47 protein-coding genes and 4 pseudogenes (2 of these 51 cut by a window edge) are annotated in these 57671 nt (G+C 73.6%); 30 read left to right on the top strand and 21 right to left on the bottom strand.

Annotated features, from left to right (window positions below; genetic code table 11):
* The 6 genes from ADK41_RS12375 to ADK41_RS12350 form a co-directional block, all read right to left on the bottom strand.
* Window positions 1-633: the start of a 3' terminal RNA ribose 2'-O-methyltransferase Hen1 gene (locus ADK41_RS12375; RefSeq protein ID WP_030824334.1), read on the bottom strand. It extends 831 nt beyond the left edge of the window; the window shows 633 of its 1464 coding nt (coding positions 1-633); the start codon lies at window positions 631-633; its stop codon lies beyond the left edge, outside the window.
* Window positions 634-794: 161 nt separating this feature from the next.
* Window positions 795-1718 carry an LLM class F420-dependent oxidoreductase gene (locus tag ADK41_RS12370; protein WP_030824332.1) on the bottom strand — a complete coding sequence of 308 codons (924 nt, stop codon included), beginning with the start codon at window positions 1716-1718 and terminating at the stop codon, window positions 795-797.
* A 263-nt stretch (window positions 1719-1981) separates the two neighbouring features.
* The gene (locus ADK41_RS12365; protein ID WP_030824330.1) at window positions 1982-2452 is read right to left on the bottom strand and encodes a DUF6099 family protein; all 471 of its coding nucleotides are present in this window, start codon (window positions 2450-2452) and stop codon (window positions 1982-1984) included.
* Between the two features lie 149 nt (window positions 2453-2601).
* Window positions 2602-2976: a nucleotide pyrophosphohydrolase gene (locus ADK41_RS12360; RefSeq protein ID WP_030824328.1), complete on the bottom strand. Its 375-nt coding sequence runs from the start codon at window positions 2974-2976 to the stop codon at window positions 2602-2604.
* Entirely contained in the window at window positions 2942-4159 is a 1218-nt protein-coding gene (locus tag ADK41_RS12355) for a biotin transporter BioY (protein ID WP_037803920.1), read from the bottom strand. Before ADK41_RS12355 ends, ADK41_RS12360 begins: the two co-directional genes overlap by 35 nt.
* 75 nt (window positions 4160-4234) lie before the next feature.
* Complete coding sequence (locus ADK41_RS12350) at window positions 4235-4630, bottom strand: cell division protein SepF (RefSeq protein ID WP_030824324.1); 396 nt, start codon at window positions 4628-4630, stop codon at window positions 4235-4237.
* Window positions 4631-4903: 273 nt separating this feature from the next.
* Between ADK41_RS12350 and ADK41_RS12345 the strand changes: the two genes are divergently transcribed.
* A complete protein-coding gene (locus ADK41_RS12345; RefSeq protein WP_030824323.1) occupies window positions 4904-5494 on the top strand; it encodes a YdeI/OmpD-associated family protein in 591 nt (196 codons plus the stop codon).
* A gap of 21 nt (window positions 5495-5515) precedes the next feature.
* Here the strand turns inward: ADK41_RS12345 and ADK41_RS12340 are convergent, their stop codons facing one another.
* The 4 genes from ADK41_RS12340 to ADK41_RS12325 form a co-directional block, all read right to left on the bottom strand.
* Window positions 5516-7006 (bottom strand): glycoside hydrolase family 3 protein, encoded by a 1491-nt coding sequence (locus tag ADK41_RS12340; protein ID WP_030824319.1) that lies wholly within the window; start codon window positions 7004-7006, stop codon window positions 5516-5518.
* Between the two features lie 9 nt (window positions 7007-7015).
* Window positions 7016-7849 (bottom strand): carbohydrate ABC transporter permease, encoded by an 834-nt coding sequence (locus tag ADK41_RS12335; RefSeq protein ID WP_030824316.1) that lies wholly within the window; start codon window positions 7847-7849, stop codon window positions 7016-7018.
* Window positions 7846-8832: a carbohydrate ABC transporter permease gene (locus tag ADK41_RS12330; protein ID WP_030824313.1), complete on the bottom strand. Its 987-nt coding sequence runs from the start codon at window positions 8830-8832 to the stop codon at window positions 7846-7848. The genes ADK41_RS12335 and ADK41_RS12330 overlap by 4 nt, the downstream gene beginning before the upstream one ends.
* Window positions 8833-8920: 88 nt before the next feature.
* Window positions 8921-10198, bottom strand: coding sequence for an extracellular solute-binding protein (locus ADK41_RS12325; protein ID WP_030824310.1), 1278 nt, complete (start codon window positions 10196-10198; stop codon window positions 8921-8923).
* 370 nt (window positions 10199-10568) lie between these two features.
* On the opposite strand from ADK41_RS12325, the gene ADK41_RS12320 reads away from it, so the two are divergent.
* From ADK41_RS12320 to ADK41_RS12300, 6 genes and pseudogenes are all read left to right on the top strand, one after another.
* The gene (locus ADK41_RS12320) at window positions 10569-11333 is read left to right on the top strand and encodes a GntR family transcriptional regulator (RefSeq protein ID WP_030824307.1); all 765 of its coding nucleotides are present in this window, start codon (window positions 10569-10571) and stop codon (window positions 11331-11333) included.
* 395 nt (window positions 11334-11728) lie between these two features.
* A complete protein-coding gene (locus ADK41_RS12315; RefSeq protein WP_030824304.1) occupies window positions 11729-12754 on the top strand; it encodes a phytanoyl-CoA dioxygenase family protein in 1026 nt (341 codons plus the stop codon).
* The gene (locus tag ADK41_RS12310; RefSeq protein ID WP_030824301.1) at window positions 12751-14067 is read left to right on the top strand and encodes a DUF6271 family protein; all 1317 of its coding nucleotides are present in this window, start codon (window positions 12751-12753) and stop codon (window positions 14065-14067) included. The genes ADK41_RS12315 and ADK41_RS12310 overlap by 4 nt, the downstream gene beginning before the upstream one ends.
* Window positions 14064-15227, top strand: a pseudogene (locus tag ADK41_RS12305) (type III PLP-dependent enzyme); the annotation flags it as partial. The gene ADK41_RS12310 and the pseudogene ADK41_RS12305, both read left to right, overlap by 4 nt.
* Window positions 15222-15761, top strand: coding sequence for a GNAT family N-acetyltransferase (locus ADK41_RS43085; protein ID WP_324604884.1), 540 nt, complete (start codon window positions 15222-15224; stop codon window positions 15759-15761). The pseudogene ADK41_RS12305 and the gene ADK41_RS43085, both read left to right, overlap by 6 nt.
* 5 nt (window positions 15762-15766) lie before the next feature.
* Window positions 15767-16906, top strand: a complete 1140-nt coding sequence (locus tag ADK41_RS12300) for an MFS transporter (protein WP_053670240.1) — start codon at window positions 15767-15769, stop codon at window positions 16904-16906.
* A gap of 159 nt (window positions 16907-17065) precedes the next feature.
* Here ADK41_RS12300 and ADK41_RS12295 read toward each other — a convergent pair whose 3' ends face one another.
* The 4 genes from ADK41_RS12295 to ADK41_RS12280 all read right to left on the bottom strand — a co-directional run bounded on the left by ADK41_RS12295 (window position 17066) and on the right by ADK41_RS12280 (window position 21361).
* A complete protein-coding gene (locus ADK41_RS12295; protein ID WP_030824292.1) occupies window positions 17066-18484 on the bottom strand; it encodes an Nramp family divalent metal transporter in 1419 nt (472 codons plus the stop codon).
* 99 nt (window positions 18485-18583) lie between these two features.
* Window positions 18584-19543, bottom strand: a complete 960-nt coding sequence (locus ADK41_RS12290; protein WP_030824289.1) for a phosphoglycerate dehydrogenase — start codon at window positions 19541-19543, stop codon at window positions 18584-18586.
* A complete protein-coding gene (locus ADK41_RS12285; protein ID WP_030824286.1) occupies window positions 19540-20316 on the bottom strand; it encodes an HpcH/HpaI aldolase family protein in 777 nt (258 codons plus the stop codon). The genes ADK41_RS12290 and ADK41_RS12285 overlap by 4 nt, the downstream gene beginning before the upstream one ends.
* A 31-nt stretch (window positions 20317-20347) precedes the next feature.
* Window positions 20348-21361, bottom strand: a complete 1014-nt coding sequence (locus ADK41_RS12280) for an aldo/keto reductase (protein ID WP_078661900.1) — start codon at window positions 21359-21361, stop codon at window positions 20348-20350.
* Between the two features lie 147 nt (window positions 21362-21508).
* On the opposite strand from ADK41_RS12280, the gene ADK41_RS43080 reads away from it, so the two are divergent.
* From ADK41_RS43080 to ADK41_RS12265, 3 genes are read left to right on the top strand one after another with little or no spacing between them, the layout of a single operon-like run.
* The gene (locus tag ADK41_RS43080) at window positions 21509-23104 is read left to right on the top strand and encodes a four-carbon acid sugar kinase family protein (protein WP_030824280.1); all 1596 of its coding nucleotides are present in this window, start codon (window positions 21509-21511) and stop codon (window positions 23102-23104) included.
* Window positions 23101-24105 (top strand): 4-hydroxythreonine-4-phosphate dehydrogenase PdxA, encoded by a 1005-nt coding sequence (gene pdxA, locus ADK41_RS12270; RefSeq protein WP_030824277.1) that lies wholly within the window; start codon window positions 23101-23103, stop codon window positions 24103-24105. The genes ADK41_RS43080 and pdxA overlap by 4 nt, the downstream gene beginning before the upstream one ends.
* 25 nt (window positions 24106-24130) lie before the next feature.
* Window positions 24131-24934, top strand: coding sequence for a DeoR/GlpR family DNA-binding transcription regulator (locus tag ADK41_RS12265; RefSeq protein ID WP_030824274.1), 804 nt, complete (start codon window positions 24131-24133; stop codon window positions 24932-24934).
* Between the two features lie 299 nt (window positions 24935-25233).
* On the opposite strand, the gene ADK41_RS12260 is transcribed toward ADK41_RS12265, so the two are convergent.
* The gene (locus ADK41_RS12260; RefSeq protein ID WP_030824272.1) at window positions 25234-25911 is read right to left on the bottom strand and encodes a MerR family transcriptional regulator; all 678 of its coding nucleotides are present in this window, start codon (window positions 25909-25911) and stop codon (window positions 25234-25236) included.
* A 112-nt stretch (window positions 25912-26023) separates the two neighbouring features.
* Here ADK41_RS12260 and ADK41_RS12255 point away from each other — a divergent pair, with 112 nt between their 5' ends.
* Window positions 26024-27457 (top strand): MFS transporter, encoded by a 1434-nt coding sequence (locus ADK41_RS12255; protein ID WP_030824269.1) that lies wholly within the window; start codon window positions 26024-26026, stop codon window positions 27455-27457.
* 90 nt (window positions 27458-27547) lie between these two features.
* Here the strand turns inward: ADK41_RS12255 and ADK41_RS12250 are convergent, their stop codons facing one another.
* Window positions 27548-28093 (bottom strand): GNAT family N-acetyltransferase, encoded by a 546-nt coding sequence (locus ADK41_RS12250; RefSeq protein WP_030824265.1) that lies wholly within the window; start codon window positions 28091-28093, stop codon window positions 27548-27550.
* 126 nt (window positions 28094-28219) lie between these two features.
* Between ADK41_RS12250 and ADK41_RS12245 the strand changes: the two genes are divergently transcribed.
* From ADK41_RS12245 to ADK41_RS12200, 10 genes and pseudogenes are all read left to right on the top strand, one after another.
* Entirely contained in the window at window positions 28220-29476 is a 1257-nt protein-coding gene (locus tag ADK41_RS12245) for an ATP-grasp domain-containing protein (RefSeq protein ID WP_030824263.1), read from the top strand.
* Window positions 29473-30321 (top strand): Rossmann-like domain-containing protein, encoded by an 849-nt coding sequence (locus ADK41_RS12240; protein WP_030824260.1) that lies wholly within the window; start codon window positions 29473-29475, stop codon window positions 30319-30321. The genes ADK41_RS12245 and ADK41_RS12240 overlap by 4 nt, the downstream gene beginning before the upstream one ends.
* Window positions 30318-31397 (top strand): PLP-dependent cysteine synthase family protein, encoded by a 1080-nt coding sequence (locus ADK41_RS12235; protein WP_030824256.1) that lies wholly within the window; start codon window positions 30318-30320, stop codon window positions 31395-31397. Before ADK41_RS12240 ends, ADK41_RS12235 begins: the two co-directional genes overlap by 4 nt.
* A pseudogene (locus ADK41_RS12230) lies at window positions 31394-32437 on the top strand (mandelate racemase/muconate lactonizing enzyme family protein); the annotation flags it as partial. The gene ADK41_RS12235 and the pseudogene ADK41_RS12230, both read left to right, overlap by 4 nt.
* A gap of 169 nt (window positions 32438-32606) precedes the next feature.
* A complete protein-coding gene (locus tag ADK41_RS12225) occupies window positions 32607-33890 on the top strand; it encodes an MFS transporter (RefSeq protein WP_030824252.1) in 1284 nt (427 codons plus the stop codon).
* Complete coding sequence (locus tag ADK41_RS12220; RefSeq protein WP_030824250.1) at window positions 33887-34681, top strand: class I SAM-dependent methyltransferase; 795 nt, start codon at window positions 33887-33889, stop codon at window positions 34679-34681. Before ADK41_RS12225 ends, ADK41_RS12220 begins: the two co-directional genes overlap by 4 nt.
* A gap of 10 nt (window positions 34682-34691) precedes the next feature.
* Window positions 34692-36275, top strand: a complete 1584-nt coding sequence (locus ADK41_RS12215) for an ABC transporter substrate-binding protein (RefSeq protein ID WP_030824248.1) — start codon at window positions 34692-34694, stop codon at window positions 36273-36275.
* Window positions 36272-37225 carry an ABC transporter permease gene (locus ADK41_RS12210; RefSeq protein ID WP_030824246.1) on the top strand — a complete coding sequence of 318 codons (954 nt, stop codon included), beginning with the start codon at window positions 36272-36274 and terminating at the stop codon, window positions 37223-37225. The genes ADK41_RS12215 and ADK41_RS12210 overlap by 4 nt, the downstream gene beginning before the upstream one ends.
* Complete coding sequence (locus tag ADK41_RS12205) at window positions 37222-38052, top strand: ABC transporter permease (protein WP_030824243.1); 831 nt, start codon at window positions 37222-37224, stop codon at window positions 38050-38052. Before ADK41_RS12210 ends, ADK41_RS12205 begins: the two co-directional genes overlap by 4 nt.
* Before the next feature lie 128 nt (window positions 38053-38180).
* The gene (locus tag ADK41_RS12200; protein WP_051843119.1) at window positions 38181-39788 is read left to right on the top strand and encodes an ABC transporter ATP-binding protein; all 1608 of its coding nucleotides are present in this window, start codon (window positions 38181-38183) and stop codon (window positions 39786-39788) included.
* A 24-nt stretch (window positions 39789-39812) separates the two neighbouring features.
* Here ADK41_RS12200 and ADK41_RS12195 read toward each other — a convergent pair whose 3' ends face one another.
* A complete protein-coding gene (locus tag ADK41_RS12195) occupies window positions 39813-41216 on the bottom strand; it encodes a glycoside hydrolase family 43 protein (RefSeq protein ID WP_030824238.1) in 1404 nt (467 codons plus the stop codon).
* A gap of 336 nt (window positions 41217-41552) precedes the next feature.
* Between ADK41_RS12195 and ADK41_RS40740 the strand changes: the two are divergent.
* Window positions 41553-42332, top strand: a pseudogene (locus ADK41_RS40740) (helix-turn-helix domain-containing protein); the annotation flags it as partial.
* Window positions 42333-43050: 718 nt separating this feature from the next.
* Here the strand turns inward: ADK41_RS40740 and ADK41_RS12185 are convergent.
* Together ADK41_RS12185 and ADK41_RS12180 are read right to left on the bottom strand one after the other, a co-directional pair.
* Complete coding sequence (locus tag ADK41_RS12185; protein WP_037803915.1) at window positions 43051-44487, bottom strand: Cys-Gln thioester bond-forming surface protein; 1437 nt, start codon at window positions 44485-44487, stop codon at window positions 43051-43053.
* A gap of 421 nt (window positions 44488-44908) precedes the next feature.
* Window positions 44909-47629: an ATP-binding protein gene (locus tag ADK41_RS12180; protein ID WP_030824229.1), complete on the bottom strand. Its 2721-nt coding sequence runs from the start codon at window positions 47627-47629 to the stop codon at window positions 44909-44911.
* A 530-nt stretch (window positions 47630-48159) separates the two neighbouring features.
* Between ADK41_RS12180 and ADK41_RS12175 the strand changes: the two genes are divergently transcribed.
* Genes ADK41_RS12175 through ADK41_RS12165 form a run of 3 tightly spaced genes read left to right on the top strand, consistent with a single transcriptional unit; the run spans window position 48160 to window position 50413 of the window.
* Window positions 48160-48798, top strand: coding sequence for a CatB-related O-acetyltransferase (locus ADK41_RS12175; protein WP_063756507.1), 639 nt, complete (start codon window positions 48160-48162; stop codon window positions 48796-48798).
* Entirely contained in the window at window positions 48795-49709 is a 915-nt protein-coding gene (locus ADK41_RS12170) for a Vgb family protein (RefSeq protein ID WP_030824222.1), read from the top strand. Before ADK41_RS12175 ends, ADK41_RS12170 begins: the two co-directional genes overlap by 4 nt.
* 14 nt (window positions 49710-49723) lie before the next feature.
* A complete protein-coding gene (locus ADK41_RS12165) occupies window positions 49724-50413 on the top strand; it encodes a DUF5701 family protein (protein ID WP_051843118.1) in 690 nt (229 codons plus the stop codon).
* Window positions 50414-50458: 45 nt separating this feature from the next.
* On the opposite strand, the pseudogene ADK41_RS44225 reads toward ADK41_RS12165, so the two are convergent.
* Together ADK41_RS44225 and ADK41_RS12160 are read right to left on the bottom strand one after the other, a co-directional pair.
* Window positions 50459-50845: pseudogene (locus ADK41_RS44225) on the bottom strand (beta family protein); the annotation flags it as partial.
* Window positions 50846-50897: 52 nt separating this feature from the next.
* Window positions 50898-51347 (bottom strand): nuclear transport factor 2 family protein, encoded by a 450-nt coding sequence (locus tag ADK41_RS12160; RefSeq protein ID WP_030824216.1) that lies wholly within the window; start codon window positions 51345-51347, stop codon window positions 50898-50900.
* Between the two features lie 783 nt (window positions 51348-52130).
* On the opposite strand from ADK41_RS12160, the gene ADK41_RS12155 reads away from it, so the two are divergent.
* From ADK41_RS12155 to ADK41_RS12135, 5 genes are all read left to right on the top strand, one after another.
* Complete coding sequence (locus ADK41_RS12155) at window positions 52131-53609, top strand: sugar transferase (protein ID WP_030824213.1); 1479 nt, start codon at window positions 52131-52133, stop codon at window positions 53607-53609.
* A 73-nt stretch (window positions 53610-53682) separates the two neighbouring features.
* On the top strand, window positions 53683-55011 hold the full coding sequence (locus ADK41_RS12150) for a nucleotide sugar dehydrogenase (protein ID WP_030824210.1): 1329 nt from the start codon (window positions 53683-53685) through the stop codon (window positions 55009-55011).
* Window positions 55001-56260, top strand: coding sequence for a glycosyltransferase family 4 protein (locus ADK41_RS12145; protein ID WP_030824208.1), 1260 nt, complete (start codon window positions 55001-55003; stop codon window positions 56258-56260). Before ADK41_RS12150 ends, ADK41_RS12145 begins: the two co-directional genes overlap by 11 nt.
* Entirely contained in the window at window positions 56257-57645 is a 1389-nt protein-coding gene (locus ADK41_RS12140) for a Wzz/FepE/Etk N-terminal domain-containing protein (protein ID WP_030824205.1), read from the top strand. The genes ADK41_RS12145 and ADK41_RS12140 overlap by 4 nt, the downstream gene beginning before the upstream one ends.
* On the top strand, window positions 57642-57671 hold the beginning of the coding sequence (locus ADK41_RS12135; protein ID WP_030824202.1) for a Wzz/FepE/Etk N-terminal domain-containing protein. The gene runs 1524 nt beyond the window's last position; the window shows 30 of its 1554 coding nt (coding positions 1-30); its start codon is at window positions 57642-57644; its stop codon lies beyond the right edge, outside the window. The genes ADK41_RS12140 and ADK41_RS12135 overlap by 4 nt, the downstream gene beginning before the upstream one ends.

The following is a 57671-nucleotide window of genomic DNA, read 5'->3' as shown; positions in this document are numbered from 1 at the left end:
GTCGACCTCGTCGGGGGAGACCCAGTAGTGCTTGGCGTCGTCGAGGACGGGGAGCAGGACGTACAGGTGGCGCAGGGCCTCGGCGAGGGTGAGCGTCTCCGCCTCCAGGACCAGGCGCACGTACCGCGAGTCGCCCCACCCGGGGAACTCGGCGTCCAGGGCCACGGGCTCGGCGGTGACCGTCCAGCCGAGCGGTTCGAAGAGCCGGCGGACGAGTCCGGGGCCGCCGCGGGCGGGCAGCGCGGGCACCTCGACATGCAGGGGGCGCGGCCGCGCCGGGAGTTCCGGGCGGGCGGCGCACACACCGCGCATCGCGCTGGAGAAGACACCGCTCAGCGCGACGGCGAGCAGGGAGGACGCCGCGTACGGGCGGTCGTTGACGTACTGCGCGAGGGCCCCGTCGGGGGCGCCGCCGCGGCCCTTGCCCTTGCCGCGCCGGACCAGTGCCACCGCGTCCACCTCCAGCAGCAGCGCCGCCGTACAGCGCTCGGCGTCCGCCTCGGGGTAGAGGACGTGCGCCGTGCCGTAGGACGTGGAGAACGCCTGCGCCTTCTCGGGATGCTTGTGCAGCAGGAAACCGAGGTCGGTCGCGGGGCGCTGCGGGGAGCCGGTGGTACTGATCGTCAGGAACACGGTGGTTACACCTCGAAACCCTTCTGAGCTGCGGGTACACGCCGGATGCGGGCGTGCGGTGCCAACGTACCGAAAACGGCCCGGGATGCCCCGGGAATTTACGGGCGCACGCGGCGGGGCCGTCCGCGCGCACGGACGGCCCCGTTTCCCGCGGGCGGGTGTTACGACAGCTGGGACTGGACCTGGGCGGAGATCAGCTCCAGGTGATCGAGGTCGTGCAGGTCGAGGACCTGGAGGTAGACGCGGCTGCAGCCGGTCTCGGCGTAGCGGCCGATCTTGTCGACGACCTCGGCCGGGGAGCCCGCCAGGCCGTTGGCCTTGAGCTCGTCGGCCTCGCGGCCGATCGCGGCGGCGCGGCGGGCGACCTCCTGGTCGTCCTTGCCGACGCAGACGACGAGGGCGTTGGAGTAGACGAGGTCGCCCGGGTCGCGGCCGGCCTCCCGGGCGGCGTCGCGGACCCGGCCGAACTGGCGGGCCGTGTCCTCGATGGAGGCGAAGGGCATGTTGAACTCGTCGGCGAACCTGGCCGCCAGGCGCGGGGTGCGGGTCGCGCCGTGGCCGCCGATGAGGACCGGCACCTTGGACTGGGCCGGCTTGGGGAGCGCGGGCGACCTGGTGAGGTCGTAGTGGGTGCCGTGGTAGTCGAAGGTCTTGCCGGTCTCGGTGGCCCACAGGCCGGTGACGATCTCCAGCTGCTCCTCGAGGCGGGCGAACTTCTCCTTGGGGAAGGGGATGCCGTACGCCTTGTGCTCCTCCTCGAACCAGCCCGCGCCCAGGCCCAGCTCGACACGGCCGCCGGACATCTGGTCGACCTGGGCGACCTGGATGGCGAGCACGCCGGGGAGGCGGAAGGTGCCGGCGGTCATCAGGGTGCCGAGCCGGATGCGCTTGGTCTCGCGGGCGAGGCCGGCGAGGGTGATCCAGGCGTCGGTGGGGCCGGGCAGGCCGTCGGCGGAGCCCATGCTGAGGTAGTGGTCGGAGCGGAAGAAGGCGTCGAAGCCGAGGTCCTCGGTGGCCTTGGCGACGGTGAGGAGGGTGTCGTAGGTGGCGCCCTGCTGGGGTTCGGTGAAGATGCGAAGATCCATGGTTCCATCCTGCACGGTCCGGGGCGGGTCCGCGCAGCTCGGCGTCGCAGGGGGGCGTCGCGTCGGCGCGGGGCGGGAGAGCTCGCGCGGTCCGGCGTTCGCGGGGTGCCCGGCGTCGGGGCGGGCCGGGGGGTGGGGTGCGCTGCCCGGCGTTCGCGGGGTGCCGGCGCGCCCACCCTCCCCCGGCGCCCCGGGGGGGGTACCTCCCAGGCCCTCGAGGCGCTGAGGGAGGCACGACTGCCCGCGGCCGGCGGCAGGAGGGGTCAGCCGGCTTCTCGTTGCGGGAGGGGATCGTCGTGGGTGGTCAGTTTGCGGAGCATCTCCAGGACGCGGTCGCGGGACTCGTCCGCCGCGTCGATGGCCTCCATGCACTGCCAGTACGTCGCCTCGTCCTCCGCGGAGGAGGCGATGCCCACCAGGGCGATGCCCACCTCGCCGAGCAGACCGCCGAGGTGCATCAGAACCGGGTGGGGTTCGCCCAGCTCGGCGAGCCGGGCCGCGCGCAGTTCGTCCGGGCCGAGCTCCGGGGTGTCCAGCACGCCGCAGCCGCGGCCCGCCAGCTCGGTCAACCCCAGTGCCTCACCCCGCAGTTCGGGCGGGCCGGCGACGGCGAGGCGGCTCCCTATCGCCTGCGCCAGGGCCTGCGCCTGCCACACCTCGGTCAGCCGCTCCCGTACGCCGCCGCCCGCGGCCAGGGCTCGCCTGCTCGTCACGATGAGCCGCACAGCGTCCATGCGCTGCCCCCGTCCGTCCGACGCGCTGCCCACGCGTCCGCATCCGTTGAACTCCCTTGTCCACTACCCAGAGTGAAGGCGCGTGAGACAAAAAGCCAGAGGAAGACCGAAATCTGCGGACAACGATGCGGACACGGCCCACTTTTCACTCACGGAGAGTGACGGAACGGTTCCTCCGTCGGGAACCTGCGCTCGTTGCGGTCGATCTTCGCGGCCAGCGCGGTCAGCGGGTCGACGCCGAGCACCTCGCAGAACTGGAGCAGGTACGCGAGGACGTCGGCGACCTCGTCGCGCACGCGGTGCGCGGTGTCCGGGTCGTCCATGACGCGGGCGGACTCCTCGGGGGTCGACCACTGGAAGATCTCGAGGAGTTCGGAGGCCTCCACGCTGAGCGCGGCGGCGAGGTTCTTGGGGGTGTGGTACGGCTGCCAGTTCCGCGCGGCGGCGAACTCGGCGAGCCGGTGCTGGAGTTCCGCGAGCCCGAGGGGCTCACGGGGACGCTCGGCGTCGTGGGGATCGGTCACGGTCCAGGTGTACCACCGTCACCCCGCTCACCCCCGCCGCCCAGGAGGCGTCGCTCACCGTCCCCACCAGCCGGATGTGCCCGCGCTCGCACATCCGCGCCGCCAGGCGCAGCAGTTCGCTCCGCTGCACCGGGTCGAGCGCCCGGTCCAGCCCGTCGGCGAGGACCGTGAGGGTCTGGAGCGCGGCGGGGACCTCTCCGAGCGCGTCGACCTCCAGCACGCCGGGGCCGGTGAGCAGCACCAGGGCGAGCGCGGCGTACCGCAGCTCGCCGTCGCCGAGGCGCCGCAGCTCGGTACGGGTGCCGTCGCCCCGGTCGAGGAGGGCGCGGACCAGGCGGCCGGCGTCGTACGGCTCGGCGAGCAGGTCGGTGACCGGCCCGGCGCACCCGGCGCGCACCGCGTCCACGAGGAGGCCGTGCCGGCGTCCGCACTCGGCGCGGGTGCGCCACAGGACGTCGGCGAGGTTGTCGCAGCCGCCGAGCAGCCGTCCGGCGCCGGCCGGGACGGGGTCCCGCATCCGCTCGGGGCGGGGGTCGCAGGGGAAGACGGACCGCAGGGCGACCACCATCTGCTCGGCGGCGGCGAGCACCCTGCGCTGCCCGGGGGTCTTGCCGGCGACGCGCAGCGGCAGCAGGGCGGTGCCGAGCCGGTCGTCGGGCAGCGGGGCACGGGTCACCGGGGCCGCCCCGGCCGTGTGCCAGGCGGCCTGCACGGTGCGCCGGCCGGGGTCGCGCAGGGCGGTCTCCAGCAGGACCACCCCGTCCGCCGTCAGCCGCTCCCCCACGATCCGCAGCCCGGGTTCGGCCTGTACGGCGACCTCCAGCCGGACCGGCCCCTCGGGGCCGTCGGCCGTACAGCCGATGCGGAAGCCCCGGCGGCGCTGGGCGTCGGCGCGGGCCCGCTCCGGCACACAGGCGCCGGGTTCCGGGAACGCCTCCCCCAGCTCGGCCCCGCCGCCGAGCCGCGCGAGCGCCTCGTACGCCCGCAGGGCGGTGGTCTTGCCGCTGCCGCTGGGCCCGGCGAGCAGCGTGAGCGCTCCCAGGGGGAGGCCGGCGCCGCGATGTCCGGCGAAGGCGGACAACCGCAGTTCGGTGACGCGCGGCAGCCGGGGGCGCCCGCCGGAGGCCGGGGGCGCGGGTGGCGGGGCGGTGGCCGGGCGGGGCGGGGAGGCGGGGGTGGTCATGGGCGAGACGCTAAGGGGTCCGGTGCGGGGCGAACCGTTCCGCTCGGCGGGCCTTCCCACGATCGGGCGACGGGATCAGGCGCCCGGGACCCCGACCCCCTCCATCAGCCCCGTGACCTCCGTGCCGGCCGGGGTCAGGAGGAAGACGTTGCGGTCGACCCGGTGCATTCCGCTGGCCAGACCGAAGACGACGCCCGTGCTGAAGTCCAGGACCCGTTTGGCGACCTCGGTCTCCGCGCTGGTCAGGTCCAGCAGGACCGGTATCCCGGACATGAGCGTCTCGGCGACGTCGCGGGCGTCCGCGAACACGTTCACGCGCAGGACGACGAAGCGGCGGCGCGCCTCCGTCGCGGCCTCGGGGAGGGCGCGGTGGCCCACCGCGGACGGCCATGCGTCGCGGCCCCGCAGCGGAACGACCTGGGCGAGCCCCTCCCACTGTTCGTCGGTGACGTCGTGGCTGTTCACCGGCATGCTCCGTCCCCTGTCGCGCTGACTGTCTGCATCGGGCAATTCTTACTCATGGTCACCCGTTCGGCCCAATAACGACACGGTCCGCCATCGTGGTGCTCGCACAACGTGACGTTTGCCCCGGTGTCCTCGGGATATCCGGCGCACCGCCGAGGACCGCGCCGCTCGCGCGGGGGAGCCCTCGGGAAGGGGCCGGATCCGCCCGGCCGCGTCGTCCGACCGCCGTGCCGCGCGCCCGCGTTGACCCGGGTCCGCCCGGGCCGGTTGCATGGGCGCATGGCCGGTGAAGCGGACGGTGTGGCGGTGCCCGTGGTCGCCTTCGAGACGCAGGAGGACTGGGAGGCGTGGCTGGAGGAGCATCAGGGGGACGTCGACGGGGTGTGGCTGAGGATCCCGAAGAAGGGGTCGGGGATCGCCGGGGTCGACTACGCGACCGCGCTGGAGTCGGCGCTGTGCTACGGCTGGATCGACGGGCACAAGAAGGGGCTGGACGACACCCACTGGCTCCAGCGGTTCACTCCGCGGCGGGCGCGCAGCCGGTGGTCGGCGGTCAACCGGCGAAAGGCCCTCGATCTCATCGAACGAGGGCGCATGCGGCCGTCCGGGCTGCGCGAGGTGGAGCGGGCGCGGGCGGACGGCCGCTGGGAGGCCGCGTACGCGAGCCAGAGCACGGCGACCGTCCCCGACGACCTGCGGGCGGCGCTGGACGCGGCGCCCGCGGCCGGTGACTTCTTCGGCACCCTCGACAGCCGCAACCGCTACGCGATCCTTCACCGGATCGAGGAGGCCAAGCGGCCGCGGACGCGGGCGGCCCGGATCGAGAAGTTCGTCGCCATGCTCGCCGAGGGACGAAAACTCCACCCGTGACGGCGTGCAGGGCGTCGGGGGTCAGCCCGCGACGGCCGCCTCCGCCGCCGCCACACCGCAGACGCGGGCCGCGCCGTGGGTGGCGATGTGCAGGGCGCCGCGCGGCGCGGACTGCGGTACGCCCATCTCCACGACCACGGTGGACGGGTCGGCGGCGAGCAGGGTGTCCAGGGCCGTGCGCATCCACGGGTGCCGGTGCTCGTCGCGGACCACGGCGACGACGCGCCGGCCGGCCGCCGCCTGAAGTGCCCGCTCCCCGGCGTCGGGGCCGGTGAAGCGGCCGGTGGCCGTGCCGGGCAGCAGCCGTTCCAGCTCCGCGCCGGCGCCCCACGGGGTCTCGTCGCCCACCGCGATGTTCGGGGCCGGGTCGAAGGTGGCCACGTACACCGGTCCGGCGACCGGCGCGGAGCCGGCGGCGCGGGTGACGGTCACCGCGCGGCGGGCCGCCGTGAGGCCGATCTCCGGCTCGGGTCCGACGGCCGCGGCCGGGGAGCGTCGTACGGCGGCGGTCCATTCGGCCAGGGCGCGCACCCGGGCGGCGGCGTCGGCGAGCCGCTCCTCCGGGAGTTCGCCGGAGCGTACGGCGCCCACCAACGCGTCCTGCAGGCTCCGCACGGTGCCCTCGTCGCACAGCCCGCCGCCCACGCAGATCGCGTCGGCGCCGGCGGCGATGGCGAGGACGGCGCCGTGCTCCAGCCCGTAGGTGCCGGAGACGGCGCGCATCTCCATGCCGTCGGTGACGATCAGGCCCTGGTAGCCGAGTTCGCCGCGCAGCAGGTCGGTGAGGACGCGGCGGGAGAGCGTGGCCGGGCGGTCGGGGTCGAGGACCGGCACCCGGATGTGCGCGCTCATGACGGCACGGGTGCCGGCCGCGATCGCCGCCCGGAACGGCCGCAGTTCGCGCTCGTGCAGCGTCGTGGCGTCGAGGTCGATGTGCGGGAGCGCGTGGTGCGAGTCGACGCCGGTGTCGCCGTGGCCGGGGAAGTGCTTGGTGCAGGCGGCGACGCCGGTCGACTGCAGGCCCTCGACGTAGGCGGCGGTGTGCCGGGCGACCAGGTCGGTGTCCCCGCCGAAGGAGCGCACGCCGATCACCGGGTTGTCGGGGTCGGCGTTGACGTCGGCGGACGGCGCCCAGTTGAAGTTGATCCCGCACGCGGCGAGCCGGCGGCCCAGCTCGCGGGCGACGCCCCGGGTCAGGCCGGTGTCGTCGACGGCGCCGAGCGCGTGGTTGCCGGGGAAGGAGGAGCCGGTGCGGACCTCCAGGCGGGTGACGTCGCCGCTCTCCTCGTCGATGGCGACCAGCAGGTCGTCCCGCTCGGCCCGCAGCTGCGCGGTGAGGGCGGCGACCTGCTCGGCGGTGGTGACGTTGCGGCCGAAGAAGGCGACGGAGGCGAGGCCCTCGGCCAGCCGGCGGCGGATCCAGTCGGGCGCGGTGGTGCCGGCGAAGCCCGGCTGCAGTACGGCGAGCGCGTCCCGGGTGAGGGTGTCGGCGCCGGTGGTGGATGTCGTCATCGGGTGGGGTTATCCCTTCACGGCGCCCGCGGTGAGACCGCTGACGGCCCTGCGCTGCAGGAAGACGAAGAGGATCAGGATGGGGACGGCGAACAGGGAGGAGGCGGCCATGGTCGCGCCCCAGTCGTCGCCGAACTGGGTCTGGAAGCTGGACAGCCACAGCGGCAGGGTCTGCGCGCCCCCGGCTTCCTTGTTGAGCACCAGGACGAGGGGGAACTCGTTCCACGCGGTGATGAAGCCGAACATGGAGGTGGACATCAGCCCCGGCGCGAGCAGCGGCAGGATGACCCGGCGGAACGCCTGGGCGCGGGTGCAGCCGTCGACCATCGCCGACTCCTCCAGCTCCTTCGGCACGGCGGCGACGAAGCCGCGCAGCGTCAGGACGGTGAAGGGCAGGATCATCATCATGTAGAAGGCCGTGAGCGGCACCAGGCTGTTCAGCATGGAGGCGTCCCGCACGATCATGTAGATCGCGATGACCATGACCTCCCAGGGCGCCATCTGGGCGAGCATGAAGCCGATGACGAAGCCGCGCCGCCCCCTGAACCGCATGCGCGCCAGGGCGAAGGAGCCGGCCAGCGCGATGACCAGCGAGAAGAGGACGGCCAGGCAGGTGACGGTCAGCGAGTTGCGGACGTACGTCCAGAAGTGGTCGGCGTCGGTCGCGGTCCTGAAGTGCTCGAACGTGACGTCGGTCGGGAACCAGACGGGGGTCTCCGAGATGATGTCGCCGGTCGGCTTGAACGCCGTGGAGAACATCCAGTACACGGGGAAGACGCAGACGACGAACAGGACGACGGCCGTGACGTTGGGCCACAGGCGGCCGAAGAGCGAGCGCTTCACAGCTCGTCCTCCTCTTGCTTGAGCACGATCCTGAGGTAGTAGGCGGTCAGGCCGAGCATGATCAGGACGGTCAGCACGGCGATCGCCGCGCCCATGCCGTAGTGCTGGTTGCCGACGCCCTCGACGTAGGCGTAGACGGGCAGGATCTCGGTGAGCCGGTCGGGGCCGCCGCCGTTGAAGGTGAAGACCTGGACGAACGCCTTGAAGATCCAGATGATCTCCAGGAACGTCGTGGCGTAGAGGAACGGCCGCAGGAACGGCAGGGTGACCGTGGTGAAGCTGCGCCAGGCGCCGGCGCCGTCGAGGGCGGCGGCCTCGTACAGTTCGCCGGGAATGGTGGTGGTCGCCGCGTAGAGGTTGATCGCGACGAACGGGACGGACATCCAGACGATCAGCAGGGTGATGACGAAGAACGTCGACATCTGGCTGCTGGTCCAGCTGTAGTCGGCCATGGAGTGCCAGCCGAGCTTGTCCAGGACCCAGTTGACGACGCCGAAGCGCTGGGCGAACAGCCACTGGTAGACGGTGGTGGCGGCCACCACGGGCATGGCCCAGGCCAGCACCAGGCCGATCAGCAGGGTGAACCGCATCCACGTGCCGAGGCGGGCGAGCAGGAGACCGGTCAGCGCGCCCAGGACCATGGTCAGGACGACGTTGACGGCCGTGAACAGGAGGGAGCGGAGGGTGACCCGCCAGAAGTCCTCGCCGGTGAGGGCTTCCTTGTAGTTGTCGATGCCGTTCCACTCGGTGACGTGCTGGATCAGCTGCGCCATGTTGAGGTTCTGGAAGGACAGCAGCAGGTCCTTCAGCAGCGGCCAGCCGAGCAGCAGCACGGTGGCCGCGACGGCGGGCAGCAGCAACAGGTACGGGGCGAGCGCGCCGGCGCGCGACGCGGCTCGTGGTGTCGGCCTGCCGGGTCCTGTGTCGTCCGCCTTGCGGACGTCCGCCGGGCCGGAGGGCGGCCGTTCGGTCTGCACGGTCATGCTCGCGATCTCTCTTCTCGGCGTGCTCAACGCGGTGCGGGGGCCGTCGCGTCGGCCGGCCCCCGCTCCGGTCGGAGCGCGTGCGCTCCTACTGCTGCTGCGCCAGGCGCTTGTTGAACTCGCCCTCGACCTGCTTGGCGGCCTCGGCCGGGGACTTGCCGTTCAGCACGGCGGTCAGGTACGTCTTGATCGGGTTGGGGTCGTTCTCGACCGCGGCCCACTCGGGGATCAGCGGCGTGGTGCCGCCGACGGCGGCGGCCGGCGCGGCGGCCTCGGCGGGGGCGTTGCCCTTGAGGTTGCTCTGCAGCGACTCCTTGTTGGGGATGACGCCGTTGGCCTTGGCCAGCGCGCCCTCGAACGTGTCGGAGAGGGCGATCCTCAGGAACTCCTTGGCGAGGTCCTGCTTCTTGCCGCCCGCGGCGACGGCGAGGTTGGAGCCGCCGAGGAAGACGCCCTCGGGCTTGTCGGCCGTGGCACCGGGGATGGTGAAGTAGCCGATCTCCTTCTCGATGTCCGGGTTGGCCTTGATCGCGATGCCGGCCTCCCAGCCCATGCCGATGAACGCGCCGGTCTTGCCCTTGGCGAAGACCTCGCCCTGCTGCGGGGTGGCCTCGTCCTTGTCCTTGGGCGCCTTCGACAGGGCCTGGAACTTCTTGTACGTCTCCGCGGCGGCGGCGACCTTCGGGTCGTCGAGGTTGGAGACGTACGTGTCGCCGTCCTTCTTGACCAGTTCGCCGCCCTCGCCGATCACCAGGCCGACGAAGTGGTACCAGTTCTGGCCGGGCAGGTAGATCGGCTCGGCGTCGGTCTTCTCACCGATGGTCTTGAGGGCGTCGTAGAACTCGTCGCGGGTCCTGGGGGTGTCCTTCAGCCCCGCGTCCGCCCAGACCTTCTTGTTGTAGAGGACGACGCGGTTGGCGAAGTACCAGGGCGCCGCGTACTGCTTGCCCTCGAAGACGGACGACTCGTTGAGGGACTCGGTCCACTCGCCGCCGATCTCCGCCTTGAGGTCGGCGAGGTCGGCGAGGCCGCCGGTCTTGGCGTAGGCCGGGGTCTGGGTGTTGCCGATCTCGAAGACGTCCGGCGGGTTCTCCTCGGACAGGGCGGTGGTCAGCTTCTGCTGGATGCCGTTCCACTGCTGGACCTCGAACTCGACCTTCGCCTTGGTCTTCTTCTCGAACTCGGCGGCGAGGTCCTTCTGCCACTGGTCCGGCGAGGAGCCGTCCATGACCCACACGGTGAGCGTCTCGCCGGCGTAGCCGTCCGCGCCGGCCTTCTTGCCGCCGTCACCGTCGTCGCCGCCGCACGCCGCGACGGAGAACAGCATGCCCGCGACCCCGATCGCGGCTATCAGCTTGCGCTTCACGCGCCACCCCTCCTCAGGAATGCCTTGCGCACCCACGCCCTCGGCGGCGACCCCCGCAGCGGCGCAACAGCTCGGTGGGCTGGGACCCGGCTTCCTCTAAATGGTTTAGACCAGCAAGGGGAGCTTGGCCTAGACCTATGGCCCTGTCAAGGGTCATGGACTCACGCCTGGATAACGGCTTCGGCATCCCCGGCGGGACGCAGAACTCCCCCCAAACGGGTACGGGTTGACGCTTGGACTAGACCAAAGCGAGAACGCACCGTTATAACGGGATCGCCGAGCGTGCGGCGCCGAACCGGCCGTCCGCCGACGTGCACCGCGGCCGGCGCCTGCCGTCCGCGCGCCGGACACCGCAGCCGGAAGGCAGGTCATGAGCACGGACCTCAGCAGCGCCCAGGCCGATACGGGGGCGCCGGGCCGTATCGGGCGCGTACCGAAGTACTACCGCATCAAGCAGCGGTTACTGCAGATGACCGACGAGCGTGCCCCGGGCGCCCCGATGCCGGCCGAGCGCCTGCTCGCCGTCGAGTTCCGCACCTCCCGCACCACGATCCGCAAGGCCCTGCAGGAGCTGGTCGGCGAGGGCCGGCTCGACCGCATCCAGGGCAAGGGCACGTTCGTCGCCCGCCCGAAGGTCTACCGGACGCTCCAGCTGACCTCGTACACCGAGGACATGCGGGCGCAGGGGCTCCACCCCGCCTCCCAGGTGCTGGACATCGGGTACGTCGCCGCCGACGCGGAGCTGGCGGCCCTGCTGGAGGTGGAGCCGGAGGACAGGGTGCTGCGCATCGAGCGGCTGCGGCTGGCCGGCGGGGAGCCCATGGCGATCGAGGCGACCCACCTGTCCGACCGGCGCTTCCCCCGGCTGCGCCGCAACCTGACCCGCCACACCTCGCTCTACACCACCCTCGCCGAGGTGTACGGAGTACGGCCGACGGAGGCCGACGAGACCATCGAGACCTCGCCGGCGACGCCGCGGGAGGCGGGGCTGCTCGCCACGGACGTGGGCCTGCCGATGCTGCTGCTGTCCCGCCACTCGCGGGACGAGACGGGAACGCCGGTCGAGTGGGTCCGCTCGGTGTACCGGGGCTCGCGCTACAAGTTCACCGCGACGTTGACGCGCCCGGGGCCCTGACCGGGCGGTTCGCGCTCAAAGCCCTTTTATTTCAAGGGAGTTGAGAAATCACGCCTAAAGGGCGTTCCTTGACAGGGGCCATTGGTCCAGTCCACCATCCCAGTGGTCTGAACCAGTCGTGGCGCGTTCCGTCCGCCACCGTCGCGTGCACCATCCCGCACGAAGGCGCCGGACGACCGGGAGCGGCCACCCGCGACCCCCGCGGTGGGCGTACTCCGTGACGCGGCCGGGCGACGCGTCCCGCCCGGGCGACACCGCTCCCGGCGCACCGGGCGACATCGATGTCACACGGGTGGTCCGGGACGCCGCCCGCGGCGGCCGGACGCCCCGCGCGCCCTCCCCGCCCCCTCCCCCTGTCCGCATGCCGTGAGTGATCCCGATCTCCGGAGTACCGCATGACGACGCACCACCGTTTCCTGCACCGCGCCGCCTCCGAACGCCCCTACTTCAGCGCCGACGGCGAGACCTACCTCGCCGGGACGCAGCTGCGGCACCTGACCAAGGACCTGCCGCTGCGGGTGCTCTCCGAGGAGCAGTTCGCGTCCTGGCGGAACCACGGCTACGTCGTGGTGCCGGAGGCGATCTCCCCCGACGCGGCCAAGCTGCTGCTGGAGTTCGCCTGGGAGTTCCAGGGCCTGGACCCGCAGCGCCCCGAGACCTGGTACGAGGAGCGCGCCTTCCGCTCGGACCTGGACCGGGACCTGTTCGTCTACGGCTTCGTCGAGGCGTACCAGCACCAGCTGATCTGGGACAGCCGGCAGACCCGGCGGGTGTACGACGCCTTCGTGGACGTGTGGGACTGCGAGGAGCTGTGGGTCACCCTGGACCGGCTCAACCTCAACCCGCCCAATGTGCGCAACCGTTCGCGTTCCCTCATCGACACCACGGACGAGGGGTTCGACATCGAGCTGCACTGGGACGTGGACACCACGGCGAGCGTGCCGCCGCAGCGGGTGCAGGGCATCGTCGCGCTCACCGACACGGAGCCCGACCACGGCGGCTTCCAGTGCTCCCCGGAGCTCTTCCGCCGGTTCGACGAGTGGAAGGCCGGGCAGCCGGCCGACCGGGACCCGTTCCGTCCGGGTGCCGACCGCACCGGGTTCCCGGTCGTCCGGCCCTCGCTCAGCGCCGGTGACCTGCTGATCTTCAACGGGATGCTGGCGCACGGCGTGGCCCCCAACACCTCGGCCGACGGGGTGCGCGCGGTGCAGTACCTGTCGATGATGCCCGCCCTCGAGGAGCACGGGGAACTGCGCCGCTCCCGGGTGGAGTCCTGGCGCACGCTCAGCACCCCGGAGTGGAACGCGACGCTGCTCGGCGACGCGGTGACGCACGAGTCCCTGCGCTACGGTCCCGCCGAACTGAACGGTCTGGGACGCAGGTTGCTGGGGCTGGACTCCTGGCAGGGGCGGACACGATGAGCGGGGGAGCCGACGTGCACCGGATATGCCTGAGCCTGCCCACCGACCGGGAGTGCTCCGCGACCATCACCGCCCTCGGCGGGGAGGCCGCGTACGCCGTCCGGCACTTCGACGTCGAGGTGCGCCTGCTGGTCCTCGACTCCGCCGACGAGCGGACCCGCGAGGCCCATGCCCGCGCGGTCGCCGCGCTCCCCGAGGTCCCGGGCGTCGTCGTGCACCACCTCGACGAGGCGGCCCAGCGGGACTTCCTGCGCGGCGTCGTGGAGCGGGCCGCGCTCCCGGAGCCGGAGCGGGTCCTCGACCTCATGCTCCCGGACGCGCTCTCCTACGGCGCCTGCACCAACCGGGCGTTCCTGATCGCGGCGGCGCTGGACTGCCGTTCGCTGCACCGGCGCGACTCCGACTGCGGCTACCAGGTCTTCGGCGGTGAGCCCGTCCACCCGATCCACCACGAGCTGACCTCCCTGGGCAGGCGGGCCGCCGACGCCGTCGACGGGGTGACGGAGGCGGTGCTCGACCCCGCGCTCGCCCATCTGCCCGTGTCGATGGTGGGCGCCTCCTTCATCGGGGAGCTCTCCGTCGACATCGGCGGCATCCGGGAGCTCGACAAGGACGTGTACGACGAGGTCGTCGCCCTGTGGGCGCCCGGCCACTGGTCCGCCGAGCGGAAGCGGGAGCTGGTCGAGGAGTCCTTCAAGGGCGCCGGGACGCTGCCCTTCACGGGCGACCGCTCGACGCTGACGCTGGTCGACCCGATGCACGTCGACATGGCCAACATCGCCTTCGACCGGAACGTGTACGAGCGGCTGCCGCTGCCGCCCGCCACGGCGACCATCGGCAGCGACTACTTCCTCATCCACGCCGTGTACGACGCCGCCCTGCCCGGCGTCCTGCACAACCGGCACATCGAGAACCACTACACCGGGGAGCGCCGCACCCACGCCGGTTTCCTCGCGTACCAGACGCGGTTCGTGAAGTTCCTGCTCTCCATGCTGTACCTGCACTACGTCTACGAACGGATGGCCGACGCGGGCTCCACGCTGCTGGACGAGAGCGGGCGGCTGGACCCCGCGCCGTTCGCCGCGTTCCTCGCCGAGAGCGTGCGGCTGGACCGTACGGAGAACGAGCGGCGGCTGGACACGGTCGCGGCGGCGTACGGCCGGCTGGGCGGGAAGTACGCCGAGTTCGCGCGCGGCCTGACGGCGGACCGGGAGCGGCTGCTGGACGAGGCCGCGCTGGACACCGAGGACTTCGTGCTGCTGATCGGCGCCTGGGAGGCCCTCGTGCACGCGAGCCGGGGCACGCTCCGGTGACCGCGGCCCTGCGCGCCGCCCTGGCGGCCGCCACCGAGGACGCGCTCGTCTACGACCTGGACGGGATCGCCGCCCGGTACGACGCGCTGACCGAGGAACTGCCCGGCGTGGACGTGCGGTTCGCGATGAAGGCGTGTCCCGTGGAGGAGGTCCTGGCCCGGCTGGCCGGCCGGGGCGCCGGTTTCGACGCGGCGAGCCCCGGGGAGATCGCCCGGGCGCTGGCGACGGGCGTGCCCGCGCACCGGGTCCACTACGGCAACACCGTCAAGTCCGACCGGGACATCGCGCGGGCGTACCGGCTCGGCGTCCGGGACTTCGCCACGGACAGCGTGGAGGACGTGACGGCGCTGGCCGGACACGCCCCCGGGGCACGGGTGTTCTGCCGGCTGGCCACCAGCGGCGAGGGCGCGCTGTGGGGGCTGAGCCGGAAGTTCGGGTGCTCGGCGGACGACGCCGTACGGGGGCTGGAGACCGCGCGGGACGCGGGTCTCGTCCCCGCCGGCCTCTCGGTGCACGTCGGGTCGCAGCAGATGACCGCCGAGGCGTGGCGGCAGGCCTTCGCGGCCCTCGCCGAGGTGCTCACGGCGCTGCACGGCCGCGGGATCGTGCCGGACCACGTCAACCTCGGCGGCGGCCTGCCGGCGCTCGGTTACGCCGACCGCCGGGGGGAGCGGCTCGATCCCCCGCTGGACAAGATCTTCGCCGTGCTCCGCGAGGGCATGGAGCGGCTGGCGTCCCTCTCCCCCCGCCCCCTGGACTTCGTCGTCGAACCGGGCCGCCACCTGGTGGCCGACCACGGCGCGGTCCGGGCGCACGTCTCCCGGCTGACGTCCCGGCGCCGGCCGGACGGGGAGCGGGAGCACTGGTTGTACCTGAGCTGCGGCAAGTTCAACGGACTGTACGAGATGGACGAGGTGCGGTACCCGCTCGTCTTCCCGTCCCGTCCAAACGCGGCCGGCGCGGACCTGGTGCCGGCCGTCGTCGCGGGCCCCACCTGCGACAGCGACGACGCCTACGCCCACGAGCACCGCCGGGTGCGGGTGCCCGGGGCGGTCGCGTCGGGCGATCCGGTCTGGGTGCTGTCGGCGGGCGCGTACGCCGCCAGCTACATGACCGAGGGCTTCAACGGCTTCGCCCCGCTCCCCCGCGTCTGCGTGGGCGGTGACGGCCCGGACGTCCGCGTGCGCCGGGTCGCCGAGGACGACTGGCCGCGGATCGCCGCGCTGGAGGCGGAGGCGTACGCGTCGGCCTCGCTGTCCGAGGGCGTCGCGGCGCTCCGCTCCCGGGGCCGGGCCTCCCCGGCGACCTGTTTCGTGCTGGAGACCGGCGACCGTGTCGTCGGCTATGCGCTCGCCCTGCCCTACCCGCGGCTGCGGTACCCGGACCTGACCCGCCCGGAGGAGCGGGCGCACGACTCCCGCAACCTGCACCTGCACGACCTCGTGATCGCACGGGACCTGCGCGGCAGGGGGCTGGGCGGCAGACTGCTGCGGCACCTCACGGCGGTCGCGGGGCGGTCGTCGTACGAGCGGATCTCCCTGGTCGCCGTCGGCGGGACGGCGGGCTTCTGGGCCGGCCGCGGTTACCGGCCCGAACCGGGGGCCGAGCTCCACGGGGCGTACGGCGAGGGCGCCGTCTACATGTCCCGCCCGGTCCGTCACGACCGCTCCGGCGGCCCGGAAGAGGGGTTCTGACGACCATGCTGCCCACCCTCGGCGACTTCCGCCGTGACCAACTGGCGGTCGCCGCCCTGTTCTCCTTCCTCGGCTTCCAGTACGCCACCTGGGCCTCCCGGCTGCCCGCCCTCAAGGACCGCTTCGACCTGGGCGGGACGGAGGTGGGGCTGCTGCTGACGGCCGCCGGTGTCGGGGCGGCGGTGTCCTTCCCCCTGGTCGCCCCGCTGATGCGGCGGCTGGGCGCCCGGCGGCTGGCGCTCTGGTCCGCGCTGGTCCTGGTGGCGGTGCTGCCCGTGCTGGCCGCGGCCGGCGGCTATCCGCTCGCCCTGCTGGTGATCTTCGTCGACGGGGTGGCCGTCGGCTGTCTGAACGTCGCCATGAACGCACAGGGCGCCGCCCTCGAGTCCCACTACGGGCGGGCCGCGATGGCCCAGTTGCACGCGACGTTCAGCGGCGGCTCGCTCGGGGGCGCGCTGCTGGCCTCCGGGGTGAACACCGTGACGCGCTCGGTGACCGCGCACTTCGCCGTGGCGGCGGTGCTGGGGGTGCTGCTGCTGGCCGGTTCCCGGCCCCGGGTGCTCACCGACGCCCCCGCGCCTCCCGCCGGGGAGCGGCCGGCGAAGGACGGGAGGAAGGGGCTGAAGGGCCTGACGGGCGCCTCGCGCACGGCGCTCTGGCTGGGCTGCGCGATGGTGTTCGGCACGGTCGTCGAGGGCGCCATGAACGACTGGTCGGCGCTCTACCTGACGGAGGAGACCGGCGCGTCGGGGCGGCTGGCGCCGCTGGGCATCGCCGTCGTCTCGGTGATGATGGTGCTGGCCCGGCTGCTGGGCGACGGCTGGCGCGGCCGGTGGGGCGACGCGCGCATGGTGCGGGTGGGCAGCACGGCGGCCGGCGCCGGTCTCGCCCTCGCCCTGCTGACCGGCGGCACCTGGCCCGCGCTGATCGGCTTCGCCTGCGTCGGCCTGGGCATGGCGACGGTGACGCCCTGTCTCTCGGCGGTGATCGGTTTCGTCGCCGGCCGCACGGACCTGACGACCGGCATGGCGGTGGTCGCGGCGTCCGCCGTGCTGGTGGCGGTGTGCTCGTGGCGGGTCCGCTTCGAGGAGCGGGAGGCTCCCGGTGAGGCGGCGCCGACGGCCGCGGCGGGCGGTCCCGGGTGACCGCGGCCCGCTGCCGCCGAAGGGGCTCCCGCACGGGATGACCGTGCGGGAGCCCCTTCGGCCGTGTCACGGGACGGGCGGCGGACCGCCGCCCCGCTCCCCGGCCCGGGCGCGGCGCGGGGAGGGTTCCCGCCGGTGGACGGCCCGCGCCGGCGGCGGCTACTCCGGCACGGCTCCCAGCGTCTTCAGGACGCCGTACACGCCGACGCACAGGATCGCGACGCTGCTGAGGACGAGGGCCGCGGTGAGCCAGGGGTTGGCGCGGAAGCGCTTCGGGACTCCGGTGTGGCGCAGGCGCCAGACGGCGACCACCACGGCGAGCAGGAAGATCCCGCCGCCGATGCCGCCGATCTGGACCATCAGGACCGGCGACTGCATCCAGAGGAAGAAGCAGGTCCACAGCAGCGGCAGGCACCAGGTGAGGATGCGGATGGTGCGGGTACGGGCGCGGACGTCGGACCAGTCGACGACGCCGAGCAGGCCGAGCGTGTTGGTCCACAGCCGGGGCACGGAGGCGGTGGAGCCGATGAGGGTGGAGAAGAGGACGGCGAACGCGCCGACGAGGAACAGGTACTCGGCCCAGGGGCCCATGGTGTCGGTGTAGATCCGCGAGAGGGTGGTGATCATCTCGTTGCCCTCGGGCACCAGGCCCTGCGGGTGGAGCACGGCCGCGCCGATGACGTAGAAGGACAGGGTGCACAGCACGCAGACGGCGAGGCCGGTGAGGGCGTCCAGGCGCATCACCTTGATCCAGCCCTCGGCGCGGCGGGCGCGCTCCTCGCTGCCGTCGTCGGGGCCGGTCCAGCGGGCGTAGCCCTTCTCCAGGCACCAGTAGGTGTACGTGGTCATCTCGTCGGCGCCGACGCCGGTGATGCCGAAGACGGCCAGCGCGATGCCGACGGTGCCGGCCGGGATCTCGAAGCCGAAGCCGCCGCCCAGTTCGCTCCCGCCGTAGCCGAACTCGGTGCCGGGCAGGCCGACCGCGAGGCTGACGGTGACCAGGGTGAAGACGACGACGGAGACGAGGCAGGCGCGTTCGACGAGGCTGTACTTGCCGGACTGCAGCAGCAGGACGGCGGCGACCGTGACGACGACGGCCCACAGCGCCAGGGAGCCCCAGCTCAGCGGTTCGCCGATGACCGGCCACAGCACCGAACAGGCGGCCGCCGTACCGCCGATGATGCCTCCGCGCTGGAACATCTTGGCGAAGTCCATGCCGATCCACAGCCAGTTGATCCAGCTCAGCCGGCCGATGCGGGGGCCGACCTCGCGGTAGCCCTCCAGCGCGGTGCGTCCGTTGAGGATGGTCCACTGGGCCAGTTCCATCTGGACCCAGACCTTGACCGCGGTCGAGACGATCACCAGCCACAGCAGCGCGAAACCGGCCTGGGCGCCGAGCGCGGTGGTGGTGATCAGCTCTCCGGAGCCGACGACGGCGGCCGACAGCACGAAGCCGGGGCCGAGGTGGCGGATCCGGTCGCGGAAGGCGGTGGGCGCCGGGCGGGCGTCCTCGGGGCGCAGGGCGTACGGATCGGCCTGCGCGTGCTCCGCCGCTGGGGCGGTGGCGGTGGTCGACATGGCGGTGTTCCTTTGCTGTTTCCGGCGCCGTCGCCGGAGCGGAAGGCAGACAGGTCGGGTAAAGACATGGGGGGGTGACGTGGTGGGTCGGCGGCGGGGTCAGCCGGCCGCGTGGCGCGGTGGGTCGCCGGCGAGGACACGGAGTACGTCCTCGGCGACCATCAGGCCCATCGCGCGGTTGGCCTCCGGGGTGCAGGCGGCCATATGGGAGGTGAGGGTGAGCCGGGGCGCCGTGCGCAGGACGTGGCCGGCCGGGAGGGGTTCGACGGCGAAGGCGTCGAGGGCGGCGGCGGCCAGGTGCCCGGAGTGCAGGGCGGCGGCGAGCGCGGTGTCGTCGACGAGGCCGCCGCGGGCGGCGTTGACGAGGATCGCGCCGGGTTTCATGGCGGCCAGCCGGGCGGCGTCCAGCAGCGGTGCGCCGGCGGGCGGCAGGTGCAGGGTGACGACGTCGGCGCGGGTCAGGAGCGCGTCGAGGGCGACGGGTTCGGCGTCCGCCGCGGTCACCGCGTCGTCGGGGACGTACGGGTCGTGGGCGAGGACGCTCATGCCGAAGGCGCGCGCGTAGCCGGCGACGAGCCGGCCGATCCGGCCGAAGCCGACGACCCCGAGGGTCCGGCCGTGCAGTTCCGGGCCGAACAGCTTGGGCCAGCCGCCCCCGGTGACGGCGGTGTGGGAGGCGCTGATCCGGCGGGCGGCGTCGAGGACGAGGCCGAAGGTGTACTCGGCGACGGCCCGGGAGTTGGAGCCGGGCGCGAAGACGACGGGGATGCCGCGGTCGCGGGCGGCGGCGACGTCGATGGTGTCGGTGCCGACGCCGTGCTTGGCGATGACCCTCAGCCGCGGGGCGGCGTCCATGACCTCGGCGGTGACGGGGTCCATGCCGGCGACGAGCGCGTCGGCGCCGGATATCCGGGCGAGCAGTTCGTCGTACGGCAGGGCGCGGTCGTCGTACGGGCGGACCGGGCCGGCGCCGCCGTCGGCGAGCAGGGTCCAGGGGTCGGGCGAGTGGCGGGCGAAGGTGGGCGTGGTGATGAGGGTGGTGCGGGTCGGTGTGCTCATGCCCGGCCCTTCCGCGCGGCGTCCAGGTGGGTGGCGGCGATCTGCTGGAGGTGGACCACGTCGGCGGCGACGGACGCGAAGGTGAAGCCCTCGTCGAGCCGGCGGGCGGCGCTCGCGCCGTCGCCGTTGTGGATGCCGGCGGCGATGCCGGCGGTCTCGGCGGCCCGGCGGATCCGGGTGAGGGCCCGCTCGAACGCGTCGGCCACGTCCGGGTCGGTGGAGCTCCTGCCCCCGATGGCCAGGCGCAGGTCGGACGGGCCGACGTAGACGCCGTCGAGCCCCGGGACGGCGCAGATCTCCTCGACGTTGGCGAGCCCGTCGGCGGTCTCGATCATGGCGAGGACGGCGGTCTGCTCGTGGGTGTCGGCCGGGTCCGGTCCGATGCGCAGCTGGGCGCGCATGGGGCCGTAGGAGCGGCGGCCGTGCGGCGGGTAGCGCACGGCGGCGACCGCGTCGGCGGCGTCGCGGGCGGTGTCGACGAGCGGCACGATGACGGCGGCGGCGCCCGCGTCGAGCGCGCGGCCGATGTACGTGGGGTCGTTGGCCTCGACGCGGACCATGCCGACGGCGGTGGAGCCGCGGGTGTCGGTGGCGATGAGGTTGTTCAGCAGGCCCTGGTAGCCGAAGAGGCCGTGCTGGGCGTCGAAGGCGAGGTAGTCGTAGCCGAGCCGGGCGAGGCGTTCGGCGGCGACGGGCGAGTCGAGCAGCGACCAGTAGCCGATGAGGCGCTGACGGTCGCGCAGTGCGGCGGTGAAGTGCGCGGCGGTGGTCATGGGAGGTCTCCGGACTGCTGGATGGGGGTGGTCAGCGGTGGTAGGCGGGCATCGGGCCGCGCAGCGCGGAGCCCACGGCGTCGCAGGCGGCGGTCACGTCCGCGGGCAGCGGGCCGGCCTCGGCGGCGGCGATGTTGGCCCGCAGGTGTTCCGGCCGGGAGCCGCCGAGCAGGAGCGCGTCGGTGGAGGGTCGGTCCAGCAGCCAGCGCAGGGCGAGTTCGGTGAGCGGGAGGCCGGCTCCGTCGGCGATCGCGGTGAGCCGTGCGACGGCGGCGAAGAGGTCCTCGTTCCAGTAGCGCTCCCGGTACATCGCGGCGAGCCGGGAGTCCCCGAAGCGGCCGGTGGCGGGGTCGGCCTCGAAGCGGTGCCGGCCGGTGAGGAGGCCACCGCCGAGCGGGTTGTAGACCATCGTGCGCAGACCGCTCACCGCCGCGTACTCGACGTACTCCTCCTCGATCCGGCGGGCGAGGAGGCTGTGCAGCTGCTGCGCGACGACCGGGCGCGGGGCGCCGACCTCGTCGGCGGTGCGGGTCAGCTCGGCGATCTGCCAGGCGGCGAAGTTGGAGACGCCGAGCGCGCGGATCTTCCCCTCCGCGACGAACTCCGCCACGGCCGTGAGGGTCTGCGCGAGCGGCGTGCGGCGGTCCGGCTGGTGCAGGTAGAAGAGGTCGACGTGGTCGGTGCCGAGCCGCTCGAGGCTGCCCTCGAGGGCGGCCCGCAGACCGGCCGGGGAGAGCGGGGCGTGCTCGCCCTGGTCGGGGTGCGGGATGCCGGCCTTGGTGGCGAGCACGATGCGGTCCCGGCGGCCGGGCAGCAGGCCGGCGAGGATCCGCTCGCTCTCGCCGCCCGCGTAGCCGTTGGCCGTGTCCACGCCGGTGAGGCCGGCGTCGAGGGCGGTGTCCAGCATGGCGGCGGCGCCCGCGCGGTCGACGGTGTCGCCGAACGTCATGGTGCCCAGGACCAGGCGGGAGAGCGGTACGGGGACGGACGGGAGCTCGATTCCCTGTGGGCTTCCGTGCGGGCCGGGGCGGGTGCCGGTGCTCACGAGCGGTTCCTTCCGGGGCGGGACGGGTTGCTTCTCGGTGGGTGAACGCTCGCATGACTGCGCGTTATGCGCAAGAGTCTCGCGCGAATCGCGCAAGCTATGCCATCATCGGGTCACTGCGACACCGAGTTCCCGGAGGAGGTCCGCATGTGCCGTCAAGGCGACACCGCGGTCATCGCGCTCGCCGACGACCTGTCGGGGGCGGCGGAGGCCGCCGCGCTGCTGCGACTGCCCGCGCGGCTCGTGCTGCACGCCGACGACCTGGGGCTGTCCGGTGAAGTCGGGGAGGCCGTGGTGGTGGACCTCGACTCGCGGTACCTGGACGACGGGGCGGCGGCCGACGCGGTGCGCACCGTGCTGCGCGCGGTGGGGCGGCAGTCGCCCGCCGCCCGCGCGGACGTCACGGCATCACGCGCGTTTCGCGCAGTCAATTCCCCCGAGTCGTACGGCAGTCCGCTCTGGTTCAAGAAGTGCGACTCCCTGCTGCGCGGGCCGGTCGGCGCCGAGGCGACCGCCTTCGCGGAAGGGGCCGAGCTCCTGGTGATCGCGACGGCCCTGCCCGCCGCGCGGCGCGTGGTGCGCGGCGGCGTGGTCCTGCTCGACGGAGTGCCGCTGCACGCGTCCCCGGCCTGGCGCGCGGAGGAACGCGCCGCGCCGCGGTCCGTCGCCGAGGCACTGGCGCCGCTGCCGACCGCGGACGTACCGCTGGAGGCCGTGCGGCAGGGCCCCATCGCCCTCGCCGGCCGGTTCCGGGAGCTGGCGGCCCGCGGACGGCACCCGGTCTGCGACGCGGAGACCGACACCGACCTGACGGTGATCGCCGGCGCGGCGGCGCTCCTCGGCCACGGCGCCCGCCTCCTGGGCAGCGGCGGCCTGGCGGCGGCCCTCGGCCGCCGGCTCGCCCCGCGACGCGCCCACGGGTCGCCGGCGGGAGCCGGACCCACGGCCGCCCGGCCGCCGGCGACCGCACCGTTCCCGACGCGGCCGACGGCGGACCCGGCGGACACCGGGCCGGTGCCCTCCCTGCCGTCGACGGCGGCCGAGCCCTCGGCGGCCGAGCCGGCGACCGGACCGACCACACCGTCGGGGGCCCTCGGCCCGGCCTCACTCCCGTCGGCGGCGGGGAGGGCGCCGGCCCGCCCCGTGATGCCGTCGACGGCAGCCGGGCCCGCGGCGGCCGGAGCAAAAGCCCCGGCCGGGGCTTTTGTCCGGGTGGCCGGCGAGGACGGGTGGCCGGCGGGAGCCCGGGGCATCGCGCGGCCCCTGCTCGTCGTCGCCGGGAGCGCCGAGCCCGTGGTGGCCGAGCAGGTCGGCCGGCTGGTCGCGGCCGGGGCCCGGCATCTGCCGCTGGCGCCCGGGGAGCTGGCCGGGGCGGAGGGCGTCGTACTGCCCGAACTCGCCACCGGCACGGTGACCGTACTGTCCGTCGACGGATCCGACGGTGTCCGGCCCGGTGCGGCACGCGCGGTCGTGGCCGGACTGGCGCGGGCCGTCTCCGCGGTGCCGGGGCGCCCGGACCTCGTCCTGACCGGGGGTGAGACGGCCCGCCGGGTGCTCGACTCGCTCGGCGTCACGACGCTGTGGCCGGCCGGCGAGATCCACCACGGCGCCGTGCACTGCAGGACCGCGGACGGCCGGTCGGTCGTCACCCGCCCCGGGAGCTTCGGCGGCCCGGACTCGTTCGTTCGTATCGCGGCGGCACTCCGCCCCCGCCATCCCTCTCAGCAAGGAGACACCCAGTGAACGCGCAGCAGCCCCTCCCCCTCATCGGTGTCACCATGGGCGACGGCGCCGGCATCGGTCCCGAGGTGATCGTGCCCGCGGTGCTGGACGCCGCGACGCTGGGCCGGTGCCGGCCGGTGGTGATCGGAGACGCCGCACGGCTGCGGGAAGCGGCCCGGATCCTCGGCGCCGACTGCGAGATCGTGTCCGTGCCGACGCCGGCGGCGGCCGAGTCCGCGCCGGGCCGGATCAACGTCGTCGACCTCGGGCTGCTGCCCGCGGACCTGCCCTGGGGCACGCTGTCCGCCGAGGCCGGCGACGCCGCGTACGCGTACGTCGAGCGGGCCGCGGAGCTGGCCCTCGCCGGAGAGATCGACGGCATCTGCACCGCGCCCCTGAACAAGGAGGCGCTGCACGCCGCCGGGCACGTCTACCCCGGACACACCGAACTGCTCGCCCACTTCACCGGGGTGGAGGAGGTGTCGATGATGCTCTCCACCGAGAAGGTGAAGGTCATCCACGTCACCACCCACATCGGTCTCATCGACGCCGTCAACCGGATCGAACCCGGCCTGGTCGAGCGGACCGTGCGCCGCGGCCACGAGGCCATGGTCCGGGCGGGGGTGGCCGCACCCGTCATCGGCGTCTGCGGCATCAACCCGCACGCCGGCGAGAACGGCCTGTTCGGCTACGGCGAGGAGGAGGAGAAGATCGTCCCCGCGCTGGAGACGGTGCGCCGCGACGGTATCGACGCGCGCGGCCCGCTGCCCGCCGACACCGCGTTCTTCCTGGCCTCCCGGGGCGACTACGACCTCATCGTGGCGATGTACCACGACCAGGGCCACGGCCCGGTCAAGGTGCTCGGCATCGAGGCGGGCGTCAACCTCACCGTCGGTCTCCCGGTGATCCGCACCTCCGTCGACCACGGCACGGCCTTCGACATCGCCGGTACGGGCAAGGCCGAGGCCGGTAGCATGATCGAGGCGCTGCGGCAGGCCGCCGAGATGTCCACCGCCCGCTGAACCCACGCACCGCGAAGGACACTTGATGTCGCCCAACGGATCCCAGGCCCGGCGCGAGGAGATCCTGCGACTCGCCACCACCACCGGCCTGGCCAGCGTCGAGGAGCTGTCACGGCACTTCGGCGTGACCGCCTCCACCATCCGCCGCGACCTCGCCCGGCTCACCGCCGACGGCCGGCTGGCCCGCACGTACGGCGGGGCGATGGCGCTGAACGCGCACCCGGAGGCGTCGCTGCGCCAGCGCACCACGGAGGCGTACGCGCAGAAGCGGGCCATCGCCCGGTGGGCGGCGGCGCAGGTCCAGCCCGGCGAGACCGTGCTGCTGGACGCCGGGTCGACGGTCGGCGCGCTGGCGCACGAGCTGCGCACGGCGCGGGACCTCACGGTCGCCACCACCGGCCTGACCGCGCTGCACGAGCTGGCGGACGTCGAGTCCGTCCACGTGGAGTGTCTGGGCGGGACGTTGCGCCCGCTCAGCCAGGCGTTCGTCGGCCCGCTGACGGAGGCGGCGCTGGAGCGGATGACGTTCGACCGGGTCTTCCTGTCCGCGGACGGGGTGACCGCGGACGGCGGGATCTGCGAGGCGGACCTGCGGCAGACCCGGCTGAAGGAACTGATGGCCCGCCGGGCCGCCCGTACGTATGTCCTGGCGCACGCGGCGAAGTTGGGGCGGGCGCCGTTCCACGCGTGGGCCACGCTGCCGCAGGGGTGGACGCTGGTCACGGACAGCTCGGCGACGGACGCCGACGTGGCGGCGTTCACGGAGCGCGGCATTCGGGTGGTGCTGGCGGAACCGGTGGGGGAACCGGCACCGCTGCAGGAGGGCTGAGCGGCGGCGCCGGGTGCTCCGTGCCGGTGCCGGGCGGGGGGGTCGCGCGGTCCGGCGTTCGCGGGGTGCCTCCCCCGCTCTCGGCTCCTCCCTCATCCTCGGCTTCACTCGAGCGGGGGGACCCCATGAGCGGGAGGTACCCCACCGCCCGCCTTCTCCCCCACCCGCGGCTGCGCTCGGGCGGGGCCCCATCGCCTTGGGGCACCTCCCAGGCCCTCGAGACGCTGGGGGGAGGCGCGACTGCCCGCGGACAACGACAGTGGGCGGCGGTCCACCGAGGGGCCCTCACCCGCCCTCCGTCACCCCTCCCCCTCTCCCTCCTTCGGACCCCCGCCGAACAGGCGGGCCGACTTGTCCTCCTGGGCGAGGCGGCGCATGGCCAGCAGCGCCGGTTCCAGGAGGACCGAGACCAGGACCGCGCGTTCGGCCAGCTCCAGCACGCCGGACACGCCGTTCATCTGCTGGACGTCCAGTTCCGAGATGCGGTCCGCCAGCCGCGCGTAGGGCAGCAGGGACCGCCAGTCGATGCCCGCGTCCATGTCCGCCAGGGCGTCCAGGACCTCACCGAGGCTCCGGACGGCGGCGGTGCCGGGGTTCACCTCCCAGCCCATCGCGGCGACCAGCTCGCGCGCGTCGGCGACGCCGCCCGTCTCCTCGCCCGCCTCCTCCCGCTCCCGCTCCCGCGCCTGCTTCTGCTGCTGGGTGACGGGGCGGGCGTCGGTCACGATGCCGAAGATCTGGTGCAGGTCGCCGCCCTGCTCCGTGACGGCGCCCAGGATCTCCTTCACCGCCCCCACCGGCAGCCGCCGCACGCCGACCAGCGTGCGGACGAGACGGAGGCGGCGCAGGTGCTCCTCGCCGTAGTCGGCCTGGTTGGCGGCCGTCGCCCGGCCCGGGGGCAGCAGGCCGTCCCGTAGGTAGTACTTGATCGTGGGGATGGACACGCCGCTGCGGCGGCTGAGTTCCGAGATCTTCACAGAGCCTCACTTACTCACTGGTACTCACTGGATAACAGATAACGGATCGCACTACTATCCATTGCGAGGCGCGCCGACCGGCGCACCCTTCCCACGCGACGGGGGTTTTGTCATGGGCACTCTCAAAAAGCCGTTATGGTCGGTCATCCTCGCATGCAGTCTGCCGATGTTCATGGTCGCGCTCGACAACCTGGTGGTGACGACCGCGCTGCGGACCATGGCCGTCGACCTCGACGCGTCCACCGAGGACCTGCAGTGGTTCGTCAACGCCTACGTCCTCAGCTTCGCCTGTCTGCTGCTGACCGGGGCGGCGCTGGGTGACCGGTTCGGCCGGCGCCGGGTCTTCGTGACCGGCATCGCGCTGTTCACCCTGGCCTCGATCGGCTGCGGCCTCGCCGGCGGCAGCGACCAGCTCATTCTCATGCGGGCGTTGCAGGGGCTGGGGGCGGCGGCCGTGATGCCGCTGTCGCTGACACTGCTCGCGGAGGAGGTGCCGGAGGAGAAGCGCGGCCTGGCCCTCGGACTGTGGTCCGCGGTCAGCGGCACGGCCGTGGCCTTCGGGCCCGTGGTGGGCGGCGCGGTGGTCGACGGCCTGGACTGGCAGTGGATCTTCTGGATCAACGTCCCGGTGTGCCTGGTGGCGATCCCACTGGCGCTGTCCGTGCTCCGGGAGAGCTCCCTGACCGGCACCCGGCTCGACCTGCCCGGCATGCTCCTCGCCACGGCGGGACTCCTCGCGGTCGTCTGGGCGATCGTGAACGGCGAGGAGGAGGGCTGGAGTTCGGGCCCCGTCCTGTCGGCGTTCACCGGCGGAGCCGTCCTGCTGGCCCTGTTCGTGCTGTGGGAGCGCCGGGCGGCCCAGCCGCTGCTCCCGCTCTCCTTCTACCGCGAGCGGGCCTTCGTCCTCTCCAACCTGGTCTCCGCGAGCATGTACTTCGGCGTCTTCGGGTCGATCTTCCTGCTGGCGCAGTTCTTCCAGGTCGCGCCCGTCCGCACCCCGCTGGAGGCCGGTGTGCTCACGCTGGCCTGGACCCTGATGCCGATGTTCGTCGCGCCGGTCGCCGGGGCCCTGACCGACCGGGTGGGCGGCGGACGGCTGATGGCGCTCGGCCTCTTCCTCCAGGCGGCCGGACTGGCCTGGATCAACCTGGTGGCCACGGCGGACACCCCGTACGCGCGCATGGTCGGCGCCATGGTCGTCGCGGGCATCGGCATGGGCCTCGTCTTCGCGCCGACGGCGGCGGTGGTGCTGGGCGCGGTCGGACCGCGGCACCGCGGCAAGGCGTCCGGCGCCAACAGCACCGTCCGAGAGATCGGCGGCGCCCTCGGCACCGCCATCCTGAGCAGCGTCTTCATGCGCTACGGCGACGACCGTACCGCTCAGGGGTTCGTGGACGGCATGAAGCCGGGCATCTGGATCGGCGTCGCCGTGGTCCTCGCGGGCGCCCTGTGCGCCCTCGCGATCCCCCGCCCCGCCGCCACCGCGCCGGCCCCCGCGCCCGAGGACCGCGAACCGGACCGGGCCCCCGGCCCGGCACTCCGCTGAACCCCGGCCCCTCCACGCCCGGTACCGGGTGAATCGCCCGCTGGACGAGACGATCGACGACGCACGAGAGCGCCGCCCGCCCCCTCCCGGTCAGAACGGGATCTCGAAGTGGACCGTGGACACGCCCGGGCCGTGTTCGCCGGTGGTGCGGGCGTCGAAGATCTCCTTGGCCGTGCTGCGCCAGAAGGCCTCCGCACCCTCGACGTCCACGTTGGTGTGCAGGTAGAGGGAGTCGTAGCCGGGAGTGTTCGCGACGAAGTCGCAGGCCGCGTCGACCAGGGTGCGGGCGAGGCCCCGGCGCCGGTGCTCCGGGCGGACGTAGACGCGGGCCAGCTGGGCGGTGGTGCCGGACGGGTAGCGTTCGGCCAGCCAGCGGGGATGGGGCGGGTGGGCCGGGCCCGTCGAGTGCACGCCGGTGGTGGCGACCACCTCGCCGTCGTGGACCGCCACGAGCAGGGTGTGGCGGGGGTCGTCGAGGTACGTGCCCTTGAGGTCCGTCACGTCCCGGTGCCAGCGGGGCACGTAGCCGTATCCGAACTCCTTGTAGAACGTGTCGAGCATGACGGCGCGGGCACCGTCGGTGTCCGCGGGCGTCGCGGGGCGCACGGCGTAACCGGCGGGCGCGGTCCGACTCATCGCGAGGTCCTTCCGTATCGGGGGCCTCACAGTACCTGACAATGAAAATGATTACCGATATCGTGTCGTCGGCCGCGGCCCTGACGTCAGGGCCGTGCCGTACGCGCCGACACGAAAAGGGGAGCCGTGGCTCATCTGCTGGTGGTCGAGAGCTGGGTCGGATCGATGAGCAGGCTGCTGCCACGCGCGATCCGGGAGAGCGGACACGAGTTCACGTTCCTCACCCGCGACCTGCACCACTACCTGCGCTCGGCACCCGAGGGCACCGCGCACCCGCTGCTCGGGGCGCGCAACGTGATCACCGCGGACACCAACGACACCGAGACCCTGCTGCCCCGAGTGGAGCGGCTGCACTCCGTGCTGGGCTTCGACGGGGTGATCACGTCGTGCGACTACTACCTGCCGGTGGTGGCGCGGACGGCCGCCCGGCTCGGGCTGCCCGGACCGGCTCCCGAGGCGGTCGAGAACGCCTGCCGCAAGGACGCCACCCGCCGGGTCCTGGCCGACGCCGGGGTGCCCGGTCCGCGGTTCGCGGTGCACGAGGAGTGGGCCGAACTCGCCCGGTCGGCAGGGGAGATCGGCTACCCGCTGGTGGTCAAGCCCGTCGACCTGTGCGCCGGCATGTACGTACGGCGGGTGGACGACGAGGAGCAACTCGCCGCCGCCGTCAAGGCGCTGGCCGGCTTCCCGGTCAACGCGCGCGGGCAGCGGCGGGCACCCGTCGTGCTGCTCGAAGAGCTCCTGGACGGTCCGGAGGTGAGCGTCGAGACCGTGTCGCACGCGGGCGCGGTCCACGTCATCGGCGTGACCGACAAGAGCGTCGGCGGGGCGCCCGCGTTCATCGAGACCGGCCACATGTTCCCCGCCGCCCTGTCGTCCGCGGACACCGAGGCGGCCGAACGGACCGCGCTCGGCGCACTCGAGGCACTCGGACTGACGGACGGTGTGGTGGCACACACCGAGATCAAGCTGACCTCCGCCGGGCCGCGCGTGGTCGAAGTCAACCCGCGGCCCGCCGGGAACCGCATCACCGAGCTGGTACGGCATGTCACCGGCATCGACCTCGCCGCCGCCTTCGTGGACGTCTGTCTGGGCCGCGCCCCCGACCTGCGGCGCACGGACACCGGGTTGCGCAGCGCCGCCGTCGGGTTCCTCGTGCCGGGGACCACGGGCACGCTCGAAGCACTGGACGGCGGCCGGGTGCGGACCGCGCCGGACGTCCTCGAGGTGCAACTCGCCGAGCCAGGGCGGCAGGTGAAGGCGGCGGGCAGCAACAACGAGTACCTGGGGCACGTGATGGCGGGCGACCCGGCCGGCACCGGCGCCCGCGCCCGGGTCGAGGCCCTGCTCGACGAGGTGCGGTCCGGGCTGGTGATCCGATGAGCCCCACCGCCCCGGCGTCCGCCCGCGCGGCGACGTACGACGAACTCCTGGCGCTCGCCCGCGCCGGCGGACTCGGCCCGGATCCGGCCGGGTTGCGGATCTCCGTGGCCTTCACCACCCGGCAGGCCGTACGGCACGAGGGGCGCGGTACCGGTTACCGCAACGAGGTGCTCAGTCTGCGCCTCGCCGAGGCCGTCGGCAGTTGCGCGGTCGAGCCCGGCGCGCTGCCCGACGGCGCGGTGGAGGACTGCGTCGGCGCGGACGTGGCCCGGCTCCTCGGGCATCCGCTGCCGCCGGTGCGGGTCGCCGCGCTCGACGCGTACCTGATGCACGTCACCCCGCACACCCCGGAGAACGGGGCGCGACCCGTCGCCCTGCCGGCCGGGACGTCGCTGGAGAAGTCCCGGGTCCGGGCCGAGGCCGTCACCGGGCTGCTCGGGCTGCCGCCCGGATCGACGGTGCTCGTGGTCGGCGTGGTCAACTCCCTCCTGGAAGCGCTGCGTTCACGAGGGCTGCGCTACATCCCCTGCGACCTCAAGGGCGGCGTCACCGAGTGGGGCGAGCCGGTCGTCACCGACGCCCTCGCCGCGGCCGGCCGGTGCGACGCCCTGCTCGTGTCCGGGATGACGCTGGGCAACGGGACCTTCGAACCGCTGCGGGAGCACGCGCTGCGGCACGACAAGCAGCTGGTGATGTTCGCCCAGACCGGAAGCGCCGTGCTCCCCCGCTTCCTCGGGCACGGGGTGAGCGCGGTGTGCGCGGAGCCGTACCCCTTCTTCTGGCTGGACGGCGGCCCCGGCACCGTCCACCGCTACCGCGCCGGCCGTCCGGGAGGCGCCCGGTGACCACCGCCGCCGTACGGCCCGCCGCCCGCCCGGAACTGCTCACCCTGCTCGGCCGCACCCCCGTCGTCCGCGTCACCGCCGGTCTGCCCGGTCCGCACCCCGGTTTCTGGGCCAAGCTCGAAGGGCTCGCCGCGGGCGGGATGAAGGCGCGGGCCGCCGTGTCGATGCTGAGGGGCGCCCGTGAACGCGGTGAACTGCGACCCGGGGCTCCGGTGGTGGAGTCCACCTCCGGCACCCTCGGCATCGGGCTCGCCTTCGCCGGACAGGCCCTCGGGCATCCCGTCGTCCTGGTCGGCGACAGTGAACTGGAGCCTTCCATGCGTCAGTTACTGCGCTCGTACGGGGTGCGGCTGGAGATCGTGGACCGGCCCGCGGCCCGGGGCGGCTGGCAGGCCGCGCGCCTCGCCCGGCTGCGCGAACTGCTCGCCGTGCTGCCCGAAGCCTACTGGCCCGACCAGTACAACAACCCCGACAACACGACCGGTTACGCCTCACTGGCCGCCGAACTCGCCGCTCAGATAGACCACTTGGACGTCCTGGTGTGCAGTGTGGGTACCGGCGGGCATAGCGCCGGTGTCATCGGGCCGCTGCGCCGGCACTGGCCCGCGCTGCGGCTGATCGGTGTCGACTCCACCGGCTCCACCATCTTCGGCCAGCCCGCCCGGCCCCGGCTGATGCGCGGCCTGGGCAGCAGCATCCATCCGCGCAACGTCGCGTACGACGCCTTCGACGAGGTGCACTGGGTGGGCCCCGCCGAGGCCGTGGACAGCTGTCGCCGACTGGCCCGGGGCAGTTTCGTCAGCGGTGGCTGGAGCACCGGCGCGGTCGCCCGCGTCGCCGCGTGGGCGGCCCGTGTCCACCCCGGCGCGGTCGTCGCCACCGTCTTCCCCGACGGGCCGCACCGCTACCTCTCCACCGTCTACGACGACGACTTCACCACCGCCCACGGCGTCGACCCGGACGCCGCGGCCACCCGTCCCGTGGAGATCCCGCACCCGTACGCGGCCGAGGCCACCGGCTGGGCGCGGTGCACCCGCGTCACCGACCCGCTCGCCCGTCCGGAGGAGAACCGGTGAGGACCGGCCTGCGCACCGTGCGCCTCGAACTCACCGAGCCGCTGCGGATATCCCGTTCCACGATGTCCGCCCGTGACGCCGTGTGGCTGAGCGTCGAGCACGAGGGCGTGACCGGTCACGGCGAAGCCGTCAGCAGCGTCTACTACCGGCTCGACGCCGAGAGCCTCGGACGTCACTTCACCGCCGTGGGCGCGGACCTGGCCCGCTTCCCCGACCCGGAGACCGCCCTGGAGGTCCTGCGCACAGGCGAGTCGGCCTCCGCAGGCGCTCCCCCGGCCGTGACCGCCGCCGTCGACGCGGCCCTGCTGGACCTCGTCGGCAAGCGCGCGGGCAGGCCCGTCCACCGGCTGCTGGGCGCCGAGGACACCCCGGTCGCGGCCACCGCCCGCACCCTCGGCATCACCTCCCCCGCGCACGCGGCGGCGCAGGCCCGCTCCCTCGTGGCGAGCGGCTTCGAGGTCCTCAAGGTCAAGGCGGGGGCGGCCGATCCCGAGGAGGACGTCGAGCGCGTACGGGCCGTACGGGACGCCGCGCCGGGCGCGCGGCTGCTGCTCGACCCCAACGGCGCCTGGACCACGGGGCAGGCGGAGGCGTTGCTGCCCCGGTTCGCCGCACTCGGCGTCGAGGCCGTCGAACAGCCCCTCGCCCCCGGTGACCCGGAGGCCCTGGCGGCCCTGGCCGAGCGCTCACCGCTGCCGGTCGTGGCCGACGAGGACGCCGTGGACCTGGAGGACGTACGCCGGCTGGCCGGGCGCGTCCACGGCGTCAACGTCAAGCTCGCCAAGTGCGGCGGGGTGCACGCGGCCCTGCGCATCGCGGAGCTGATCGACGGCAGCGGCACGGAGCTGATGCTGGGCTGTCTGACCGCCAGCAGCCTCGGACTCGCGCCCGCCGTGCACCTCGCCGACCGGGCCCGCTGGGCCGACCTGGACGGCCATCTGCTGCTCGCACACGACCCGTGGACCGGCATCGGCGGCGAGGACGGCCGGGTGAGGACGAGCGATCTGCCCGGACTGGGCGTCGAGCCGCGGGAGGGGCGCCGCGCGGACGTGGAGGCATGCCGCACGGACCCGGAGGGGCGCCGTACGGACCCGGAGGGGCGCCGTGCGGACCCGAACGGGAGCCGTACAGACCCGGAGCAACACCGTGCGGACCCGGGCGGACGCCGCACGGACCCGGAGGGGCGCCGTACGGACCCGGAGGGGCGCCGTGCGGACCTGGCATGAGATACGTCGCTTCCCGCTCGCCGTTCAGCTCCTGCTGGTCAACCAGCTCGGCGTCAACACCGGCTTCTACCTCCTCATCCCCTACCTCGCCACCCACCTCACCGAGAACCTGGGCCTGTCGGCCGCCGTCGTCGGCGTCGTCCTCGGGGTCAGGAACCTCAGCCAGCAGGGTCTGTTCGTCATCGGCGGCTCCGCCTCCGACCGGCTCGGCGCGCGGGGCGTCATCATCGCCGGCTGCGCCCTGCGCACCGCGGGCTTCGCGCTGTTCGCGCTCGGCGACCACCTGGCCGTCCTGCTCGCCGCGTCCGTCCTCAGCGGGTTCGCGGGGGCGCTGTTCAACCCCGCCGTCCGCGCCTACCTCGCGCAGGAGGCCGAGGAGCGCAGGGCCGAGGCGTTCGCCCTGTTCAACGTGTTCGCCACCACCGGCGCGCTGATCGGGCCACTGCTGGGCAGCGCGCTGCTGCTCGTGGACTTCCGTACGTCGGCGCTGGCCGCCGCCGGGATCTTCGCGGTCCTGACCGTCGCACAGGCCCTGGTGCTGCCGGCCCGGAGGGTCGAGCCGAGCGGGGGCGGGGTGCTCGCCGACTGGCGGGAGGTGCTCGGCAACCGCGCCTTCCTGGCGTTCGCGCTCGCCATGGCCGGCCTGTTCACCCTGGAGAGCCAGCTGTACCTGCTGCTGCCCGACGGCGCACGGCGGGCCACCGGCTGGGACGGCGCCGCCGGTCTCGTCTTCGTCGTCGGCGCCGCCGCCAACCTCCTGCTCCAGTTGCGCCTGACCCGCGCGCTCAAGCGGCGCGGGGACCGGGCCCGTTGGATCGTCGCCGGGCTCGGCCTCATGGCGCTGGCCTTCCTGCCGCCGGCCCTGGCCACCACGGTGTCCGGCGGCCCGGACGGCGTGGCCGACGCGGTGCTGCGGGTGCTGCCCGTGCTGTCGGGCGCCCTGCTGCTGTACCTCGGGGTGATGATCGCCCAGCCGTTCGTGATGGACATGGTCCCCGCCTTCGGCCGCCCCGCACTGACCGGCACCTACTTCGGGATCTTCTACGTTGTCTCGGGCGTCGCCGCCGCGATCGGCAACACCGTCGTCGGCTGGGCCATGGACACCGGGCGGGACGGCGACGCCGCGTGGCTGCCGTGGGCGTGCTGCGCGCTGGCCGGCTTCGCCTCCGCGCTCGGCGTCGTACGGCTGCGCCGGCTGGGATCGCTGCCCGCGCCGCCGGAACAGCCCGCCGCACCCGCGCCCGCCCGAGGAAGGACCCCGGCATGACGGACAACCTGCTCACCGACAACCCCACGCTCTACGAGGCCCGTTTCCCCGACCCCGGCCGGCTGGCCGGACGCTGGGCGGAGGACTGCCTGCGCCGGCACGGGGCGGGGAAGCGGGTGCTGGACATGGGCTGCGGCACCGGACGCGACGCCGCGTGGCTGCACGACGCCGGCCGCGAGGTGACCGGCGCGGACCTCTCCGGGGCGATGCTCGCGCACGCCCGCGCGCACCATCCGGGACCCGGGTACGTCCGTGCCGACCTGCACGGATTCGACCTGGGGCACGGCAGGTTCGACGCCGTGGTGTGCCTGGACAGCGCCCTGCTGTACTGCCACACCAACGACCAGCTCGACGGCTTCCTGTCCTCCTGCCGCCGCGCCCTGGCACCGGGCGGCCTGCTCGTCGCGGAGATGCGCAACGGCGCGTACTTCCTCGGCCGTACCGACCTCCTCGACACGCCCAGGGCCGACGAGTTCGCCTGGCGGGGCACCGTCCACCGGTCCGTCACCACCCTCACCGTGGACCGTACGGACCAGTTGCTGCGCCGCAGGCGCGTGTGGACCGCGGACGACGGGTCGGCACCCGTCGAGCAGCGGTCCGCGTGGCGGCTGCTGTTCCCGCAGGAGCTGCGCCACCTGCTGGCCGCGCACGGCTACGAGGTCCTGGAACTCCACGACGGACCCGGTCCGCGCACCGAACCGCCGTGGCAGGAGGGCCTGCTCCCCGGCCGTACCACCGACGCCGACCGGCTGCACGTGGTGGCCCGGCTCACCTGCACGACTACACACTGAGGAACCTCACATGCACGACGATTCGACCCGCTCCCTCCCCTTCCCGGCCCTGCGCCGCCGCGGCTTCCTCGCCGCGACCGGGCTCGGCGCGCTCACCCTCACCGGTTGCGGCGGCGGTTCCGGTTCCGACTCCGACGACGGTGCGGGCGACGGCTCGCCGAAGAAGGGCGGCCGGCTGCGCGCCGCGTTCGCGGGCGGTGGCGCGAGCGAGACCCTCGACCCGCACCTCGCCAACCTGTTCGCCGACGTCGCCCGCGCCAAGGCCCTGTTCGACAAGCTCGCCGACTACGGCGCCGACCTGTCCGCACAGCCCCGCCTCGCCGCGAAGTGGGAATCCAACAAGACGCTGGACCGCTGGCGGGTCACCCTGCGTGAGGCCACCTTCCACGACGGCAGCCCGGTCACCGCGCAGGACGTCCTCTACAGCTACCGCCGTATCGCCGACCCGAAGCAGGCGTTCCGCGCCAAGGCGTCCCTGGAGCCCATCGACCTCGACGCCAGCCGCGCCACCGGCGAACGCGTCATCGAGTTCGTGCTCAAGCGGCCCACGGCCGAATTCCCCAACGTCCTGGCCGCGTTCGGCGCGTACATCGTGCCCGAGAACGCCACCGGGTTCGACAAGGAGCCGGTCGGCTCCGGTCCGTTCCGCTTCGTGTCGTTCGCGCCCGGCCGCTCGGCGGTCTTCCGCCGCTACGACGACTACTGGGAGGGCGCCCCGCACCTCGACGAGATCGAGTTCGTCGTGGCGAACGAGGAGTCGGCCCGGGTCAACGCGCTGCTCGGCGGGCAGGTCGAGTACGCTCACGAACTCAACCCCACCACCGCCCGCGCCCACGAGGACCAGGGGCGGATCGAGATCGTGCGGCTGCGGGGCAGCGCCATGCAGGCGTTCTGCATGAAGACCGACCGGCCGCCCTTCGACGACGAGCGGGTGCGCCAGGCGTTCTTCCTGATCGCCGACCGCCGGGAACTCGTCGACGGCGCGCTGTCCGGCGCGGGCGAGGTCGGCAACGACCTGTTCGGCAAGGGCTACGAGTACTACGCCGACGGCCTGCCCCAACGGGAGCAGGACCTCGGCAAGGCGCGTGCGCTGCTGAAGCAGGCCGGCGCCGAGGGCCTGAAGGTCACCCTGGACACCTCCGCCGTCGCCGCCGGGTTCACCGAGGCCGCCGGCATCTTCCGCGACCAGGCGAAGAAGGCCGGAGTCACCGTCGAGGTGCGGATGGGCAGCAAGGACTCCTACTGGAGCGACATCCTCGACAACGGCTCCCTGTGCTGCTACCGCTCCGGCGCCATGCCCATCGAGGCGCACATCTCCCAGCGGCTGCTGACCGACTCCACCACCAACGCCACCAAGTGGCGGCACAAGGACTTCGACGCGCTGTACCAGCAGGCCCAGTCCACCCGCGACAAGACGGAACGCGCCGCCGTCTACGAGCGCATGCAGCGCCGCCTGTACGGCGAGGGCGGCTTCCTCATCTGGGGGTTCGCCGACTGGATCATCGGAACCGCACGCGGTGTCAAGGGCGTCGATGCGGAGGCGCCCGCCAACACGCTCGACTGGGCGCGCTTCGACACGGTGTGGCTCGCGTGAGCGGACTGCGCTCCTTCGTCGCCCGGCGGCTGCTCCTCGGCGCGCTGCAGACCGTGGCCGTGGTGCTGCTGGTCTTCGCGCTCACCGAGGCGCTGCCGGGCGACGCCGCGGTCGCCCTCGCCGGGGACCAGCCCGACCCGGCCCGCATCGCGGCCATCCGGGAGGCGATGGAGCTCGACCGGCCGGCGTGGGAGCGGCTGGCCGACTGGGCGGCGGGGCTGCTCCACGGCGACCTCGGCACCTCGCTGGTCTCCGGCCGTCCGGTGAGCCGGTACCTCGCCGACGGCTTCGGCCCCACCCTGCTGCTGGCCGTGCTGACCGTGGCGCTGCTCGTACCGGCCGGGTTCGGGCTCGGGGTGCTGGCCGCCCGTCACGCGGGCCGGCCGGTGGACCGGCTGATCAGCTCCGTGACGCTCGCCGTGTACGCCGTCCCCGAGTTCGCCCTCGGTGTGCTGCTGGTGACCGTGTTCGCGCTGCGGCTCGGCTGGCTGCCGCCGACCGCCGTCGGCTACGGCGCCGACCTGCTCGCCCATCCGGCCGCGCTGGTCCTGCCCGTGCTGGTGCTGCTGTCGCGGCCGGTGTGCTCGCTGGTGCGGCTGGTGCGCGCGGGCATGATCGACGCGCTCGCCTCCCCGTACGTGGCGCAGGCCCGCCGCTACGGCGTGTCCGGCGCCCGTGTCCGGTACACCCACGCGCTGCCGAACGCCCTGGCCCCCGCCGCTCAGCAGCTCGCCCGCACCGTCGACTGGCTGCTGTGCGGGGTCGTCGTCGTGGAGGCCCTGTACGTGATCCCCGGACTCGGCACGGTTCTGCTGGGCGCCGTCGCCGAACGCGACGTGCCCGTCGTCCAGGGGCTGGCGGTGGTGTTCGGCGTCCTGACCGTCGTACTGAACCTGGGCGCCGACCTGATCGCCCACCGCCTCGCACCCCGGGCGGGGGTGGCCGCGTGAGGAGTCCGCGTACGGGCCGCTTCGCGCTCGGCCTCACGATCGTCGCCGTACCGCTCGTACTCGCCCTGCTCGGGCCGGTGTTCGCGGGTGAACCGGGGGCGCGGGCCGCGTCCTTCACACTGGGCGACGGCCACTGGCTCGGCACCGACTTCGTGGGGCGGGACGTCTGGCGCCAGGTGCTGCACGGCGGGCGGCCGGTGGTGCTGACCGCGCTCGCCGCGACCGCCCTGGCCTACCTGGTCGCCCTCCCGGTCGGTCTGCTCAGCGCGCTCACCCGGCACCGCCTGCTGGAGGAGCTGCTGATGCGGCCCCTGGACGTGCTGCTCGCCGTCCCGTCGCTGCTGCTGATCCTGCTGGCCGCGACGGTGTTCTCGCCGGGCGCCGTCGGTCTCGCCCTGCTGGTCGCCCTGGCCAACGTGCCCGACGCCGCCCGGCTGGTGCGCGCCGCCGCGGCGGAGGCCGCCGCCCGGCCCGCGGTCGAGGCGCTGCGCATGCAGGGCGAGACGTGGTGGCGGACGGCCTTCGGCTACGTCGGCCGCTCCATGCTGCGCACCCTGGCCGCCGACGCCGGCACCCGGCTGACCGGCGTGCTCTACCTGGTCGCCACGGCCGCGTTCCTCGGGGTCGGCGTGGCGCCCGACGCCGCCGACTGGGCGGTCATGGTCGACCGCAACCGAACGGGACTGTTCGTCCAGCCGTGGGCCGTGGTCGTCCCCGCCGTGCTGATCGTCGCGCTGACGACGGGGACGAACCTCCTCTTCGACGCCGCGCTGGACCAGGGCGGGCGTCGGGGCCCGCGCCGGACGGAGAAGGGAACACGCCCGTGAAGCACGAGGACGAGAAGGGCGCCGACGTGGATGCCGGCAGAAGTGTCGGCGTGCACGCCGACGCGGACACCGACCGGAATGTCGGCGCGCCTGCCGACGCGGACACCGGCGGGGGTCCCGTCGCCGAGATCCGTGGCCTGCGCGTCGTCGTCGACGGTCGGGCGATCGTCGACGGGGTGAGCCTGCGGGCCCGGCCCGGCAGGGTCACGGCGCTGATCGGCGCGTCCGGCAGCGGCAAGACCACCACCGGCCTCGCCCTGCTCGGCGAGTACCCGGCGGGTGCCCACGTCACCGGCGACGTACGGGTGGCGGACGGCGGCCGCGTCGGCTACGTCCCCCAGCATCCGGCGGCGGCCCTCAACCCCGCCCGCCGGGTCTCCGCGCTGCTGACCGACATCGCCCGCGCCCAGGTGCGCCGGCTGCCGGTGCGGCAGCGCCGGGCGGCGGCCCGCGACCGCGTCCTGCGCGCCCTGGCGGAGGCACAACTCCCCGACGGGGAAGACCTGCTGCGGCGCTATCCGCACCAGCTCTCCGGCGGCCAGCAGCAACGCGTCGTCCTCGCTCAGGCGTTGCTGCTGGGCGCGCGCGTCGTCGTCGCCGACGAGCCCACCACGGGCCAGGACGCCCTGACCAAGAGCCGTATCGTCGAGCGGTTCAGGGCCGTCGCGGCCCGCGGCATCGCCGTCGTGCTGCTCAGCCACGACCTGGACGTGGTGCGCGCCCTCGCCGACGAGGTGGTGGTGCTGCGGGCGGGCCGGGTCGTCGAGTCGGGCCCGGCCCGACGGGTCCGGACCTCGCCCCGGCACGCATGGACCCGCGAACTGCTGCACGGACGTACGGAGTCGACGGGCCCGGAGGAGCCGGCCACCGGGCCGCCGGTACCACGGGGGCGCGAACCGCTCGACGACCGCACGGAGTCACCGCCGCCCGGCGCTCCGGCCGGCGACGCCGGACAGCCCGTCCTGCGGGTGCGCGGACTCACCGCCCGGCACCGCGACGGCGCCCGCGGCGCCACCGTGGTGCTGCGCGTCCCCGAACTCGACCTGTACCCGGGCCGGTCGCTCGCCGTCGTCGGCCGGTCCGGCAGCGGCAAGACCACCCTGGCCCGCTGCGTCGCCGGCCTCCACCGGGACCACGACGGCGAGGTACTCCTGGACGGCACACCGCTGCCGCGAAGCCTGCGCGACCGCAGCCCCACCCAACTCGCGGCCGTACAGTACGTCTTCCAGGACGCGCACGCCGCCTTCGACGAGCACCGCCCCGTCGTACGGCAGGTCGCCCGCACCGCCGTACGCCTGCGCGGCACCGACGAGGACACGGCGACCCGGGAGGCGCTGACCACCCTGGCCGGTCTCGGGCTTCCGGAGGAGCTGGCCCACCGGCACCCCGGCCGGCTCTCCGGCGGCGAACTCCAGCGCGCCGCCCTCGCCCGCGCCCTGCTCGCCCGCCCCCGCGTCCTCGTCTGCGACGAGATCACCTCCGGTCTCGACACGCTCACCCGCCGGGGCATCCTCGACGTGCTCACCGCGCTGGTCCGCGACCGCGACCAGCTGTCCCTCGTCCTGATCACCCACGACCTGGACACGGCCGCCCTGGCCCACCGCATCGCCGTACTGGACGCCGGTGAACTCGTCGAACAGGGCCCGGCCGAGGTGGTTCTGACCACCCCGGCCCACCCCTTCACCGCGTCCCTCGTGCGCACGACGACCCGCCTGACGGCGGGGACGGTCACATGACGCACGTGCCCGCTCGCCGTGCGATCAGTGCCCCACCGAGAAGGTGGCGTCGGCCCGGTCCGTGGCGGTGGTGATCGGGTCGACGCGCAGGGCGTAGTCGGAGTGCCGGATGTAACGGGTGGGGTGGTTGTGGGAGCGGAAGGAGGACCAGGAGGCGTCGGCGAGGCCCGCGACCCGGTGGAAGGTGGCGTCCTGGGCGAAGACGGCGGTGCCGTCGTTGACGTCGAGACGGACCTGGTAGTCGTAGTGCCGCAGGTAGCGGGTGGGGTGGTTGACCGACTGGAAGGAGACTCCGGAGGAGTCGGCCAGCCCGGGGACCGTCTTCCACTGCGAGTCGGTGTACGGGTCGAAGGGGTAGGTGTCGATCCGTGCCAGGTAGTCGGCGTGGCGCACGTAACGGGCCGGGTGGTTGTAGGACTTGAGCCGGTTCCAGGCGGGGGCGCCCCAGCGGGCCAGCAGGTTGGTGTACTCGGCGGTGGTGATCGGGGCGATGGTGCAGTGCTTGGCGTTGACCGGGTGGGTGTAGAGCTTCTGGTCGACCGGAGTCCAGGTGCCGGCCGCGAGGTCGGTGGTCCGCCAGGCGTAGAAGACGCCGTTGGGGGTGTAGGTGTCGCCCCACAGGTACCAGGTGTTCGAGGTCAGGGACTTCACGAGCGTCGGCGCCTCGGTGCCGCCGTGGGCGACCGACGTGCTGAACGGCGTGAAGCTGCCCGGGTTCAGTGAGGTGGAACGGGCGCCGACCAGGCCGCCGGTTCTGCTGCTCTTGAAGTAGAGGTAGTTGACACCGTTCACGCCGACGGCCATGTCGCCGTCGATGATGTCGTAGCCGGGGTCGAAGAACACCTGAGGTGCGGAGACGGTCGTGAAGTCGCTGGTGTAGTTGACCATCAGGACGCTGTGACCGCTGTTGTTCACCGACGAGTAGACGATCGCGTACTGGCCGCGGCTCGCGTCCCAGAAGGCCTCGGGGGCCCAGCTGTGGGTGACCATGTCGTGCAGGTGGGGGCGGCGGTAGTGGGTGAAGCTGCGCAGGTCGGCGGAGTCCCACACGTGGATGGTCTGGCTGTTGTAACCCCAGTCGGTGCCCTTGAGGTCCGTGGCCAGCACCACGAATCCGCCGTCGCGCTTGCGCATGATGAACGGGTCGCGCAGGCCGCCGGCGCCCGCGGTGGGGGTGACGACGGGGTTGTTCTGGTTCAGCGGCGTCCAGTTGAGGGAGTCGGTGCTGACGGCCAGGTGGAGGCCGTAGTCGGTGCCGAGGCCGTTCGGCGACTCCGTGAAGTAGCCCATGACGTAGGCGGAGTCGGCGGCACGGGCGGGTGGGGCGCCCAGGGACAGATCGGCGGCCAGGGCCGCCGTCGTGGCCGCTGCGGCGCCGAGGAACAGTCTGCGGGACGGCATGGCCTGGCTACGGGGGCGTGCGCTCATCGGCTCTCCAAATGTGTGGGGCGGGTGCGCGAACAGAGCGGACGTGACAGACGGAACAGCCCCCTCTTGTTCGATATGGCGAACAAAGTTCGGGGAACCGGTCAGAAGGTAGGGCTCGACCGGCGGCGCGTCAACGCTTTCCGCGGGAACGGCGAACGGCGCGACATCGGCGCCACGCGCTCGGCTCGGCAGCGATTCCCGATCGCCCGTCGACGAGAGTACGCGTACGCAGAGTCAGTGTACGAGCACTTTCGGTGGACGGTGCGTGTCACTCAGTGTGACGATGACGACCGGTCAGAAGCGGCGGGAACGTGGCACATGCGCGGGAGGTGGCCGATGGTGGCTCATGAGAACACGGACGGCGGGGCGGGCGCGGGGAGTTGCGGCGAACCCGGGACCTCGGACAGCCTGCGCACCTTCGGCGCGTTCGTCCAGGCCCTGCGGGAACACGCGGACCTCAGCCGGGAGGAGTTCGCCGCCCTGGTCTGCTTCTCGAAGCACACGGTGGCCTCGGTGGAGCTGGGCCGCCGGATGCCGGACCGGGGCTTCGTGGAGCGTGCGGAAGAGGCGACCGGCAACACCGGCGCGCTGCGGAGGACCGCACCGCATCTGTCCCGGCAGGCGGGGCTGGCGAGTTGGTTCCGGCAGTGGGCACGGCTGGAGACGCAGGCGGTGACCCTGTGGACGTACGAGTGCCGGGTGGTACCCGGCCTGCTGCAGACGGAACGCTACGCGCGGGCGGTGACGGAGAGCGTCCCGCCGGTGAAGGACGAGGAACAGGTGACCGAGCAGGTAACGGCCCGGCTGGAACGCCATCGACTGTTCGACCGCAGACCACCGATCACGTTCAGCTTCATCATCGAGCAGGCACTGCTCGAGCGTGGCACCGGAGGCCCGGACGTGACGCGAGAGCTGCTCGACAGCCTCCTGGAACGGTCGTCCCAGTTCAACGTCGAGTTGCAGATCATGCCGCGCCACCAGCCGGACCACGCCGGTTTCGACGGGCCGTTGATGCTTCTGGAGTCGCCGGACAACAAGTGGTTCGGCTACGCGGAGGGACAGCGCGGCGGGATGCTGGTCCCGGACCCGAAGGAGGTCAGCATCATGCTCCAGCGAACCGATCAGCGCGAGTTCCCCGAGGAGACAGGCCCGCGTCTCGGCCGCCGGATCGTGGATGTCGTCCGGCAGTTCCTCGAACAAGGGCTCGAGGTTTCGCGGATGCTGCGCCTTCACCAGCCTCGCGGCCACCGAACGCCGCAGCCGGTCGCCTTCCCCACGGGCCGCTGCCTCCAGGGGCAGCAGCCGGCTCACGATGTCCACGGCGTACACGGCACAGTCCCGCGAGCGCGTGTCGGCGAGGGCCTCGGCGATCCGCCCGACGGTCCGCGTCACCGAGGCCCCGCCGGACCTTCCACCGGACGCCTTCCGGCACAACCACTCCGCGGCTTCGTACAGCTTCTCCGGCCGCTGCTCGGCCAGATGCGTCAACTCCGCGGGACCGGACTCTTCCCACCGTCGTCGATCGGAAGCGTCGTCGCCGCGTGTCACTCGGCCGTGGCTCACCTCGGGAGTCCACGAGCGCCGTGGGCGTGCACGGCAGCCGGCGGGGGACCGGTGTCGTCGAAGACGTCATCCGCGACGGCCGGATTCACACGGCGTACCCGATCCGAGACAGCCGCCGGGACGCCTGCGGAGTGACGCGACGCCGCGTACGTGGCTCCGCGACCCGTCGCACCCGGAGATGCGGGCCGTGCGGTCCGCACGGGTCTCCATGACGGACGGGCCCGGCGCACGCGATGCGTGTGCCGGGCCCGTCCGCCGGATCAGCGGCCGGTCACTCCCCGGTGGCCGCCTTCTTCCTGCGCAGGAAGAACATCGCCGCGCCGCCCGCGGCCACGAGGGCCACCGCGATGCCCGCGATCACCGGCGTGGCGCTGGAACCGCCGGTGTTCGCGAGGTCGCCCTCGCCGCCGGTCGCCTCCTCGGAGGAGCCGCCGGCCGTGCTCGGGGCCGAGGACGGGGTGTCCCCGTCGGTGCCCGGCGTCCCGGTGCCCGGTGTGTCGGTCCCCGGGGCCGGGGTGCCCTGGGTCTTGCAGTCCAGGACGCCCTGGAAACGCTCCGAGAAGCCGTTCGGGCCCTCGACGGTGAAGTCGTACGCCGCGTCCTCGTCGACCGGGACGGTCACCGTCTTGGTCCCGCCCGGCTCGACCGTGTGCTCGGCGCCGGCGAGTTCGAAGGTGAACGGGGCGTCGCCCTCGTTGCTCGCCGTGACGTCGACGCCGCCCTCGGCGCAGTTCTTCTCCGCCGTCACCGAGGGGATGGCGCCCTTGGTGGCCCAGTTCGCGGTCGCGTCGGCCGTGACGGTGGACTCGCTGGAGCCGGCGAGGATCTGCGTCTGGCTCTTGCTGGGGCTCGCGAACGCGCGGCCGACCGGGATCTCGGTGGTCGCCTTGACCGTCAGCGAGGCCGCGCCGTCGGCCGTCCCCTCGGGAACGTCGAAGTACAGCTCGCTGCCGTCCCCGGCGGACGTGAGGGCCTTGCCGTCCTTGTCGGTCACCTTGACGCCGGCCCCGGCGGCATCGGCGGACGCGGCGACGGAGACCTGACCGGCGTCCGTGCGCACGGTCACCGGGCCGAGCCTGCCGCCGGCCTTGCCGGAGACCGCGTTGGGCTCCAGCGTCAGGGAGGTCTTCGGCTCCTGGAGGTTCTGGGCTTGGCCCTCGAGCCAGTCGGCGAGCTTCTCGGCCTGCGCGTCGCGGGCCTCGACCTTCGCCCCGTCCGAGAAGCGCCAGATGGCCACCTGGGTGCCGGCCGCCGCGGTCTTGGCGGTCAGCCCTTCGGCGCCCGACTTCTGGGAGAGCGCCGTCAGGTCGTCGACCTGCGGGTACGAGTTCTGCAGGATCCAGAGGATCTTGCCGGCGTTCTCGTTGGCGCCGAGCGAGGTCTGGGCCCAGGGGGTCTCCAGGTACGTCGCCTTGTTCTGGGTCGGGTTGTGGATGTCGATGCAGTACGACTGCAGACGGCCGCTGCCCTCGACGCTCATCTCGAACAGGCCGGCGGCGATGTTCTTGGTCTTGCCGTCGCCGACGTCCAGACGTGCCGAGTCGTACGTCTTCAGGCCGTCGAGCGTGGCGACCGCACCCCCCTGGTGGTGGACGTCGCCCTCGTCGGCGGCGGCGTTGCCCGCACCGGCGAGCAGGCCCATGGTCAGCAGGCCGGCCGTGGCCGCCCCTGCGGCGGCACGTCGTGCGGTGGTGCGTCGCCCGGTCATGGCGGACGCGGAATGTAGAGCAAACACGGATTTCCCCTCCGGCGGGACCCGCGACGGGCCACGCGAGATGTGTTCACACGTGATGCGTGGTGGAAGAGTCACGCCAGTCGTCTCAAGTGCTGTACAAGCACACGGAGATCCTAGGGACGGAAGCGTTCCGGATCTTCGTTCCCGACGCCGCACGCCCGTTCCGAATCGGAACCGTTACTTCCCGCGACCGGAGTGTCCCCATCCATCCAGTCTTCACAATCCATCCGGGAAGCCCGCACACCTGCTCTCCGGCAGAGGACGACCACCGGTATGCGCTCTCGCCCTCATGTGCCTTTCCGGAGGCGGTCGTTGGGCGATCGACCGGGAGGCGGTCACGGCGGCCGGGGAGGCGGACGCCGGGTCCGGGGCGGGCCGGGGTCACACGGTGGCGTCACGGCGCGGCGTCGGTGAGCGCGAGGGCGGCGAGTTCGGTGCGCGCGGTGACGCCGAGCTTGGGGAACGCCTTGTAGAGGTGGTACCCGACGGTGCGCGGGCTGAGGAACAGCTGCGCGGCGATGTCCCGGTTGGACAGGCCGCGTGCGGCCAGCCGGATGATCTTCCGTTCCTGCGCGGTGAGCACGGACAGCGCTCCGCCCGCGGCCCCGGGACCGGGTGCGGTTTCGCCGGTCGCGTCGAGTTCGGCGCGGGCCCGCTCCGCCCAGGGCGTGGCGCCGAGCCTCCGGAAGGTCTCGAACGCGTCGCGGAGTTGGGTCCTGGCCTCGGACCTGCGGCGCGTGCGGCGCAGCCACTCGCCGTGGAGGAGGGCGGTCCGCGCGCGTTCGAACGGCCGGTCGTCGGGGTGCAGCCGCAGGGCGGCCCGGTACAGCTCCGCGGCGTCCGCGTCCGGCGCGAGCAGCGCGCGGCAGCGTTGGACGTGCGCGTCGATCCACGGCTGCGCGGCGTCGTGCGCCCAGGCCGTGAGCCGTGCGAGCGGTTCGTGGGCGTCGGCCGGCCGGCCGAGCCGCACCGCCGCCTCGACCAGGTCGGGGATGCTGCGCAGGCCGGGAAGCTGATGGCTCACCGGCCCGGTGTGCAGGGCGGCCAGGCGGGTGCGGGCGGACTCCCATCGGGCGTGGCCGAGGTCGAGCAGGGCCAGTGCCCAGTGTGCCCAGGACATGCCGGGCGGGACCGCGCCGGGTTCCGGCGCGGCGAGCGCGTCGTCGGCGAAGGCGTGACAGCGCCGCTCGTCGCCCGCGACCGCGGCCAGGTGGGCAAGGACGCCGCTGATCTCGGCGGTCCACTGCCGGTGGCCGAGCTCCTGGGCGATGTGCAGCGCCTCGGTCGCCTCGTCCCAGGCGTCGGTGTGACGGCCGAGGAAGGTCGACGCCCTGGCCACACACGCCAGCACGGGCGGCGTCCGGCCGATCCATCCGCGGTCCCGGCACTGGGCGAGGAGCTCGCCGGCCACCCGGTGTGCCTCGGTGTCCCGGCCGGCGGCCTGAAGGCTGGTGGCTCCGACCAGGATCGTGTCGTGCGGGCCGCCGAATCCGGTCCGTTCGGCGGCCGCGACGCGTCGTGCGAGGGTCTCGGGGTCCCGGTCCCCCTGTCCGATCGCGGACCGCACCACCCGGGTCAGCAGGCGGGCCACGTGGGTGAGCGGGTCGTCGGGCGGCAACGGCAGGGCGTCCAGCCGGTCCGCGGTGTCCGCGATCTCGTCCTTCCCGAGGTACCAGGCGGCGTGCACCGCGTCGAGCATCAGGTGGGCGGCCAGTGCCGGGTCGCCGGTCCGGGTCGGCTCGGCCGCCTCGGTCAGCAGTCCGCGGGCCGTGCGGAGCATGCCGTGGTGGAACGCCGCGGCGGCCCGGACCCGCATGGCGCGCACGGTCAGGGACGGGTCGTCGGTACTCGCCGCGGCGCGCCGGGCGAGCTCCACCATGCGGTCGATGTCGCCTTCCTCGGCGATCGCCTCCGCGGCCAGCACGAGGCGGCGGGCCCGGTCCGTGCCGGGCTCCGTCAGCTCCGCGGCCCGTTCGTAGGCCGCCGCCGCGGCGGCGTACCCGCTGCGCTCGGTGGCCCGCCGGGCGGTGCCCTCCAGTCCCGCGGCCACCTGCTCGTCGGGGCCGGTGGCCACCACGGCGCGGTGCCAGGCGCGCCGGTCGGCGTCCTCCGGCCGGTGAAGGGCTTCGGCGAGGGCCGTGTGCACCACGAGGCGGAGACTGACCGGCGCCGCCTGGTAGACGGCCGACCGCACGAGAGGGTGACGGAAGCGCACGGTGCGGTTGTCCATCCGGAGCAGCCCCGCCGTTTCCGCGGGCACCAGGTCCGTGGGGCGGCAGCCGAAGGCGGCGGCCGCGCGCAGGACGACGTCCCGGTCGCCGGTGTCCTCGGCGGCCGCGACGAGCAGCAGGTGCCTGCTCGGCTCGGGCAGCCGTCGTACCCGGTCGAGGAAGGCCGCCCGGACCGTGTCGGTCATGGGCAGGGCCTGGCCGGCGACCGGCCGGCCGGCGGCGAGAGCGACCGGCAGTTCGAGGAGGGCGAGCGGGTTGCCCTGTGCTTCGGCCAGTATCCGGTACCGGTCGGCGGGGGACAGCGTGGCGGCGTGCTCGGCCAGGAGGCCGGCGGCGGCGGGCGCGTCGAGCCCCGTCAGCGGCAGGTGGGCGAGTCCGGGGACGTCGAAGCCGGCCCGGGCGGTGATGATCAGCGCCGTGCCCTCGGCGTCGAGCCGCCGCGCGGCGAACAGCAGGGCCTCGGCGGACGCCCGGTCCAGCCACTGCGCGTCGTCGACGAGGCACAGGACGGGCCCGCCGTCGGCGAACTCGGCGAGGAGGGAGAGGACGGCGAGGCCGACGAGCATGCGGTCGCCCGGTTCGGCCGGGGCGAGGCCGAAGGCCCCGCGCAGGGCGCGCGCCTGTGGCTCCGGGAGGGCGCCGGCCCGGTCGAGGGCGGGTCGCAGCAGCAGGTGCAGGCCGGCGAACGGCAGGTGGGCCTCGGACTCGATCGCGGTCCCGCGCACGACCCGTAAGCCGTCGGCCGCCGACGCCGCGTACTCCAGCAGCGCGGTCTTGCCCATGCCCGGCTCCCCGGTGATGAGCAGGCAACCGCTGCGACCGGTCCGGCAGTCCGCCAGCAGGCGGTCGATGACTGATATCTCGTCACTACGTCCGTGCAACACCTGGTGAGGGTACTTAAACCGACCGGAGTTCCCGGACCGGATGACCGGGGGCGTGACGGATTCGGCTCCCCGTGCCCGGCCGTAACGTGGTGGGGAGGGAGCACGTCGGCGGAAGGGGATCGATCATGTCCGGCTCCGACGAGCCGGCCGGGCGGTACCCGGCGAGTGGGAACGAGCGCGACCCGGCCGGGCGCCGGGCGATGGCCGACGGGCTCTGGACCGATGACGCGGGCTGCGCCGATCCGATCGTGGCGGCCGAGGGCCGCGACGCCATCGACGACGTGGTGGCCACGGCCCGGCGGCAGTTCCCCGGCCCGGGGTGCCGGCCGGCCGGGAAGGCCGACGGTCACCACGACGTGGCACGCCCCGCCCGGGAACCGGCGCCGGCCGGCGGCCGGCGGCCCCGCGGTGATCGCCGGACTCGCCGTCATGGTCACCGGACGGGCCCGCCCGCGCCGCGTCCACGGATTCCCCGACCCCGTCCTCACGGACACCATTGCACCAGGAGCCGGAAGTTGACACCTGATCCCATGACCCTCCACCCGCTGCCGGCACACGACCGGGTGGTGTTCCTCAAACCGCTGGTCGACTCACCGAAGATCGTCGTGGGCGAGTACACCTACTACGACGACCCGGAAGGCGCCACCGGCTTCGAGCACCGCAACGTGCTCTACGCCTACGGCCCGGAGCGGCTCGTCATCGGCAAGTACTGCGCCATCGCCATGGGCACCCGGTTCCTGATGGCCGGTGCCGAACACCCGACGATGGGCGTGTCCACCTTCCCGTTCACCATGTTCGGCGGCGAGTGGGCCGAGCGGACCCTCGACATCGTCACCGGCATGCCGAGCCGGGGCGACACCGTGGTCGGCAACGACGTCTGGTTCGGCCACGGGGCCACCGTCATGCCCGGCGTGCGCATCGGCGACGGCGCCATCGTCGCCGCCGGGGCGGTCGTCACCGCGGACGTCCCGCCGTACACGATCGTCGGCGGCAACCCGGCCCGCCCGATCCGGCAGCGGTTCGACGACGCCGACGTCGACCGGCTCCTGCGGGCCGCCTGGTGGGACTGGCCGGTGGAGCTGGTCACGGAGCACGCCCGCACCATCATGGCCGGCACCCCGGCCGACATCGCCCGCATCGCCGCCGACCACGGACCGGGGACCGCATGACGGACGTGTCGATCGAGGAACACCCCGTGGCCGGCGGCGGACCGTACGCGATCACCACCGGTCCGGACGGGGCGCTGTGGTACACGCTGGTCCACAGCGGTGGGATCGGCCGGATGGTGCCCGGCGCCGAACCGGTGAACCACCGGCTGGACCCGGACTGCGGGCCGACGATCATCACCAGCGGGCCGGACGGCGCCCTGTGGTTCACCGAGTACCGGGCCCACCGCATCGGCCGGATCACCACCGACGGCACCGTCGCGGAGTTCCCGTTGCCCACTCCTGACTGCGGGCCTTTCGGCATCGCGGCGGGCCCCGACGGGGCGCTGTGGTTCACCGAGACCGCCGCCGACCGCATCGGTCGCATCACCACCGGCGGTGCGGTCACCGAGTTCCCGCTCCCGGCCACCGGCGCGTTCCCGTCCGCGATCACCGCGGGACCGGACGGGGGGATGTGGTTCACCATGAACCAGGCCGACGCGATCGGCCGGATCACCGCCGACGGCACGGTCACCGTCCATCCACTGCCCACCGCGGGCTCCGCACCGGTCGGCATCGCCCCCGGCCCCGACGGCGCCCTCTGGTACGTCGCGATCGCCGCCGGTCTCATCGGCCGTATCACCACCGAGGGCGGGATCAGGGAGTTCCCGCTGCCCGACCGCGCCGGCCGGCCGCACGCCATCGCTCCGGGCGCCGACGGCGCCCTGTGGTTCACGGAGTGGGGCGGCAACCGCGTCGGCTCGATCACCGTCGAGGGCGTGATCGAGGTGCACGACCTGCCCACGTCCGGCTCGGAGCCGCACGGCATCACCCTGGGCCCCGACGGCGCCGTGTGGACGGCGCTGGAGACCGGCGCCCTCGCCCGCCTCGCCCCGAAGCCGTTGCCCCGCCCCGGGAGGGAACCTCACCCGTGACGTCCGACCACACGATCCCCCGGCCGGGAACCGCGAGGAGCCGGCCCGGCTCCCCCGCCCCCGGCGCCGAGTTCGACCGGCAGGTCCGCAACCTCGTCGAACGGGACTGGCCGACGGCGGCCGGCCTGACCCCGGACCAGTTCACCGCCTTGGTCGCACCCCTGCGCGACCTCGCCGTCGACACCGCGGACGGCACGTGGGCACCGGACACCGGCCGCGTCCCCTTCCTGCTCGTGGTCACCCGGGAAGTCGCCCCGATCGAGCACACGATGGCGCGCACCACGCTCCGCGGAAGAGCCGAGCCCGGCTTCGTCGACCGGTCCTTCGAACCCGGCGCCCTCGAGCGGTTCGCCGCCGTCGAGGAGACCGGCCTCCCCGATCCGCGCGCCTACCTGCTGTTCGACGTCGAGCGCGGGGAGGAGTTCTGCGGTGTCGTACCCAAGGACGCCCTGGACACCATCGCCGCCAGGGGACGCACCCCGCTCACCATCGAGGAGGGGGTCGCGCTGATCACCCACTTCCCCGAGGTCCTGGTCAAGAACAAGTGCTTCTCCCTGGGCGGTTCACGCTCCGGCGACCGCCGCGTCCCGGCGATCTGGATCAGTCGGCACGCCCCCAAACTGGGTTGGTGCTGGGAAGGCAACCCGCACACGTGGCTCGGCATGGCGTCGGCCGGCTCCCGCCGCGCCGTCGCGGAGCGCTAGCGCGGGCACGCTCCTCTCACCGGCCGGAACCACGGGCCACGAACGCCATGTACTGGATGTTCCCAGCCCTGTTCCAGGTGGAGTGGTTGCCCGGGTCCCGACGCCCCGGCCCCGGCCGCACAGCCACTCCTCCCCCGCGCTCGCCGCCGCTCCCCGGAAGTCGGCGAGGCCGGTGAGGATCCTGGCGGCATCCCGGTTCGCGTCGTCGTACTGCCTGCCGTAGGGCGCCTTGACGAGGTGGTGGGAGCGGGCGGTCGTGCAGCGGAGGACGCCCCACGGCGAGCCGCCGCTGCCTGACGCCGACGGCCGGGTGACGTAGGTCGCGGGGTGGATGCCGTGGTCGCCGTAGCGCAGCCGGGAGACGTGGGGACGGTCGGCGTGCCGGATCTCGTGCCAGGCGTCCCGGTCCGTGCGCGGCGCCTCGGGCGACAGCGCCCGGCGAGCGGCGGTGACCGGCGGTGACCGGCGGGTTCCACCGTCGGCCTCAGCCTCCGGGCGTCGGCACGGCGCAGGCGTCGGCGACGGCCCGCGTGTCCCAGTAGAACGGACGGACCTCGGTGATCCGCCCGCTCTTGACCGTGATCGTCTGCATGATCGGGAACCCGAGTTCACGGCCGGTCGCCCGGGCGCGCGCACGGACCCGCGTGAGCACGACCGCGGTCTCACCGGTGGCGAGGAACTCCTGCTCCACCATGTCGAACGACTCCCACGTCTCCCTCATGGCGAGGAAGAACCGCCTCATACCGTCGTGTCCGCGCCAGACGCCTCCGTAGGGCAGGGCGTCCGCCTGGTGCAGCTCGACGTCCGGTGCGAAGAAGGGGGCGAGCAGGCCGAACGGAGCCTCGCCGGGACCTCCTGCCGCCAGGTACTCCGCCTCGGCCGCGTACATACCGGCGAGCACCGTCGCCGAATCAGTGGTGGATGACATCGTCATGCCGCCAGCATGCGCACCGCGGCAGGATCTCACCGGCGGCGATCGGACATCGTCGTGCCGCGGGCCGGCACTTCCCCACCAGACCCAGGGGCCGGCGCCGGTGACGTGCCCCTGGGCGGATGGGGGCGTCGGGGCGTCCCGGCCGTGGGTCCCGGCAGCCGGGGCGCCACGGATCCGGGTGGACGCCGCCACCGGGCCGTACGGGCCCGGTGACGGCGCGAACCGCCTTGCCGGTGGCGCGGACGGCGTGCCGCGCGGAGGCCTCGCCCGGGGCCGGAGGGGTTGCCGGAGCACACGGTGGCGTCAGGAACTCCGTGGGCGCTCACCGACCGGCGCGCCCGCTCTCAAAGGTTGACCACAAATCACACACGTACTCTCTACACACCGGCCCCCGATGGTCTAGATTGACCTTGCTTCAGCCGTTCGGACACGGGGCGACCAATAATGATCTTTAGGTCCGGTGTGGGGGAGAGCCGGCGGTCACGTCTTCCGCGCCGGACGCGGGGGTGATCGATTCCTGGAGCCCGGGAGGGGTCTTGGGTGCGGGGAGCGCCCGGGGGTCCGCCGGGTTCCCACCCACCTCGAGAGCCCGGCGGGACATACGCGTCCACTGCTGCCGGGGTGGGTCGTCCGGCCAGTTCTGAAACAGCCGGAAGGGCATGTGCGGGAGGCGGGGGCCTCCTGTGGGGGAGGAAGGGCGGGGCGCGGGGGGGGAGGGGGCCTCCCGGGGGGAGAAACGGTGTCAGGGGAACACGTCGAACCACTGGGGACCTGGGGGGTTCTGTGCGGCAAGGGGGATTACTCAGCCCGTTTCCGTCAGCGCGCGGGCGTCTGGCGAACGGGGCGATCAGCAGGCCCGCGACCGACTGGGAACAGCGGTACCGCCGTACCGTGATCACCGGCGATGCCGTGACCACGGCGTGCGTGGTGGCGGCGATCGGCAATTTCTTCGGGGCCCGGGACGCGGCCAACTGGCACGAGAAGTGGGGGATCCTCGCGTTCGGCACCTGGTTGCTGGTGCTGGGGGCGCTCGCGGTGAGCCGGTCGTGGGCTCCGGCGGTTCTCGGCCAGGGAGCCGAGGAGTTCCGCAGGCTCGGACGTTCGCTGTTCGCGGCGACCGTCGTCCTGGCGCTCGGCGGAATCGCCCTGACCTCGCGCAACATCAAACTCTGGATCTTCGTCGCGGTTCCCGCGATCGCGCTCGTCACCATGACCACGCGGTACCTGCTCCGCCTCCGGCTGCACAAGCAGCGGAAGGACGGATGGTGTCTGAGACCGGTGCTCGCCGCCGGGAGCCCGGACACGGTGCGCGACCTGATCACCCGGACCCGCAAGTTCCCGCACCTCGGCTGGCGGGTGGACGCGGTGTGCACTCCGGACGGTCTCGGGCCCGACGGTGACCAGCTGGACGGCGTGCCGGTCGTCGGCCGGCTGACGGACGTCGCCGGCCACGTCCGCCGCGACGGCTACCGCGTCGTCGCGGTCACCCCGGACCCGCACTGGTCGCCGGACCGGTTGCAACGGCTGGCCTGGAACCTCGAGGGCAGCGACGCCGACATGGTCGTGGCCCCCGTGCTGATGGAGGTGGCCGGGCCGCGGCTGCACATCGACGCGGTGCTCGGGATCCCGCTGCTGCGGGTCAGCATGCCGGCCTTCACCGGGGGCCGCCGGGTGGTCAAAGGGGTCGTCGACCGGTTGGGCGCGGCGCTCCTGCTGGTGCTGTTCGCGCCGCTGATGGCGGGCGTCGGGCTGCTCGTGCTGGCGACCAGCCGGGGCGGGGCGTTCTACCGCCAGCGCAGGGTCGGCAAGGACGGCCGCGAGTTCACCATCCTCAAGTTCCGCACCATGGTCGCCGGGGCCGACCGGATCCGGGCCGAGCTGGCCGACCGCAACGAGGGCGCCGGCCTGCTGTTCAAGCTCCGCCGGGATCCGCGGGTGACCCGGGTGGGAGCGGTGCTGCGCCGGTACTCGATCGACGAGCTCCCGCAGCTCTTCAACGTGCTCGCCGGATCGATGTCGCTCGTCGGGCCGCGGCCTCCGTTACCGGAGGAGTGCGCCGCCTACGGCCCGGACATCCGGCGGCGGCTGCTGGTCAAGCCCGGACTCACCGGCCTGTGGCAGATCAGCGGACGCAGCGACCTGTCGTGGGAGGAGGCGGTCCGGCTGGACCTGCGGTACGTGGAGGACTGGTCGCTCGCCCTCGACACAGTGATCTTGTGGAAGACGCTGCGCGCGGTGTTCTACGGCCAGGGGGCCTACTGATGCGCCGGGACCGTCGTCCGGCCGGCGCACGCGACGCAGGCCGTGGGGGCCTGCCTGGGGGGAGGAACGGGACGTGAGAGTCAGCGTTTTCGGGCTCGGCTACGTGGGCTGCGTGTCGGCCGCGTGCCTGGCCGACATGGGTCACGAGGTCGTCGGGGTGGACGTCAACCAGGTGAAGGTCGACCTGGTCAACGACGGCAGGGCCCCGGTGGTCGAGGAGCGGATCGGCGAGCTCGTCGCCGAGGTCGTGGGGAGCGGGGCGTTACGCGCCACCGACGACGTCCGCGAGGCGGTCATGAACAGCGAGGTGTCGCTGGTCTGCGTGGGCACGCCCTCGGAGCCCAACGGCAGCCTGTGCACCACGTACCTGGAGCGGGTCACCGAGCAGATCGGCGCCGCGCTGGCCGAGCAGGGCGGGCGGGGCGGGCGGCACACCGTGGTGTTCCGCAGCACCATGCTCCCGGGCACCTGCCTGGACCTGCTGGTGCCGATCCTGGAGAAGTCCTTCGGCGGCACGGCCGGAGTGGACGTCGGGGTCGCGGTCAACCCGGAGTTCCTGCGCGAGGGCACGAGCGTGCGGGACTTCTCCGACCCGCCCAAGACCGTCATCGGCGAACTCGACCCGGCGAGCGGCGACGTGGTGGCGGCGCTGTACGACGGCCTGCCCGGCGAGGTGTTCCGGGTGCCGGTCCCGACGGCCGAGGCGATCAAGTACGCGGACAACGCGTTCCACGGCCTCAAGATCGGCTTCGCGAACGAGCTGGGCGCGGTGTGCCAGGCGCTCGGGGTGGACTCGCACCAGGTGATGGACGTGTTCCTGGCCGACCGCAAGCTGAACATCAGCCCCGCCTACCTGCGGCCCGGCTTCGCCTTCGGCGGCTCCTGCCTGCCCAAGGACCTGCGCAGCCTGGTGTACGCCGCGCAGCGGGCCGACGTCTCGGTGCCCATCCTCGCCCATGTGCTGCCCTCGAACGAGGAGCACCTGCAGCGGGCGATCGAGCTGGTCGAGCGCACCGGGAGACGCAAGGTGGGCCTGTTCGGGCTGTCGTTCAAGCCCGGGACCGACGACCTGCGCGAGAGCCCGCTCGTCGAACTGGCGGAGCGGCTCTTCGGCAAGGGGTACGACCTGCGCATCCACGACGCCAACGTGAGCCTGTCCCGGCTGCTCGGCGCGAACCGCGAGTACATCGAGACCCGGCTGCCGCACCTCGCCCAGCTGCTCGCCGACTCCGTCGACGAGGTGCTGGAGCACGCCGAGGTCGTCCTGGTCGGGACCAAGGACCCGGCCGTGCTGTCGGCCCTGCCGCACGGCGCCGGCGGCCCCGTGATCGTCGACCTCGTCCGCCTCCCCGACGCCGAGGCGCGCCGGGCCGAACCCGGGTACGTGGGCCTTGCTTGGTGAGACGAAGGGCGCGCGGGGCCGACGCGCGCTGGTCCTGGTGGAGAACCTGTCGGTGCCGTTCGACCGGCGGGTGTGGCAGGAGTGCACCACGCTGCGCGACGCGGGCTGGGAGGTCGACGTCATCTGCCCGCGCGGAACCAAGCGGGACACCGAGCCGGAGGCCGTGATCGACGGGGTGCGGATCCACCGCTACCCGCTGCGCGCGGCCACCGGAGGCCCGGCCGGCTACCTCAAGGAGTACGGCGCCGCGCTGTGGCACACCGCCCGGCTGGCCCGGAAGGTCGGCCCGGTCGACGTGGTGCACGCCTGCAACCCGCCGGACCTGCTGTTCCTGCCCGCCCTGTGGATGAAGCGGCGCGGCGCGCGGTTCGTCTTCGACCAGCACGACCTGGTGCCCGAGCTGTACCTCTCCCGGTTCGGCCGGGGCGAGGACCTGCTCTACAAGGGCGTGTGCGCGCTGGAACGGATGACGTACCGGGCGGCGGACGTGGTGCTGGCCACCAACGAGAGCTACAAGGACGTCGCGGTGCGCCGGGGCGGCCGGCGGCCGGAGGACGTCTTCGTGGTGCGCAGCGCGCCCGACGTCGAACGGTTCCACCCGGTGCCGCCCGAGCCGGAGCTGAAGCGCGGCAAGCCCCATCTGCTGTGCTACCTCGGCGTCATGGGCCCGCAGGACGGCGTCGACTACGCCTTGCGGGCCCTGGCGAAACTGCGCGACGAGGTCGGACGGACCGACTGGCACGCGGTGTTCGTCGGCGCCGGCGACACCTTCGACGCGATGGTGGAGCTGTCCCGGCGGCTCGGGCTCACGGAGCAGGTGCAGTTCACCGGGCGCGTCCCGGACGCCGACCTGGTGCGCTACCTGTCCACCGCGGACGTGTGCCTCTCCCCCGACCCGCACAATCCGCTCAACGACGTGTCGACCATGAACAAGGTCCTGGAGTACATGGTGATGGGCCGGCCGGTCGTCTCGTTCGACCTGAAGGAGGCGCGGGTCTCCGCCGGTGACGCCGCCCTCTACGCGTCCGCGAACGACGAGTCCGCGTTCGCGAAGCTCATCGCGCTGCTGCTGGACGATCCGGAGAAGCGGGCGCGGATGGGCGGGATCGGCCGGGAGCGGATCGGCGGACCGCTCTCCTGGCGGAACTCCCAGGCGTCGCTGCTCGCCGCCTACGCCGCCGCCTGCCGGGGCCGCGCCCCGGTGTCGGCGGGCGGCGCGTACCGGGCAGGGAGAAGGCCGCGTCGTTGAGCGATGACACGATACGCCTGGTCACGATCGGGCGGATGATCCGTCGGCGTCGGCGGCTGCTCACCGTCCTCGCCGTGCTGGGCGCACTCGTCGGCTACGGCGTCTCCCTGCTGCTCCCGCCGCGGTACACGACGTCGGCGTCGGTCCTGCTGCCGGGGGCGTGGGAGGAGCGCGAGCTGCTGACCCAGACGGAGATCGCGACCAGTTCGGTGGTGGTCGACCGCGCGGCCGCCGAGCTCGGCTGGAGCGGGGTCGACGGCGGCGAGCTGCGGGACCGGGTGAGCGCCAGGGCCGCCGACGGGAACATCATCGAGGTCTCGGGCACGGCCGACACCCCGGAGCGCGCGCAGCAGCTCTCCGACCAGGTGGTCCAGCAGTTCGTCACCTTCGCCGCGCGGGTCGCGGGCGCCGACGCCGACTCCGAGGCGGCGGCGCGGCCCGAGGCGCTGCGGCAGCTGGTGGTGCGGACCAGCCGCCGCATCACCGAGCTGGCCGGCGCCGTCGATCCCGGGCGGACCGTGGAGAGCGTGCAGACCCGCACCGAGCTCGCGAAGCTGCGCACCGCGCTGCAGGAGGCCGTCACCAGGCTGGACCAGGCCGATCCGGCCGCGGGCAAGGCCAACATGGTCGTCATGGGGCCGGCGGCCCGGCCGGCCGGCGAGGCGCCGCCGACGAGGACGCAGCTCGTCGGCGGCGGGGCGCTGCTGTTCCTCCTGCTCGGGGTCGTCGGCCATCTCGCCGCGGCGCGGACGAGCCGCCGGCCGCGCACCGAACCGGAGATCGCCGCGGCGCTGGGCTCGACGCCGCTGGGCACCGTCGACGTGCCCGACGAACGGCCCGCGCGCCGGCCCGGGGACCGCGGCCCGTGGGCCCGGATCCGCCGGCTGCTGGACCTCGACGTCCGGTGGGACGCGCCCGCCCCGCACACGTCCGGCGACGAGGCCGGCCGGCGGATCCGCCACCGGCGGGTGTGCGCCCGCCTCCGGGACCGGCTGCCGGCCCCGCGGCGGCTGCTGGCCGTCGTCCCGGACGGCGACGACACCGCACGCCGGGCCGCCGGACAGCTCCTCGCCGAGGCCGGGGGCGATCCGCTGCTGCGGGTGGTGGAGGTCCCGCTGCGCCGGCCGGTGGTCCCCGACCGCGACGACGCGTCCGGTGTCCTGGTCGTGCTCAGCGCGGGCCGCTGGACCGCGGAGGAGCTCGCCGGCCTCGCCGAGGCGTGCGCGGACGCCGGGCACGCGGTCGTCGGCGCCGTCCTCGCCTCCCCGGTCCGGACCCGCCCGACCCGCTCCGCCGGCCGCTCCCGGTCCGCCGGCCGTCCCCGGGACGCCGCCGCGCCGGCGCTCGCGGTGGCCGACGACCCGACGGGAGGCGGCGCACGGTGACGACGCGTACGACGCCGGAGCCGCCG

This window comes from Streptomyces caelestis (genome assembly GCF_001279005.1).
Lineage (GTDB): Bacteria > Actinomycetota > Actinomycetes > Streptomycetales > Streptomycetaceae > Streptomyces > Streptomyces heliomycini.
The sequence above is the reverse complement of the archived record's forward strand: the minus strand, read 5'-3'. Positions and strand labels throughout refer to the sequence as shown.

What these genes read in the sequence shown, in the direction of transcription:
- ADK41_RS12370 (WP_030824332.1), bottom strand. Translation starts at nt 1,718, where the DNA reads ATGGATCTTCGCATCTTCACCGAACCCCAGCAGGGCGCCACCTACGAC.
- ADK41_RS12365 (WP_030824330.1), bottom strand. Translation starts at nt 2,452, where the DNA reads ATGGACGCTGTGCGGCTCATCGTGACGAGCAGGCGAGCCCTGGCCGCG.
- ADK41_RS12355 (WP_037803920.1), bottom strand. Translation starts at nt 4,159, where the DNA reads ATGACCACCCCCGCCTCCCCGCCCCGCCCGGCCACCGCCCCGCCACCC.
- ADK41_RS12350 (WP_030824324.1), bottom strand. Translation starts at nt 4,630, where the DNA reads ATGCCGGTGAACAGCCACGACGTCACCGACGAACAGTGGGAGGGGCTC.
- ADK41_RS12345 (WP_030824323.1), top strand. Translation starts at nt 4,904, where the DNA reads ATGGCCGGTGAAGCGGACGGTGTGGCGGTGCCCGTGGTCGCCTTCGAG.
- ADK41_RS12340 (WP_030824319.1), bottom strand. Translation starts at nt 7,006, where the DNA reads ATGACGACATCCACCACCGGCGCCGACACCCTCACCCGGGACGCGCTC.
- ADK41_RS12330 (WP_030824313.1), bottom strand. Translation starts at nt 8,832, where the DNA reads ATGACCGTGCAGACCGAACGGCCGCCCTCCGGCCCGGCGGACGTCCGC.
- ADK41_RS12320 (WP_030824307.1), top strand. Translation starts at nt 10,569, where the DNA reads ATGAGCACGGACCTCAGCAGCGCCCAGGCCGATACGGGGGCGCCGGGC.
- ADK41_RS12315 (WP_030824304.1), top strand. Translation starts at nt 11,729, where the DNA reads ATGACGACGCACCACCGTTTCCTGCACCGCGCCGCCTCCGAACGCCCC.
- ADK41_RS12310 (WP_030824301.1), top strand. Translation starts at nt 12,751, where the DNA reads ATGAGCGGGGGAGCCGACGTGCACCGGATATGCCTGAGCCTGCCCACC.
- ADK41_RS12300 (WP_053670240.1), top strand. Translation starts at nt 15,767, where the DNA reads ATGCTGCCCACCCTCGGCGACTTCCGCCGTGACCAACTGGCGGTCGCC.
- ADK41_RS12295 (WP_030824292.1), bottom strand. Translation starts at nt 18,484, where the DNA reads ATGTCGACCACCGCCACCGCCCCAGCGGCGGAGCACGCGCAGGCCGAT.
- ADK41_RS12290 (WP_030824289.1), bottom strand. Translation starts at nt 19,543, where the DNA reads ATGAGCACACCGACCCGCACCACCCTCATCACCACGCCCACCTTCGCC.
- ADK41_RS12285 (WP_030824286.1), bottom strand. Translation starts at nt 20,316, where the DNA reads ATGACCACCGCCGCGCACTTCACCGCCGCACTGCGCGACCGTCAGCGC.
- ADK41_RS43080 (WP_030824280.1), top strand. Translation starts at nt 21,509, where the DNA reads ATGTGCCGTCAAGGCGACACCGCGGTCATCGCGCTCGCCGACGACCTG.
- ADK41_RS12265 (WP_030824274.1), top strand. Translation starts at nt 24,131, where the DNA reads ATGTCGCCCAACGGATCCCAGGCCCGGCGCGAGGAGATCCTGCGACTC.
- ADK41_RS12255 (WP_030824269.1), top strand. Translation starts at nt 26,024, where the DNA reads ATGGGCACTCTCAAAAAGCCGTTATGGTCGGTCATCCTCGCATGCAGT.
- ADK41_RS12250 (WP_030824265.1), bottom strand. Translation starts at nt 28,093, where the DNA reads ATGAGTCGGACCGCGCCCGCCGGTTACGCCGTGCGCCCCGCGACGCCC.
- ADK41_RS12240 (WP_030824260.1), top strand. Translation starts at nt 29,473, where the DNA reads ATGAGCCCCACCGCCCCGGCGTCCGCCCGCGCGGCGACGTACGACGAA.
- ADK41_RS12220 (WP_030824250.1), top strand. Translation starts at nt 33,887, where the DNA reads ATGACGGACAACCTGCTCACCGACAACCCCACGCTCTACGAGGCCCGT.
- ADK41_RS12215 (WP_030824248.1), top strand. Translation starts at nt 34,692, where the DNA reads ATGCACGACGATTCGACCCGCTCCCTCCCCTTCCCGGCCCTGCGCCGC.
- ADK41_RS12195 (WP_030824238.1), bottom strand. Translation starts at nt 41,216, where the DNA reads ATGAGCGCACGCCCCCGTAGCCAGGCCATGCCGTCCCGCAGACTGTTC.
- ADK41_RS12185 (WP_037803915.1), bottom strand. Translation starts at nt 44,487, where the DNA reads ATGACCGGGCGACGCACCACCGCACGACGTGCCGCCGCAGGGGCGGCC.
- ADK41_RS12175 (WP_063756507.1), top strand. Translation starts at nt 48,160, where the DNA reads ATGACCCTCCACCCGCTGCCGGCACACGACCGGGTGGTGTTCCTCAAA.
- ADK41_RS12170 (WP_030824222.1), top strand. Translation starts at nt 48,795, where the DNA reads ATGACGGACGTGTCGATCGAGGAACACCCCGTGGCCGGCGGCGGACCG.
- ADK41_RS12160 (WP_030824216.1), bottom strand. Translation starts at nt 51,347, where the DNA reads ATGACGATGTCATCCACCACTGATTCGGCGACGGTGCTCGCCGGTATG.